This is a genomic window from Photobacterium angustum (genome assembly GCF_002954615.1).
Taxonomy (GTDB): Bacteria; Pseudomonadota; Gammaproteobacteria; order Enterobacterales; family Vibrionaceae; genus Photobacterium; species Photobacterium angustum_A.
The window spans coordinates 2,133,843-2,191,513 of sequence record NZ_MSCJ01000001.1; the positions used below are offsets into that span (position 1 = coordinate 2,133,843).

The 57,671-nt window shown below is 41.1% G+C and carries 48 protein-coding genes and 19 tRNA genes (1 of these 67 only partly in view); 31 read left to right on the forward strand and 36 right to left on the reverse strand.

Features of this window, described 5'->3' with window-relative positions:
* Window positions 1-31: 31 nt before the first annotated feature.
* From BTO08_RS09335 to glyA, 4 genes are all read right to left on the reverse strand, one after another.
* Entirely contained in the window at window positions 32-688 is a 657-nt protein-coding gene (locus tag BTO08_RS09335; RefSeq protein ID WP_105060781.1) for a riboflavin synthase, read from the reverse strand.
* A gap of 29 nt (window positions 689-717) precedes the next feature.
* The gene (gene ribD / locus BTO08_RS09340) at window positions 718-1,842 is read right to left on the reverse strand and encodes a bifunctional diaminohydroxyphosphoribosylaminopyrimidine deaminase/5-amino-6-(5-phosphoribosylamino)uracil reductase RibD (RefSeq protein WP_105060782.1); all 1,125 of its coding nucleotides are present in this window, start codon (window positions 1,840-1,842) and stop codon (window positions 718-720) included.
* Window positions 1,843-1,852: 10 nt separating this feature from the next.
* Window positions 1,853-2,302 carry a transcriptional regulator NrdR gene (gene nrdR, locus BTO08_RS09345; protein WP_005370071.1) on the reverse strand — a complete coding sequence of 150 codons (450 nt, stop codon included), beginning with the start codon at window positions 2,300-2,302 and terminating at the stop codon, window positions 1,853-1,855.
* 214 nt (window positions 2,303-2,516) lie between these two features.
* Window positions 2,517-3,767, reverse strand: a complete 1,251-nt coding sequence (gene glyA, locus BTO08_RS09350; RefSeq protein ID WP_105060783.1) for a serine hydroxymethyltransferase — start codon at window positions 3,765-3,767, stop codon at window positions 2,517-2,519.
* A 393-nt stretch (window positions 3,768-4,160) separates the two neighbouring features.
* Here glyA and BTO08_RS09355 point away from each other — a divergent pair, with 393 nt between their 5' ends.
* The gene (locus BTO08_RS09355) at window positions 4,161-4,775 is read left to right on the forward strand and encodes a YitT family protein (RefSeq protein WP_105060784.1); all 615 of its coding nucleotides are present in this window, start codon (window positions 4,161-4,163) and stop codon (window positions 4,773-4,775) included.
* Between the two features lie 67 nt (window positions 4,776-4,842).
* On the opposite strand, the gene glnB is transcribed toward BTO08_RS09355, so the two are convergent.
* The 3 genes from glnB to purL form a co-directional block, all read right to left on the reverse strand.
* Window positions 4,843-5,181, reverse strand: coding sequence for a nitrogen regulatory protein P-II (glnB, locus tag BTO08_RS09360; protein ID WP_006646656.1), 339 nt, complete (start codon window positions 5,179-5,181; stop codon window positions 4,843-4,845).
* A gap of 100 nt (window positions 5,182-5,281) precedes the next feature.
* The gene (locus BTO08_RS09365; RefSeq protein WP_105060785.1) at window positions 5,282-5,686 is read right to left on the reverse strand and encodes a hypothetical protein; all 405 of its coding nucleotides are present in this window, start codon (window positions 5,684-5,686) and stop codon (window positions 5,282-5,284) included.
* A gap of 178 nt (window positions 5,687-5,864) precedes the next feature.
* On the reverse strand, window positions 5,865-9,782 hold the full coding sequence (gene purL, locus BTO08_RS09370; protein WP_105060786.1) for a phosphoribosylformylglycinamidine synthase: 3,918 nt from the start codon (window positions 9,780-9,782) through the stop codon (window positions 5,865-5,867).
* Window positions 9,783-10,228: 446 nt separating this feature from the next.
* Between purL and mltF the strand changes: the two genes are divergently transcribed.
* Window positions 10,229-11,716, forward strand: a complete 1,488-nt coding sequence (gene mltF / locus BTO08_RS09375) for a membrane-bound lytic murein transglycosylase MltF (RefSeq protein WP_105060787.1) — start codon at window positions 10,229-10,231, stop codon at window positions 11,714-11,716.
* 80 nt (window positions 11,717-11,796) lie between these two features.
* Here the strand turns inward: mltF and tadA are convergent, their stop codons facing one another.
* Together tadA and BTO08_RS09385 are read right to left on the reverse strand one after the other, a co-directional pair.
* Window positions 11,797-12,324, reverse strand: a complete 528-nt coding sequence (gene tadA / locus BTO08_RS09380) for a tRNA adenosine(34) deaminase TadA (protein ID WP_105060788.1) — start codon at window positions 12,322-12,324, stop codon at window positions 11,797-11,799.
* Window positions 12,325-12,354: 30 nt separating this feature from the next.
* Window positions 12,355-13,245 carry a LysR substrate-binding domain-containing protein gene (locus BTO08_RS09385; protein ID WP_005370060.1) on the reverse strand — a complete coding sequence of 297 codons (891 nt, stop codon included), beginning with the start codon at window positions 13,243-13,245 and terminating at the stop codon, window positions 12,355-12,357.
* A 198-nt stretch (window positions 13,246-13,443) separates the two neighbouring features.
* On the opposite strand from BTO08_RS09385, the gene BTO08_RS09390 reads away from it, so the two are divergent.
* Both BTO08_RS09390 and fghA read left to right on the forward strand, forming a co-directional pair.
* Window positions 13,444-14,574, forward strand: a complete 1,131-nt coding sequence (locus BTO08_RS09390) for an S-(hydroxymethyl)glutathione dehydrogenase/class III alcohol dehydrogenase (RefSeq protein ID WP_005370059.1) — start codon at window positions 13,444-13,446, stop codon at window positions 14,572-14,574.
* An 83-nt stretch (window positions 14,575-14,657) separates the two neighbouring features.
* Complete coding sequence (gene fghA / locus BTO08_RS09395) at window positions 14,658-15,506, forward strand: S-formylglutathione hydrolase (RefSeq protein ID WP_005370057.1); 849 nt, start codon at window positions 14,658-14,660, stop codon at window positions 15,504-15,506.
* Window positions 15,507-15,630: 124 nt separating this feature from the next.
* Here fghA and BTO08_RS09400 read toward each other — a convergent pair whose 3' ends face one another.
* From BTO08_RS09400 to guaB, 3 genes are all read right to left on the reverse strand, one after another.
* Window positions 15,631-17,187: an AbgT family transporter gene (locus tag BTO08_RS09400; protein WP_045131024.1), complete on the reverse strand. Its 1,557-nt coding sequence runs from the start codon at window positions 17,185-17,187 to the stop codon at window positions 15,631-15,633.
* A 437-nt stretch (window positions 17,188-17,624) separates the two neighbouring features.
* Entirely contained in the window at window positions 17,625-19,202 is a 1,578-nt protein-coding gene (guaA, locus tag BTO08_RS09405; RefSeq protein ID WP_005370052.1) for a glutamine-hydrolyzing GMP synthase, read from the reverse strand.
* A 111-nt stretch (window positions 19,203-19,313) separates the two neighbouring features.
* Window positions 19,314-20,777 (reverse strand): IMP dehydrogenase, encoded by a 1,464-nt coding sequence (gene guaB / locus BTO08_RS09410; protein ID WP_005370051.1) that lies wholly within the window; start codon window positions 20,775-20,777, stop codon window positions 19,314-19,316.
* Window positions 20,778-21,050: 273 nt separating this feature from the next.
* Here guaB and xseA point away from each other — a divergent pair, with 273 nt between their 5' ends.
* Window positions 21,051-22,400, forward strand: coding sequence for an exodeoxyribonuclease VII large subunit (xseA, locus tag BTO08_RS09415; RefSeq protein WP_105060789.1), 1,350 nt, complete (start codon window positions 21,051-21,053; stop codon window positions 22,398-22,400).
* 57 nt (window positions 22,401-22,457) lie between these two features.
* Here xseA and BTO08_RS09420 read toward each other — a convergent pair whose 3' ends face one another.
* The 4 genes from BTO08_RS09420 to BTO08_RS09435 all read right to left on the reverse strand — a co-directional run bounded on the left by BTO08_RS09420 (window position 22,458) and on the right by BTO08_RS09435 (window position 25,686).
* Complete coding sequence (locus BTO08_RS09420; protein WP_045150963.1) at window positions 22,458-22,703, reverse strand: zinc ribbon domain-containing protein; 246 nt, start codon at window positions 22,701-22,703, stop codon at window positions 22,458-22,460.
* 409 nt (window positions 22,704-23,112) lie between these two features.
* Window positions 23,113-23,988: a metal-dependent hydrolase gene (locus BTO08_RS09425; protein WP_105060790.1), complete on the reverse strand. Its 876-nt coding sequence runs from the start codon at window positions 23,986-23,988 to the stop codon at window positions 23,113-23,115.
* Window positions 23,989-24,066: 78 nt separating this feature from the next.
* Complete coding sequence (locus tag BTO08_RS09430; RefSeq protein WP_105060791.1) at window positions 24,067-24,474, reverse strand: META domain-containing protein; 408 nt, start codon at window positions 24,472-24,474, stop codon at window positions 24,067-24,069.
* Window positions 24,475-24,669: 195 nt separating this feature from the next.
* Window positions 24,670-25,686, reverse strand: a complete 1,017-nt coding sequence (locus BTO08_RS09435; protein WP_105060792.1) for an OmpA family protein — start codon at window positions 25,684-25,686, stop codon at window positions 24,670-24,672.
* Between the two features lie 145 nt (window positions 25,687-25,831).
* On the opposite strand from BTO08_RS09435, the gene BTO08_RS22335 reads away from it, so the two are divergent.
* The 3 genes from BTO08_RS22335 (at window position 25,832) to BTO08_RS09445 (ending at window position 27,474) form a co-directional block, all read left to right on the forward strand.
* Window positions 25,832-25,981, forward strand: coding sequence for a hypothetical protein (locus tag BTO08_RS22335; RefSeq protein ID WP_198038430.1), 150 nt, complete (start codon window positions 25,832-25,834; stop codon window positions 25,979-25,981).
* Window positions 25,982-26,375: 394 nt separating this feature from the next.
* Window positions 26,376-27,050: a winged helix-turn-helix domain-containing protein gene (locus BTO08_RS09440; RefSeq protein ID WP_105060793.1), complete on the forward strand. Its 675-nt coding sequence runs from the start codon at window positions 26,376-26,378 to the stop codon at window positions 27,048-27,050.
* Entirely contained in the window at window positions 27,037-27,474 is a 438-nt protein-coding gene (locus BTO08_RS09445; RefSeq protein WP_105060794.1) for a hypothetical protein, read from the forward strand. The genes BTO08_RS09440 and BTO08_RS09445 overlap by 14 nt, the downstream gene beginning before the upstream one ends.
* A gap of 38 nt (window positions 27,475-27,512) precedes the next feature.
* Here the strand turns inward: BTO08_RS09445 and cueR are convergent, their stop codons facing one another.
* Window positions 27,513-27,908 (reverse strand): Cu(I)-responsive transcriptional regulator, encoded by a 396-nt coding sequence (gene cueR, locus BTO08_RS09450; RefSeq protein ID WP_105060795.1) that lies wholly within the window; start codon window positions 27,906-27,908, stop codon window positions 27,513-27,515.
* A gap of 120 nt (window positions 27,909-28,028) precedes the next feature.
* Here cueR and BTO08_RS09455 point away from each other — a divergent pair, with 120 nt between their 5' ends.
* Together BTO08_RS09455 and BTO08_RS09460 are read left to right on the forward strand one after the other, a co-directional pair.
* On the forward strand, window positions 28,029-30,959 hold the full coding sequence (locus tag BTO08_RS09455; RefSeq protein WP_105060796.1) for a cation transporter: 2,931 nt from the start codon (window positions 28,029-28,031) through the stop codon (window positions 30,957-30,959).
* A gap of 180 nt (window positions 30,960-31,139) precedes the next feature.
* Complete coding sequence (locus BTO08_RS09460) at window positions 31,140-32,027, forward strand: TraB/GumN family protein (RefSeq protein WP_105060797.1); 888 nt, start codon at window positions 31,140-31,142, stop codon at window positions 32,025-32,027.
* A 269-nt stretch (window positions 32,028-32,296) separates the two neighbouring features.
* Here BTO08_RS09460 and BTO08_RS09465 read toward each other — a convergent pair.
* The 6 genes from BTO08_RS09465 to BTO08_RS09490 form a co-directional block, all read right to left on the reverse strand.
* Window positions 32,297-32,373: transfer RNA gene (locus BTO08_RS09465), tRNA-Pro, on the reverse strand.
* Window positions 32,374-32,414: 41 nt separating this feature from the next.
* Window positions 32,415-32,491: transfer RNA gene (locus tag BTO08_RS09470), tRNA-Pro, on the reverse strand.
* A gap of 181 nt (window positions 32,492-32,672) precedes the next feature.
* Window positions 32,673-32,749, reverse strand: a tRNA-Pro gene (locus BTO08_RS09475).
* A gap of 42 nt (window positions 32,750-32,791) precedes the next feature.
* Window positions 32,792-32,868, reverse strand: a tRNA-Pro gene (locus BTO08_RS09480).
* Between the two features lie 180 nt (window positions 32,869-33,048).
* Window positions 33,049-33,125: transfer RNA gene (locus tag BTO08_RS09485), tRNA-Pro, on the reverse strand.
* 40 nt (window positions 33,126-33,165) lie between these two features.
* Window positions 33,166-33,242, reverse strand: a tRNA-Pro gene (locus BTO08_RS09490).
* Between the two features lie 550 nt (window positions 33,243-33,792).
* On the opposite strand from BTO08_RS09490, the gene smrA reads away from it, so the two are divergent.
* Window positions 33,793-34,377, forward strand: coding sequence for a DNA endonuclease SmrA (gene smrA, locus BTO08_RS09495; RefSeq protein ID WP_105060798.1), 585 nt, complete (start codon window positions 33,793-33,795; stop codon window positions 34,375-34,377).
* A 52-nt stretch (window positions 34,378-34,429) separates the two neighbouring features.
* Here smrA and BTO08_RS09500 read toward each other — a convergent pair whose 3' ends face one another.
* From BTO08_RS09500 to BTO08_RS09520, 5 genes are all read right to left on the reverse strand, one after another.
* Window positions 34,430-35,044 carry a LysE family translocator gene (locus BTO08_RS09500; protein ID WP_005369984.1) on the reverse strand — a complete coding sequence of 205 codons (615 nt, stop codon included), beginning with the start codon at window positions 35,042-35,044 and terminating at the stop codon, window positions 34,430-34,432.
* A 133-nt stretch (window positions 35,045-35,177) separates the two neighbouring features.
* Window positions 35,178-36,095, reverse strand: a complete 918-nt coding sequence (locus BTO08_RS09505; protein WP_105060799.1) for a LysR family transcriptional regulator — start codon at window positions 36,093-36,095, stop codon at window positions 35,178-35,180.
* Window positions 36,096-36,118: 23 nt separating this feature from the next.
* Window positions 36,119-36,598, reverse strand: coding sequence for a Cys-tRNA(Pro) deacylase (gene ybaK, locus BTO08_RS09510; RefSeq protein WP_006646632.1), 480 nt, complete (start codon window positions 36,596-36,598; stop codon window positions 36,119-36,121).
* Window positions 36,599-36,809: 211 nt separating this feature from the next.
* Window positions 36,810-38,483 (reverse strand): bifunctional UDP-sugar hydrolase/5'-nucleotidase UshA, encoded by a 1,674-nt coding sequence (gene ushA / locus BTO08_RS09515; protein ID WP_105060800.1) that lies wholly within the window; start codon window positions 38,481-38,483, stop codon window positions 36,810-36,812.
* 311 nt (window positions 38,484-38,794) lie between these two features.
* The gene (locus BTO08_RS09520; protein ID WP_105060801.1) at window positions 38,795-40,153 is read right to left on the reverse strand and encodes a Na+/H+ antiporter NhaC family protein; all 1,359 of its coding nucleotides are present in this window, start codon (window positions 40,151-40,153) and stop codon (window positions 38,795-38,797) included.
* Window positions 40,154-40,452: 299 nt separating this feature from the next.
* Here BTO08_RS09520 and BTO08_RS09525 point away from each other — a divergent pair, with 299 nt between their 5' ends.
* A complete protein-coding gene (locus BTO08_RS09525; protein ID WP_105060802.1) occupies window positions 40,453-42,336 on the forward strand; it encodes a methyl-accepting chemotaxis protein in 1,884 nt (627 codons plus the stop codon).
* A gap of 82 nt (window positions 42,337-42,418) precedes the next feature.
* Here BTO08_RS09525 and BTO08_RS09530 read toward each other — a convergent pair whose 3' ends face one another.
* The 7 genes from BTO08_RS09530 to hemA all read right to left on the reverse strand — a co-directional run bounded on the left by BTO08_RS09530 (window position 42,419) and on the right by hemA (window position 49,315).
* Window positions 42,419-43,681 carry an HAAAP family serine/threonine permease gene (locus BTO08_RS09530; protein ID WP_198038431.1) on the reverse strand — a complete coding sequence of 421 codons (1,263 nt, stop codon included), beginning with the start codon at window positions 43,679-43,681 and terminating at the stop codon, window positions 42,419-42,421.
* Between the two features lie 309 nt (window positions 43,682-43,990).
* Entirely contained in the window at window positions 43,991-44,845 is an 855-nt protein-coding gene (gene kdsA, locus BTO08_RS09535; RefSeq protein WP_198038432.1) for a 3-deoxy-8-phosphooctulonate synthase, read from the reverse strand.
* A gap of 15 nt (window positions 44,846-44,860) precedes the next feature.
* Entirely contained in the window at window positions 44,861-45,670 is an 810-nt protein-coding gene (locus BTO08_RS09540; protein ID WP_039872581.1) for a SirB1 family protein, read from the reverse strand.
* A 13-nt stretch (window positions 45,671-45,683) separates the two neighbouring features.
* Window positions 45,684-46,064: a SirB2 family protein gene (locus BTO08_RS09545; protein WP_005370011.1), complete on the reverse strand. Its 381-nt coding sequence runs from the start codon at window positions 46,062-46,064 to the stop codon at window positions 45,684-45,686.
* A gap of 2 nt (window positions 46,065-46,066) precedes the next feature.
* Window positions 46,067-46,921: a peptide chain release factor N(5)-glutamine methyltransferase gene (gene prmC / locus BTO08_RS09550; protein ID WP_105060803.1), complete on the reverse strand. Its 855-nt coding sequence runs from the start codon at window positions 46,919-46,921 to the stop codon at window positions 46,067-46,069.
* On the reverse strand, window positions 46,921-48,009 hold the full coding sequence (gene prfA, locus BTO08_RS09555; RefSeq protein ID WP_006646623.1) for a peptide chain release factor 1: 1,089 nt from the start codon (window positions 48,007-48,009) through the stop codon (window positions 46,921-46,923). The genes prmC and prfA overlap by 1 nt, the downstream gene beginning before the upstream one ends.
* A 43-nt stretch (window positions 48,010-48,052) precedes the next feature.
* Complete coding sequence (gene hemA, locus BTO08_RS09560; protein ID WP_105060804.1) at window positions 48,053-49,315, reverse strand: glutamyl-tRNA reductase; 1,263 nt, start codon at window positions 49,313-49,315, stop codon at window positions 48,053-48,055.
* Between the two features lie 214 nt (window positions 49,316-49,529).
* On the opposite strand from hemA, the gene lolB reads away from it, so the two are divergent.
* The 18 genes from lolB to BTO08_RS09650 all read left to right on the forward strand — a co-directional run bounded on the left by lolB (window position 49,530) and on the right by BTO08_RS09650 (window position 55,995).
* On the forward strand, window positions 49,530-50,120 hold the full coding sequence (lolB, locus tag BTO08_RS09565) for a lipoprotein insertase outer membrane protein LolB (RefSeq protein ID WP_105060805.1): 591 nt from the start codon (window positions 49,530-49,532) through the stop codon (window positions 50,118-50,120).
* Window positions 50,121-50,162: 42 nt separating this feature from the next.
* Entirely contained in the window at window positions 50,163-51,041 is an 879-nt protein-coding gene (gene ispE / locus BTO08_RS09570) for a 4-(cytidine 5'-diphospho)-2-C-methyl-D-erythritol kinase (protein WP_105060806.1), read from the forward strand.
* Between the two features lie 32 nt (window positions 51,042-51,073).
* Window positions 51,074-52,021 carry a ribose-phosphate pyrophosphokinase gene (locus tag BTO08_RS09575; protein ID WP_005370023.1) on the forward strand — a complete coding sequence of 316 codons (948 nt, stop codon included), beginning with the start codon at window positions 51,074-51,076 and terminating at the stop codon, window positions 52,019-52,021.
* Window positions 52,022-52,258: 237 nt separating this feature from the next.
* Window positions 52,259-52,849, forward strand: coding sequence for an aminoacyl-tRNA hydrolase (gene pth / locus BTO08_RS09580; protein ID WP_045153818.1), 591 nt, complete (start codon window positions 52,259-52,261; stop codon window positions 52,847-52,849).
* Window positions 52,850-52,946: 97 nt separating this feature from the next.
* Window positions 52,947-54,038, forward strand: coding sequence for a redox-regulated ATPase YchF (ychF, locus tag BTO08_RS09585; RefSeq protein ID WP_005370028.1), 1,092 nt, complete (start codon window positions 52,947-52,949; stop codon window positions 54,036-54,038).
* Between the two features lie 312 nt (window positions 54,039-54,350).
* Window positions 54,351-54,427: transfer RNA gene (locus BTO08_RS09590), tRNA-Met, on the forward strand.
* A gap of 49 nt (window positions 54,428-54,476) precedes the next feature.
* Window positions 54,477-54,561 (forward strand) — tRNA-Leu (locus tag BTO08_RS09595).
* A 42-nt stretch (window positions 54,562-54,603) separates the two neighbouring features.
* Window positions 54,604-54,678, forward strand: a tRNA-Gln gene (locus BTO08_RS09600).
* 38 nt (window positions 54,679-54,716) lie between these two features.
* Window positions 54,717-54,793 (forward strand) — tRNA-Met (locus BTO08_RS09605).
* 82 nt (window positions 54,794-54,875) lie between these two features.
* Window positions 54,876-54,960, forward strand: a tRNA-Leu gene (locus BTO08_RS09610).
* A gap of 41 nt (window positions 54,961-55,001) precedes the next feature.
* A tRNA-Gln gene (locus BTO08_RS09615) sits at window positions 55,002-55,076 on the forward strand.
* 33 nt (window positions 55,077-55,109) lie between these two features.
* A tRNA-Leu gene (locus BTO08_RS09620) sits at window positions 55,110-55,194 on the forward strand.
* Window positions 55,195-55,276: 82 nt separating this feature from the next.
* Window positions 55,277-55,361: transfer RNA gene (locus BTO08_RS09625), tRNA-Leu, on the forward strand.
* Window positions 55,362-55,402: 41 nt separating this feature from the next.
* Window positions 55,403-55,477, forward strand: a tRNA-Gln gene (locus BTO08_RS09630).
* Window positions 55,478-55,515: 38 nt separating this feature from the next.
* A tRNA-Met gene (locus BTO08_RS09635) sits at window positions 55,516-55,592 on the forward strand.
* Between the two features lie 84 nt (window positions 55,593-55,676).
* Window positions 55,677-55,761: transfer RNA gene (locus BTO08_RS09640), tRNA-Leu, on the forward strand.
* A gap of 41 nt (window positions 55,762-55,802) precedes the next feature.
* Window positions 55,803-55,877 (forward strand) — tRNA-Gln (locus BTO08_RS09645).
* A 33-nt stretch (window positions 55,878-55,910) separates the two neighbouring features.
* Window positions 55,911-55,995: transfer RNA gene (locus tag BTO08_RS09650), tRNA-Leu, on the forward strand.
* Between the two features lie 128 nt (window positions 55,996-56,123).
* Here BTO08_RS09650 and BTO08_RS09655 read toward each other — a convergent pair.
* Window positions 56,124-57,284: a 2-octaprenyl-3-methyl-6-methoxy-1,4-benzoquinol hydroxylase gene (locus BTO08_RS09655; protein WP_105060807.1), complete on the reverse strand. Its 1,161-nt coding sequence runs from the start codon at window positions 57,282-57,284 to the stop codon at window positions 56,124-56,126.
* 163 nt (window positions 57,285-57,447) lie between these two features.
* Between BTO08_RS09655 and mtgA the strand changes: the two genes are divergently transcribed.
* Window positions 57,448-57,671, forward strand: the 5' end (the start) of a protein-coding gene (mtgA, locus tag BTO08_RS09660; RefSeq protein WP_105060808.1) for a monofunctional biosynthetic peptidoglycan transglycosylase. It continues 496 nt past the right edge of the window; 224 of the gene's 720 nt are visible here — the first part of the coding sequence; the start codon lies at window positions 57,448-57,450; its stop codon lies off the right edge, out of view.

Genomic DNA, 57,671 nt, shown 5'->3' on the forward strand with positions numbered 1-57,671 from the left:
TGTACCTTAGCTGACTAGCTAATCATCATATTTAGCCAAGAAAACCCGTTCTCGCTAATAAATCCATTGTGACTTGCGGTTTTTTATCTGCAGCTTTATCACCCAACATTAAACGCTCTAAATAGCGGGCAATCACATCCACTTCAAGATTTATCATTCGGCCTGGTTTGAATGCATCCATTGTTGTTTCTAGTGCTGTATGCGGAACAATGGTTAACTTAAATTCATCACCATTAATTTCATTCACCGTTAAGCTAATACCATCAACCGCAACAGAGCCTTTTTCTGAGATATATTTCGCTAAATGTGCGGGTACTTTTACCCAAAACTCAATAGCGCGTCCCGTATGGTGACGTTCAATGATCTCAGCAACAGCATCAACATGACCTGACACCATATGACCGCCAAAACGCGTTGTTGGTAACATCGCTTTTTCTAAGTTGACGACCTGACCAGCTTGATAATGAGCAAAAGCAGTACGTTTTAAGGTTTCTAATGACAGATCAGCAACATAGCCTTTACCTGTCAATTTAACCACAGTTAAGCACACACCATTTGTCGCAATACTGTCACCCAATTTAACATCGGACAGATCAAGATTGCCTGAGTCGACAGTGACAGAAATATCAGCGCCTTTAGGTGTTAAAGCGGTAATGGTTCCAATTGCTTCAATGATACCGGTGAACATGGAAAATCCTTGCTTCTTTATTCTATTGATTAACAGCGTTTAACGGTGGCTGTAATTTTCACATCACAATCAACCATACGTATATCTGTAATATTCAGATCGATAACTTGATCCATCGCGGTTAATGGCGATAAATTCATTAAACTGCGACTATCTGCCCCCATTAATTTTGGGGCCTGATATAAAATCAAACAATCAACTAATTGTGCTTCAAGTAACCCACCCGCAAGCCCAGCGCCAGCTTCAACCCAAATATGGTTTATGCCATTTTCTGCTAACTTGCGCATGAGTAATGTGAGATCGAGTTGTTGGCTATTTTCTCGGGTAGGAATTATCCACTGAGACACGGAGTCAGGCCAATCTTCATTCCCCATTTCTGCGCGTGCCAAAATCGTTTCTCCCGGAAGGTGAAATAACTGATATGCCGGGGTTAATCGGTTTTGGCTGTCAATAATAACGCGAATAGGTTGACGAACATCTGTTTGTGGATATTCATCTTGAATCTGCGTACCCAACTCACTCCAACGCACATTCAGTGATGGATCATCAGCGATAACAGTGGCACTGGTTGATAATATTGCACCAGCTTGCGCACGATGACGTTGAACATCAGCGCGGGCATAAGGCCCAGTGATCCATTTACTTTCACCGTTCGCTAACGCTGTTTTACCGTCAAGACTTGATGCCAGTTTTAATTCAACATACGGCATCTTGGTTGTCATTTGTTTAATGAACGCTTTATTAATGGCTTGAGCCTCTTCTTTAAGAAGCCCAACTTGCACATCTACCCCCGCTTTTTGCAGCATTTCAACGCCACGTCCAGCCACCAGCGGGTTAGGATCAACCATAGCGCAAATAACTCTACTTACGCCCGATTTAATTAATGCTTCAGCACAAGGTGGAGTGCGTCCGTAATGAGAGCAAGGCTCTAAGGTAACATAGGCTGTTGCACCTTTCGCGCGCGCGCCTGCTTGTTTTAATGCAAACACCTCCGCATGGGGTTCACCCGCACGATAATGAAAGCCTTCACCAAGGATTTCATCGCCATTAGCTATAACACAACCCACATTCGGGTTTGGTGCTGTCGTAAAACAACCACGTTTAGCTAACTGAATAGCGCGTAGCATTAATCGTGTATCAAGGTTAGTAAACATTACACTCAGCTTAACGTTCTAGTTTGGCAATTTCTTCACCAAACTCACGAATATCTTCAAAACTACGGTAAACCGATGCAAAGCGAATATAGGCGACTTTATCGAGCTCTTTTAATGCTTCCATCACTAAGTTACCGATCATCTCTGAAGGCACTTCTCGCTCTCCAGTTGCACGAAGACGAGATTTAATATTATTAATCGCGCGCTCGATGTCATCTGTACTCACTGGACGTTTTTCTAATGCGCGCTGAATACCACCACGAAGTTTTTCTTCATTAAACGGATCACGATTGCCATTGGTTTTTACCACACGCGGCATTACCAACTCGGCCGTTTCAAAGGTCGTATAACGTTCATTACAAGCTAAACATTGGCGGCGCCGGCGCACTTGGTGGCCATCCGCAACCAATCGTGAATCGATTACTTTGGTGTCATTCGCACCGCAAAAAGGACAATGCATTTAGCCTCCTACATTTAATCGGTTCAGTGTAACTCATTTAAAACCGTTAATGAGAATATTCGCCCTTTTTTTCTACTCATTTTGGTTAAAAAGCCACGAATAGTCGATTTATTGTTCGCTCATAAAAAGCGCAAAATATTAAAAAAGGCTTACCTAATGGTAAGCCTTCGTCATCATAACTCGACAGTTATATTATTTAACGCATCTTAATAGATTAAGCGTAAACAGGTAGACGCTTACAAATATCTAAAACTTTTGCTTTTGTTGCTGCAATAACTTCTTCGTTATCAACATTGTCTAAAACATCACACATCCAACCTGCAAGTTGACGCGCATCATCAGCAGTAAAGCCACGACGAGTAATAGACGGTGTACCAACACGGATACCTGATGTTACAAATGGGCTACGTGGGTCATTTGGTACACTGTTTTTGTTGACTGTGATGTTTGCTGCACCTAGTGCTGCATCAGCTTCTTTACCAGTGATACCTTTGTCGATCAAATCAACAAGGAATAAGTGGTTTTCAGTGCTACCAGAAACAATCTTGTAACCACGCTCTAGGAATTCACCTACCATTACTTTTGCGTTTTCAACAACACGAGCTTGGTAATCTTTAAACTCTGGCTCCATTGCTTCTTTGAATGCTACTGCTTTTGCCGCAATAACATGCATTAGAGGGCCACCTTGACCACCAGGGAATACTGCAGAGTTCAGCTTCTTATAAAGATCTTCACCTTCATTAGAAAGGATAAGACCACCACGAGGACCTGCTAGTGTTTTGTGCGTTGTTGTAGTAACAACATGTGCATGTGGAACTGGGTTAGGATAAACACCTGCCGCAATCAGACCTGCTACGTGCGCCATATCAACAAAGAAGTACGCGCCAACTTTGTCTGCGATTTCACGCATGCGTTTCCAATCAACAATTTGAGAGTAAGCAGAAAAACCACCGATGATCATCTTTGGTTTATGCTCAAGCGCTAACGCTTCAACTTCAGCGTAATCAATTTGACCGCTTTCATCGATACCGTATGGGATCACGTTGTAAAGCTTACCAGAGAAGTTTACTGGTGAACCGTGAGTTAAGTGACCGCCGTGAGCAAGACTCATACCTAGTACGGTATCGCCAGCATTCAGAAGTGCCATGTAAACAGCATTGTTCGCTTGTGAGCCTGAATGAGGCTGAACGTTCGCGTATTCTGCACCAAATAGCTGACAAGCACGGTCGATAGCCAGTTGCTCGGCTTTATCAACAAACTCACAACCACCGTAATAGCGCTTGCCTGGGTAACCTTCAGCATATTTGTTAGTTAGCTGAGATCCTTGCGCTTCCATTACGCGTGGGCTTGTGTAGTTTTCAGAAGCAATCAACTCGATGTGTTCTTCCTGACGAGCTGTTTCTTCCTGAATGGCTGCAAATAGTTCCGCATCATAATCAGCAATATTCATATCGCGCTTTAGCATCTGTATCTCCTAACTCAGCTAAGTTAAATACCATTTTGAGCAAAAACTGAAAAATCGCAATGCTAGGCGCCACGTAGACGCAAACGTTTTCGTCTTGCTTATTAATTATCGCCTATCTTACATAAATTGATCTAAATCAGGTAGTCCTAATTGTTCTTTTTCTTAATGGTTAGCACGGTTTATTTTCAATAGAGCATGAATCATTTTCATCTTAATAAACGACTCGAGGCTAAATCTTAAGGCAAATATAGATAGCAAGTATTTTTAAAATAAAATTATTTACAACGGTGTAAAGAATATAATACATGGCGCAAAGTTACTTTTTACACGTAAACTTTTATAAATTCTTATTCCCTCTTACTATGGCTCTATTCTTTACAAGGAGTTGATCCATTGAGTCGAATTAAACATCCTGTTCACGAAAATATGATCGCAGTTTTAACAGGAACATTTATTGTTGCTCAGGGCATATTTTTTCTACAGCAAAGCCATTTATTAACGGGAGGCACGACAGGGCTCGCGTTATTACTCACCCATTTTGTCGATATCTCTTTTGGTAAGCTGTATTTCTTAATGAACTGTCCATTTTATTTAATGGCATGGTTTAGAATGGGCAAATCTTTTGCAATTAGCAGTGTCTTGTCTGGCGCATTGGTCTCAATTATGGTGGATAACCTGCACCATGTATTGACTATAAGTTGGCTAAATCCAATTTACTGCGCTGTGATTGGTGGCTTATTGATGGGACTTGGTATGCTGATATTGTTTCGTCATCACACCAGTCTTGGTGGATTTAATGTTCTGGTTTTATTCCTTCAAGACAAGTTTGGGATTTCAGCAGGAAAAATCCAAATGTCGATTGATATCTGTATCTTAGTTGCATCCTTTTTCTTTGTTACTCCAACCACTTTATTGTTGTCAATCCTTGGTGCAATAACCCTAAATATTGTTCTAGCGATGAACTACAAACCAGGCCGGTATAACCCTGTCGCTCCTGATGTAAATTAAGTAATAAATAAAAAGGGGGGGCATTACACTCAATGTAATGCCCCCCTTTTTTGTATTCTTATATCAATTAAATCGCGTCTTCGTCTTCTTCTCCAGTACGAATACGCACTACACGTTCAATATCAAACATGAAGATTTTACCATCGCCAATCTTACCGGTTTGTGCCGTTTCAACAATAGTATCAATGCATTGCTCTGCTACTTCATCGGTAACAACAATTTCAATTTTAACTTTAGGTAAAAAATCGACCATGTATTCTGCGCCACGGTATAATTCGGTATGGCCTTTCTGACGTCCAAACCCTTTCACTTCAGACACCGTCATGCCCGTAATACCTACTTCCGCTAATGCCTCACGAACGTCATCAAGCTTAAACGGCTTAATAATAGCTTCAATTTTTTTCATTCTCATCATCCTTTACTGAGCAGAAGTAATATTTTTACTTACAAGCAATTGATTTAATTGCTCTCATTATCGCAGATCCTACAGCCAAATTTAAATTTATTTAAACTTCATGCAGTAAGTTTCGATCCATCCTACGCAATAATAAAAAAACTGAATACACTAAAACCACACTATTTAGCCCTAAGATCATCTGATTGCGATAAATACTAGGAACAAGTTCGGGGAGTATCGGAATAATACTGATCTTAAGAAACATCGTAGCGGCAGGTATGTAGAAATACAGAGGAAGAAATCCCCATTTTTGACCTTTTAGTAAACCTACTATTGCCAACACGCCAGAAAATAAGACAAGTAGTACGATGATATTTGGCACTATAACTATTTGAGAGGTACTAAAGAATTGGTCAAATCGATCAAGTTGACGAAAAATGCTCAGCGCAACCAGCACAGCCAATATCTTGGATGCAATACATAAACGCAAAGTTCTGGGAATACCTTTCCCCATATATAATCCTTTATCGCAATAAAAATTCCATTACATCTTATTTCTCAATTATAACCGTCTATTTTCAATTTTTAATGTGATTATTATCAATTAAAGAGTTGAAAAGGTGATTTTCATACAAGAAGAATAAAAAACCGCCATCTCTGGCGGTTTTTTGATTCTTCAACGCTGCTATTTATTAACCTAAATTAACACGCGCATTTCTAAACATACGCATCCATGGGCTGTTTTCACTCCAGTCGTCTGGGTGCCATGAGTTTGCAACGGTTCTAAACACACGCTCAGGGTGAGGCATCATGATGGTTACTCGGCCATCCGTTGTCGTCACACTGGTAATGCCGTTTGGTGAACCATTCGGGTTAGCAGGGTACTGTTCTGTTAGCTTGCCGTAGTTATCAATGTAACGTAAGGCAACTATATCGGCTTGCTCTAGTGCAGCAAGATGATCAGCATTACGCACTTCAACACGGCCTTCACCATGAGAAACGGCAATTGGCATGTGAGATCCTGCCATTTCGTTAAAGAATAACGATGGGCTTTGTTGAACCTCAACCAAACTAAAGCGAGCTTCAAAACGCTCAGATTCATTGCGAACAAAACGCGGCCATAAATCGGCGCCTGGAATTAAGTCGCGAAGGTTAGACATCATCTGACAACCGTTACAAACACCTAATGCCAACGTATCATTGCGGTTAAAGAAAGCTTCAAATTGATCACGAGCAATATTGTTAAACAACACTGACTTCGCCCAACCTTCCCCTGCACCTAATACATCACCGTAAGAGAAACCACCACAAGCAACCAGGCCATTAAAACCATCTAGCTTGGCATTGCCAGATAAGATATCACTCATGTGGACATCTTTCGCTTCAAAGCCTGCACGGTCAAAGGCAGCAGCCATTTCAACATGAGAGTTAACTCCTTGCTCACGTAAAATCGCCATTTGCGGTTTAGCACCAAGATTAATCGCAGGGGCAATAAATGGTGCTGCGACGTCTTCATTTATGTCAAACGTTAGCTTTACATTTAAACCCGGATCTTGAACATCTTTCTTGGCTTCAAATTCTTGCAATGCGCCCGCTGGGTTATCACGCATGGCTTGCATTTGGTAAGTTGTTTCAGCCCATACTGCACGAATGTCTGTTCGATTTTGCTCAAGCACTAAATCATTGCCATTCCAAATACGAACAACATCTTCTTCAACCACAGTACCTAAAATATGGCTACATGCTTCAAGACCGTTTGCTGCAAGTACCGACTGAACAAAATCAAGATCATCAGTACGTACTTGAATAACAGCACCTAACTCTTCGTTAAATAGCGAAGCTAATACATCATCAACAGCATCTTCGCTGCCAGTATTAATATCAACTTCAATACCCGTGTGGCCTGCAAATGCCATTTCCGCTAGCGTTACGTATAAGCCACCATCACCACGGTCGTGGTAAGCAAGTAGCTTTTCATCACGTACCAGTGATTGCATTGCGTAGAAGAAACCTTTTAATAGCTCAGGACTATCTACATCAGCAGGCTTATCACCTAATTGCTTGTAAACCTGTGCTAGTGCTGTTGCACCTAAACGGTTTTTACCACAACCTAAATCCACCAATAACAGACTAGTTTCGCCTTTATCAGTACGTAGTTGAGGTGTCACGGTTTTGCGTACATCTTCAACGCGACCAAATGCAGTAATGACTAAAGAAAGTGGCGATGTTACTTCCTTCTCTTCGCCATCTTGTTGCCATTTTGTCTTCATTGACATTGAGTCTTTACCGACAGGAATTGTCAGACCCAATGCAGGACAAAGCTCTTCACCCACCGCTTTTACTGCTTCATATAAGCCAGCATCTTCGCCAGGGTGACCTGCTGGTGACATCCAGTTAGCCGAAAGATTGATACGTTTCATATCACCAATATCGCTACACGCAATATTAGTAACAGCTTCACCAACAGCTAAGCGTGCTGATGCGCCAAAATCGAGTAATGCAACAGGTGTACGCTCACCCATAGACATCGCTTCACCATGGTAGGTATCGTAACTAGCAGCAGTAACTGCACAGTTAGCAACAGGTACTTGCCATGGACCTACCATTTGATCGCGTGCAACCAAGCCGGTAACTGTGCGATCGCCAATTGTAATAAGGAAGGTTTTTTCAGCCACAGCTGGCAGACGAAGAATACGCTGCGTCGCTTCAACTAAGTCAATACCACTGCGGTCAATCGCTTGGCCTTCTACTTTTTGTGACTTCACATCACGGTGCATTTTCGGCGCTTTGCCCAATAGAATATCCATTGGCATATCAATTGGCGTATCGTCGAAATGGCTATCTTCTAAGGTTAAATGACGCTCTTCTGTCGCTTCACCCACAACGGCATACGGCGCACGTTCACGCTTACAAATCGTATCGAAAACCGCCATGTGTTCTGGTGCAACAGCCATAACATAACGCTCTTGAGATTCGTTACACCAAATCTCTAGCGGGCTCATACCTGGTTCATCGTTAGGAACATCACGAAGTTGGAATTTACCACCACGCTCGCCATCATCAACCAACTCAGGTAAAGCGTTTGAAATACCACCCGCGCCCACATCGTGAATAAAGGCAATTGGGTTAGCGTCACCCATCTGCCAACAACGATCAATCACTTCCTGACAGCGACGTTCCATTTCTGGGTTTTCACGTTGTACAGAAGCAAAATCCAGATCTTCTGCCGATTGACCGGATGCCATTGATGAAGCAGCACCACCGCCAAGACCGATATTCATTGCAGGGCCGCCAAGAACAATTAACTTCGCGCCAACTGGAATTTCTTTTTTCTGTACGTGATCAGCACGGATATTGCCCATACCACCCGCGATCATAATTGGCTTATGGTAACCACGTACTTCTTCACCGGCATGCGACGTCACTTTTTCTTCGTAAGTACGGAAGTAACCCAATAGGTTTGGACGTCCAAATTCATTATTAAATGCCGCGCCGCCAAGTGGGCCTTCAAGCATAATATCAAGCGCTGTAACAATGCGGTCTGGTTTACCAAAATCAGTTTCCCAAGGTTGTTCAAACCCCGGAACTTTAAGGTTAGATACAGTAAAGCCCACTAAACCTGCTTTAGGTTTACCGCCAATACCAGTTGCACCTTCATCACGAATTTCACCGCCCGAACCTGTTGATGCGCCCGGCCATGGGGAAATAGCGGTTGGGTGGTTATGCGTTTCTACCTTCATTAAGATATGAGTATCTTCATGGTGGTAGTTATATTGACGAGATTCTGGATCGGGGAAGAAACGCCCTACTTTTGAGCCTTCCATTACTGCAGCATTGTCTTTATATGCTGACAATACGTGCTCATGGTTTTGCTCATAGGTATTTTTGATCATCTTGAACAATGACTTGTCTTGATCAACACCATCAATAGTCCAATCTGCATTAAAGATTTTATGTCGACAGTGCTCTGAGTTCGCCTGAGCAAACATCATCAACTCAATGTCATTTGGATTTCGACCTAGTTTGGTGAAGTTCTCAACTAAGTAGTCAATTTCATCTTCAGCTAAGGCAAGTCCTAACGTAAGGTTGGCTTGCTCTAATGCCTGGCGACCACCAGCAAGGATATCAACGCTTTTCACCGGTGCTGGCTCTGCTTGTTTGAATAAAGCAGCCGCGGCTTCAAAATCGCCAACAATCACTTCCATCATGCGATCGTGGATTAACGCTTTGACTTGCGCTAATTGTGATGCTGATAGCTCGCTAGTTGATTCAATATAGTATGCAGTACCACGTTCAAGGCGTTTAATTGATTTTAAGCCACAATTACGGGCAATATCGGTCGATTTTGATGACCAAGGAGAAATTGTCCCCGGACGAGGGGTAACAAGTAGCAAGGTGCCACAAGGCTCGTGCTCTGCAATCGTTGGACCGTAAGTTAAAAGACTCGCTAGTTTGCTATGCTCATCAGCAGTAAGGGCAGCAGATACATCAGCAAAGTGCATAAACTCAGCATAAATACCTGACACAGGCAGATCGAATTCGCGGCAACGCTCAAGTAGCTTATTAACGCGAAACTCAGACAGTGCGGGTGAACCACGCAAAATTTCCATGTGCAAACGTCTCTCGATTAGCGGTTAAAGAAAAGTAATATTGGCCTAATTCCCAAAAAACTGGGGTAATTACGTCAATGTCACCTCTGATTTATCCCTGTTTATTAACTCAATAGATGAATAATCGATTTCGCACCAGCGCAGTATAAGCGATTTTTTTTTGTGACGTAACACTTGACGCAACCGTTTGCGTGTTTTTTTTTCAAACATCCTGAATTTATCAGTAATTTTGACATTAACCCGATTTTTTGAGCAAAAACTAACCGATAAAACAAAAGGAGACTATTTTTTTGTTTCAATCCGTGAATTAACACACCCAACGACAGGGTTCAGCTTTTCCACTACCGTTCACTTTGATATAAATGACTGCTCATTTTTAAGTTAGGTCAGCTTTGTTGATATATCTTCAATCTCTTACCAGCACATACCGTGTACTCATATCATTAATGCTTGCTTTATTATTAAGTGGTTGCCAATGGCAAGAAAAGCCACTTGATCCTTTAGAGCGCATTCGTGAAAGCGGTGTATTACGTGTAGGTACGTTAAATAATCAGCTGTCTTATTATATAGGGGCAGATGGGCCAACAGGGCTCGATTATGAATTAGCCCAACGCTTTGCTAAAGAGCTTGGCGTAAAACTGGAAATGCAAACCATATTTACCCTATCAGGCTTATTTCCAGCCTTAAAAAATGGTGATGTTGATATTGTCGCGGCAGGGTTAACCGTCACCCCCCAACGTCTACAAGGGTTTCACCCCGCTCCTGCATACTATTATGCAAGCCAAGTGGTTGTTTATAAAAAAGGTAAACGCCGCCCTCGCGATCTTGAAGAGTTAGCCAATACCGATCGTTCACTGGCTGTTGTGGCAAGCTCTAGCCATGAACGTCAATTAGAAGAGATCAAGAAAAAATATCCCAACCTAACATGGCAATCGATCAAAGAAACCGATATCGATGATCTATTGCGTAAAGTGGCTAATGGCGAATTAGATTATACCGTTGCTGACTCTGTTGATGTTGCGCTGCTACAACGTACACACCCTGAATTAGCAATCGCACTTGAACTTACTGAAGATCAACCAATTAGCTGGTTTGTAAAAGACAGTAACAATGACAGCTTATATGCCCTCTTAATTGAGTTTTTTGGTCACATAAAACAAAGCGGTGAATTAGCACAGCTAGAAGAAAAATACTTCGGCCATGTAGAACAGTTTGATTACGTTGATACTCGTGCATTTTTACGCGCACTCGATGATAAATTACCAAAGTGGCAAGGGCTATTTAAGAAGTATGCTAACGAGTTTGATTGGCGTTTAATTGCCGCTCTTTCTTATCAAGAATCGCATTGGAATCCACAAGCGGTTTCTCCAACAGGTGTTCGTGGCATGATGATGTTGACCAATCCTACTGCGAAATCTGTTGGTGTTACTGATCGCCTAAATCCAGAGCAAAGTATTCGTGGAGGTACTGAGTATTTGCGAAAGATGGTTGCCCGAGTGCCTGATAGTATTGATGAGCACGAGAAGGTTTGGTTCGCCCTTGCCTCTTACAATATTGGTTTTGGTCATATGATGGATGCTCGTCGTCTAACAAAAGCACAACATGGTAATCCCAATACATGGGCTGATGTAAAACAACGTTTGCCACTATTACAGCAGCGAAAGTATTACACTCAAACTCGCTATGGCTATGCGCGCGGTACAGAAGCGGTTAACTATGTTGAAGGGATCCGCCGTTATTATCAAAGTATTATTGGTTTTGAGCAGACGCATAGCCACGATTATGATGGTGATGATGTCAAGATTATTAATGGATTACAGACCATCACCTTACCGAATAAACCAATACAAGCCTCATCAGCGGCAATAAATACCCTAGGTAGTGCTTCTCAGGCGACAGCAACATCATCGGCGGTTTCCTCGACCTCAAATTAAATAGCCCACAATATACAATTTCAAAACAAAAAAGCTCAGGTTATCCCTGAGCTTTTACTTTTCCGTTGTTAGGCGATAGGTTAAAGCGACTGTTCATTAGCCATCTGTTGTTTAGCTAATAGCTTTGCCGCTTTTTTTTCTGCTCGCCTACGTTTAAAAAAAGCTTGTAGTTGAGCACGACATTCCTCGACTAATACGCCAGATGTTTGCTCTACATGATGATTGACGCCATCATAGCTAAGTAAATTCATGGTACTTCCCGCCGCGCCCGTTTTTAGATCATCAGCACCGTAAACGACTTTTCCCACACGACTGTGCACCATTGCTCCTGCACACATAGGGCAAGGCTCTAAAGTGACATACAATGTAGTATCAATTAAACGGTAGTTTTCTAGCACTTTACCCGCTTGTCGCAACGCCATGATTTCCGCATGCGCCGTGGCATCATGTTGACCTATAGATCGGTTCCAGCCCTCACCCACCACTTGTCCATTATAAACAACAACAGCGCCAACAGGTACTTCACCTTCTTCCTCTGCTTTAGCTGCGAGCTCTATCGCACGGCGCATAAAGTATTCGTCGTTTGGTTCTACTTCCATCGTCATCATTTATATATTCAGTCAAAAATACAATTTAGCTTATACGTCGTAATGGCTAATTAGTGGTAACTTCTCGGCTAAAAAATCCACCAGCATTCTTATTTTAGGTGATAGGTGACGGTTATGTGGATACAGCGCCCAAATCCCCTCATCCGGCTCTTGGTAGTTAGTTAAGATAGGAACAATGGCACCCGAATCTAAATCTTTATCAATATAGTAATCAGGTAGCTGCGCTATACCAATCCCTTTTAATACCGCATCACGTAAACCGTAACCACTGTTACAGTTTAAATTTCCAGAGACCCTAACACTTTTCTCTTTTCCTGATTCTTGAAAGCGCCAATGATCATAGTTTCCGATCAAGCAGTTATGGTGACGTAACTCAGACAGTGAATGTGGTACACCAAATTTTGCAAGATAATCAGGAGACGCACAAACATACATGGTACGTGAGGTTAAACGTTTTGCCATCATTGAAGAGCTCGTCAATCGACCAAGACGGATTGCTAAGTCAAAGCTACCTTCAACTAAATCAACCTGTCTATTGGTCATATCAATAACCACTTCAAGTTCTGGGTATTGCAGCATGAAGTCATTCACTAACGGCATGATATATTTCTCACCATAGGTGACAGGAGCCGTTAATTTAATTAAGCCTTGCGGTGTACCACGTAAATTACTTAATGCGCGTTCTGCTTCTTCCAAACCGTCCATCACTTGACGACAGTGCTGGTAATACACATTACCTTCTTCGGTCAATGACACCTTACGCGTAGTACGATAAAATAATTTAGTATTGAGTCGATTCTCTAAAGCACTGACTTGTCGACTCACTTGCGCTGTTGAAATACCTAATCGTTTAGATGCCGCTGTAAAGCTTTCAGTTTCAGCTACAGCAACAAATTCTGTTACGCCTTCCCATAGGAACATCTTACTTACCTATATATTGATACCAACAATAATCATTATTACCGTTAGGTAAAAGTTATTTGCACTTTAACCTAATTATCATTTATTCAGAAATAAATACAATAGTCTTCATCGAATCGAGACAGAGAAATTTCGATTTAACTTAATTACTCTCTACGAATATCAATAACAACGTAGAACAAATAGAAGAGAATTATAATGACTGATAAATTTATCAAATCAAAAGCTGCGATTGCATGGGGTCCAAACCAACCACTTTCTGTTGAAGAAGTTGATGTAATGCTTCCTCGTGCAGGTGAAGTTCTAGTTCGCATCGTTGCAACTGGCGTATGTCACACTGACGCATTCACACTATCAGGTGATGATCCAGAAGGTATCTTCCCTGCAATTCTTGGTCACGAAGGTGGCGGTATCGTTGAAATGATTGGTGAAGGCGTTACCGATCTTCAAGTAGGCGACCACGTTATTCCACTTTACACAGCAGAATGTGGTAAGTGTAAATATTGTCTATCTGGCAAAACAAACCTTTGTCAGGCAGTACGTGAAACTCAAGGTAAAGGCTTAATGCCAGACGGTACAACTCGTTTCTACAAAGATGGTCAACCTATCTTCCATTACATGGGTTGTTCCACATTCTCTGAGTACACTGTTCTTCCTGAGATTTCACTAGCGAAAATCAATAAAGAAGCACCACTAGAAGAAGTTTGTCTACTAGGCTGTGGTGTAACAACAGGTATGGGTGCAGTACTTAATACGGCTAAAGTTGAAGAAGGTAGCACTGTTGCTGTATTCGGTCTTGGTGGTATCGGTCTAGCGGCTATTATTGGTGCAACTATGGCAAAAGCAAGCCGCATCATCGCTGTTGATATCAACGAAGAAAAATTCGAATTAGCACGTAAGTTAGGTGCAACTGACTGCATCAACCCAATGAAATTCGACAAGCCAATTCAAGAAGTGATTGTTGAAATGACTGACGGCGGTGTTGATTACTCTTTCGAGTGTATTGGTAACGTAAACGTAATGCGTTCTGCACTTGAGTGTTGTCACAAAGGTTGGGGCGAATCAGTAATTATCGGTGTGGCTGGTGCTGGTCAAGAGATCTCTACTCGTCCATTCCAACTAGTAACAGGTCGTGTATGGCGTGGTTCTGCATTCGGTGGTGTTAAAGGCCGTTCAGAGCTTCCAGGTATCGTTGATCGTTACATGGCAGGTGAATTCCAACTTGATGACTTTATCTCATTCAATATGGGCTTAGACAAAATCAACGAAGCATTCGACCTACTACACGAAGGTAAAAGTATCCGTACTATTATCCACTTCGATAAATAAGAATATAATTACATAATAATTAATGCGCAGAGATCATCATCTGTACCCTATCTCTGCGCCTAATCTGACTGAGAGAGCATCCCATGCCTTTAGAAAACATTAGCTGTAATAAAACTGCTGGCGGTTGGCATAAACAATATACACACCGCTCAGAAGTACTTAATTGCGATATGCGTTTTGCTATTTTCCTACCACCACAAACGGCTGCAGGACAAAAAGTACCAGTACTTTACTGGTTATCAGGCTTAACGTGTACTGATGAAAACTTCATGCAAAAAGCGGGCGCTCAACGTATCGCAGCAGAATTAGGTGTTGCCATTGTTGCACCCGATACTAGCCCACGCGGTGAAGGTGTAGAAGATGATCCTGCAGGTAGCTACGATTTTGGTTTAGGTGCTGGGTTCTACGTGAACGCAACAGAAGCGCCTTGGAATCGTCATTACAACATGTACGATTACATTGTTAATGAGCTACCAGCATTAGTTGAAGCGCACTTCCCTGTATCAGATCAGCGTGCAATCAGTGGTCACTCAATGGGTGGACATGGCGCATTGATGATTGCGATGCGCAATCCTGAGCGTTTTTCTTCAGTATCTGCATTTAGCCCAATTGCAAATCCAATGAACTGCCCTTGGGGTCAAAAAGCCTTCACTGGTTACTTAGGTAGCAACACTGAAACGTGGAAGCAATACGATTCAAGCGAGTTAATTCGTAAAGCAGAGAAAAAACTGCCAATGCTGGTTGATCAAGGTACTCATGACAACTTCTACATTGAAGGTCAACTTCGTACCGAAACTCTTGCTGCCGCTGCAAAAGCAAATAACTACCCTGTAGAAATTCGCATGCAAGATGGTTACGACCATAGCTACTACTTTATGGCCACATTTATTGAAGATCACTTACGTTTCCACGTAGAGCACTTCAACAAGTAATAAGTATGCATGTCATACTGAAGTATTCACGTAATATCTTCAGATGCTGAATAGAAAAAAGCCTCACTATTCTTAGCGAGGCTTTTCTTTTATCCGCTCAAATTTAAATGTTCAGTCACTTAAATTATAAGCTGTATGTATATGGCGCTTGTACACCTAGAGGAATGCCTAACGCCCAGTAAACGAGTAAGAAAATTGTCCAGCCTACTAACATCGCAATTGAGTATGGCATCATCATTGACGCTAATGTACCGATACCTGAGCTCTTCACGTAGCGTTGCATGTAAACAACAACCAGTGGGAAGAACACCATCATTGGTGAAATGATATTAGATACAGAATCACCAACACGGTATGCAGCTTGCGTTAATTCTGGAGAAATTCCTACAGCCATTAGCATTGGAACCATGATTGGACCAATCAGTGCCCATTTTGCCGATGCAGAACCAACTAACAAGTTAACACTCGCCGTTAATAGAATCATACCTACAATTGTTACCTGACCTGGCAAATTCATTTCTTGCAGTAACTGTGCGCCAGATAGTGCCAATAGCGTTCCCAAGTTAGATTGGGTAAAGGCTACTAGGAACTGAGCGATGAAAAATACCATGACCATAAAGCCTGCCATGCCAGCCATTGTGGTAGACATCGCTTTAATGACATCGCTACTTTGCTTAAAGGTACCAGCAACTCGACCGTAAATGATCCCTGGGATCACGAACAGGATAAAGATTAACGGTACGATTGATTGCATTACCGGTGCGTTGAACGCCGCGATTTCACCCGTTGGAGAACGCAGTGGTGATGATTCCGGCCATACCGCTGCAACCAATAGTGCGATACCAGCAACCATTGCCCAACCAGCGTAAGAAAACGCTTTGCTTTCAAGCTCAGTGAAAGAGCCCATATCAGGTGCTTCTTCTGCGTCAGCATCAATCGCTGTCTTACTTAAACGTGGTTCAATGATCTTATCTGTTACATACCAACCAATAGCAACGATAATAATCGAAGATAGCCCAGTAAACATTAAGTTCGCTAGTGGGTTCACAATGTAGCTAGGATCCATAATACGTGCAGCTTCTTGTGTAAAGCCTGCAAGTAATGGGTCAATACCAGACGGAATAAAGTTTGCTGAGAAACCACCTGATACGCCAGCAAATGCTGCCGCAATACCCGCTAATGGGTGACGACCTGCTGCATGGAAAATAATACCACCTAGTGGAATAACCAGAACATAACCCGCATCAGCTGCAGTATGTGAAACAATCGCAACTAAAATTAACATTGGCGTTAATAGTTTTGCAGGGGTCACATTCAGCATCTTCTTTAGGCCGGTATTGATAAAGCCAGAAGCTTCAGCAACACCAACACCTAACATTGCCACCAATACAATACCCAATGGGGCAAAGCCAGTGAAATTCTTCACCATATTGGCAAGGAAACTCGCTAACGCATCACCTGTTAAAAGATTATTTACTTGTACAACTTGTTGTGTAACAGGGTGAACTAAACCAAAGTCAAACTGAGACATAATCGCAGAAAGTACCCAAACGGCGATTAATCCCCAAAAGAATAACAAAGCAGGATCCGGGATTTTATTACCTGCTCGCTCAATACCATTTAAAAACTTATCCATAGCGCTTGATGGCTTCGGCGCTTGATTTAATGTTTTCTCGTTCATGGCAACTCCGTGCCCCCATATTGGTTACGTCTGCAAAGTGGACTTATTTTAGTAAGTCTCATTGTTTTGCCTTTCAGCTACTACGGCTGAATTTAGGTCGGGTGATTGTAGCTAAATGCAATAGAAAAAAAGCCAGATCACCTAACGAATAACGAAACCTCATTATGGAAGATTGTAACCAAGCATTAACCATAAACAACAAAGCAACAACTCAATAAACAATTCAAAACACAAACACCAACAAAAACAAAACAATTAAAAACCGCTTGGTTATACCTCTAGAAAATCACCTCCAACAAGTCACCTTACGAAAAGTATGTTTTCGCTACTTTTCATCCTCAGTTGAATGAATTTCTATAAAATACGAGCAATAAAAAACCCTAGTAAGTCACCTTACTAGGGTTTGATATTTGCTAACTATTTTTCAGTAAGAAATATTATTCCCACTCAATCGTTGCTGGCGGTTTACCTGAAATATCGTAAACCACACGAGAAATACCGTCGACTTCGTTAATAATACGGTTAGACACTTTACCTAAGAAATCATAAGGTAAATGTGCCCAATGCGCTGTCATAAAGTCGATTGTTTCTACTGCACGTAATGATACAACCCAATCATATTTACGCCCATCACCCATCACGCCCACAGAGCGAACAGGTAGGAATACGGTGAATGCTTGTGATACTTTATTATAAAGATCGGCTTTATGAAGCTCTTCAATAAAGATAGCGTCTGCACGACGAAGCAAATCACAGTACTCTTTCTTCACTTCACCTAAAACGCGTACACCTAGACCAGGCCCTGGGAATGGGTGGCGGTAAAGCATGTTGTAAGGTAGGCCTAACTCAAGACCGATCTTACGCACTTCATCTTTAAATAACTCTTTTAATGGCTCAACTAGACCCATTTCCATATCGTCAGGTAAACCACCTACGTTATGGTGAGATTTAATCACGTGTGCTTTACCTGTTTTCGATGCTGCAGATTCAATCACATCAGGGTAAATAGTCCCCTGTGCTAACCACTTCGCATTTTTCAGTTTCTTTGATTCTTCATCAAATACGTCAACGAATACGTGACCAATTTTCTTACGCTTCGCTTCTGGCTCATCAATACCTGCAAGTGCTGATAAGAAACGATCCTCAGCTTGTACATGAACAATGTTTAGACCGAACTTGTCGCCAAACATATCCATCACTTGTTGACCTTCGTTTAAACGAAGCAGGCCATTATCAACAAATACACACGTTAGCTTGTCGCCAATCGCACGGTGAATAAGCATAGCAACCACAGATGAATCCACACCACCTGAAAGACCAAGGATAACTTCATCGTCACCCACTTGCTCTTTAATACGTGCAACAGCATCTTCGATGATATTTGCTGATGTCCATAGTTTTTCACAGCCACAGATATTCATTACGAAGTTCTCAATTAACTTCATACCTTGACGTGTGTGCGTTACTTCTGGGTGGAACTGAACACCGTAGAAACGCTTCTCTTCATTTGCCATTGCAGCAAATGGACAGGTTTCAGTTTCTGCAACTTTGATAAAATCTGACGGGATTTCTACCACTTTATCGCCATGGCTCATCCACACATCCATTAATGGTGTGCCGTCTTCGGCTGTTGCGTCTTGAATACCTTCAAGGAAATGTGTTGGTTCAACAATTTTAACTTGTGCGTAACCAAACTCACGCTCATTAGAGCCAGCAACTTTACCACCCAGTTGCTCTGCCATGGTCTGCATGCCGTAACATACGCCAAATACAGGAACACCCGCCTCAAAAACATATTGTGGCGCACGAGGAGAACCGGCTTCCGTTACACTTTCAGGACCACCAGAAAGAATAATACCGTTAGGTGCGAATTCACGGATATCGGCTTCATCAACATCCCAACTCCATAGTTCACAGTACACACCAATTTCGCGAATACGACGGGCGATTAGCTGTGTATATTGAGAGCCAAAGTCCAAAATAAGGATACGTTGTTCATGAATATTTGTGGTCATGGTCATTAGTGAATGTTCTCGAATAATTTTATATATAGGGAGCAAAGACTCTGCTCCCGATGTTATTTCTTACTGACGTAATCGTTAAACCCTAAGATGAGTGGGTAACGATTAACCCATACGGTAATTAGGTGCTTCTTTAGTAATAGTCACATCATGAACGTGTGACTCTTTCATGCCAGCCCCTGAAATACGTACAAATTCAGCTTTAGTACGAAGATCTTCAATCGTTGCTGAGCCCGTTAGGCCCATGCTTGAGCGTAAGCCACCCATTTGTTGGTGAACGATTTCTTTTAGGTAACCTTTATAAGCAACACGGCCTTCAATACCTTCTGGTACCAATTTGTCAGCAGCATTATCAGTTTGGAAATAACGGTCAGAAGAACCTTTTGACATTGCGCCTAGTGAACCCATGCCACGGTATGATTTGTATGAACGACCTTGGTACAGTTCAACTTCACCCGGCGCTTCTTCAGTACCAGCAAACATAGAACCTACCATCACACATGATGCACCAGCAGCAATCGCTTTACACATATCACCAGAGTAACGAATACCGCCATCAGCAATAACAGGAATACCGTACTGATCAGCAACAGATGCCGCTTCTGAAATTGCGGTAATTTGTGGAACACCAACACCTGTAACAATACGTGTCGTACAGATTGAACCTGGGCCGATACCCACTTTTACAGCACTAACACCTGCTTCAATTAGAGCACGTGCACCTTCAGCTGTAGCGACATTACCACCAACAATAGGAAGATTTGGGAATGCAGCACGCGTTTCACGAATACGTTGAAGTACACCTTCAGAGTGACCGTGTGAAGAATCGATAAGTAATACGTCTACACCAGCTTCAACCAAAGCAGCTACACGCTCTTCATTACCAGCACCTGCACCAACTGCAGCACCTACACGTAAGCGGCCGCGCTCGTCTTTACAAGCATTAGGTTTACGTTCTGCTTTTTGGAAGTCTTTTGCGGTGATCATACCTTTAAGGCGGAATTCATCATCAACAAGTAACACCTTTTCAACACGGTGCTGTTGCATGATAGCTTCAACTTCTTCACGAGATGCACCTTCTTTAGCCGATGCTAAATCCGTTTTAGATGTCATTACTTCTTCAACAGTCTTTGAAAGATCAGTAACAAATCGAACATCACGACCTGTAATAATACCAACCAACTCATTGTTGTCAGTTACTACAGGATAACCAGCAAAGCCGTTTTGCTCTGTTAAACGCTTAACATCAGCAATCGTTGCGGTAGGTTTAACCGTCACAGGTTCAGAAACAACACCTGCTTCGAACTGCTTCACCATGCGAACTTGGTTTGCTTGCTGTTCGATAGACATATTTTTGTGAATGAAACCGATACCACCTTCTTGAGCAAGACCGATAGCTAAGCGACCTTCAGTCACTGTATCCATTGACGCTGACACCATTGGGATATTAAGAGAAATATCTTTTGTCAGTTGAGTGCGCAGATCGGCAGTGTTAGGTAGAACGGTTGAATGGGCAGGAACCAGCAAAACATCGTCGAAGGTTAAAGCTTCTTGTTTAATTCGTAACATTGCAATATCTCACACCGAATAGGGGTTTAAAGAAGGATAAAATATTGCGGTCGAATTATACGTATGAAGCAAACGTTTGGCTAGATTTTTTTTTATTTTTTTTCTTGACACTTTTTAATTGATAAGTAATATATTTCGGTTAACTATCCGGTGATGCGGTCAAGGAAATACGGCCAAGATCTGTCCATTGATCTGCCTGTATACTTTATGTCTTATTCGGTTTTATTTTGACCGCCTGCCTACTACTTCATTCGATAGCAGGTACCATTCCTAGTGACCACTTTTTCCCCTCAAAGCCAAACAAATAGTCGTATTTACACGGTTTCTAGCTTAAATGCACAAGTACGTCTCGTACTTGAAAATGAAATGGGTGTAGTGTGGCTTATTGGCGAGTTATCTAATTTCTCGATGCCCGTTTCTGGTCATTGGTATTTCACACTGAAAGATTCACGTGCCCAAGTCAAATGCGCCATGTTTAAAGGCAGTAATCGACATGTGACGTTTAAACCAGCCAATGGGAATCAAGTATTAGTTAAGGCGCGCTTGTCATTATATGAACCACGTGGTGATTATCAGCTGATCATTGAAAGTATGCAGCCAGAAGGTGATGGTCGCTTACAACAGCAATTTGAACAGCTAAAAATGTCACTTGCTGCTGAAGGTTTATTTGCTCAATCACTCAAACAAACGCTGCCAGAGCAACCTAAACGAGTTGGTATTATTACCTCAAAAACAGGCGCAGCTCTACACGATATTTTACAAGTATTGCAACGTCGCGATCCGAGTTTACCCATTGTAATTTATCCAACCATGGTACAAGGCGAAGGCTCTGCAATTTCTATTGCACAAGCGATTGGTCGAGCCAATGCTAGGCAGGAATGTGATGTGTTAATTGTCGGTCGAGGTGGCGGTTCACTGGAAGATCTTTGGGCATTTAATGAAGAAATTGTCGCACGAACCATTGCTGCTAGCCAGATCCCCATTGTCAGTGCGGTTGGTCATGAGGTAGATGTCACTATCGCTGATTTTGTTGCCGATGTCCGTGCACCAACACCTTCTGCTGCCGCTGAGTTGATCAGTCGAGATATGACTCACCAAACGCAATTGCTCGATCGTAAAAAACAACAATTACGCCATGCAATCAGGTCATATTTATCACAATCTTTGCGCCAAGCAACCCAACTACAACACCGCTTAGAACGTCAGCATCCACAACTTCGTTTAAATCAACAGCAGCAACATCTTGATGAAATTAGCCAACGCTTAATTCAAGCGATGCAGAAAAAAATACAAAAGCATCAACAGCATATCGATAGTAATAACTATAAAATATCACTTTACTCCCCCGCTACGTTAGTAAGCAATGCACAACGAAATTTAGAGCGAAGTGAACGAAGACTCTATGATGCTTTAGACCGTAAGCTGCTAAATGCGAAGCATAAATTAGCGGTGGCAGCAGAAAAACTAGAAACAGTAAGCCCTCTCGCAACACTTGCTCGAGGCTACTCAATTACTCGAAATGAGCAAGGTGATGTAATCAGAAACACATCACAAGTTAAGCATGGTGATAAACTTATCACCACAGTAACAGATGGTGATATACATTCCTGTATTATCAAATAACCATAGAATCTGTTAACAAAAATGGCGCTATTAAGCGCCATTTTTTATTCATTCCATTTAGCGTGTTTCAGCACGCATTTCAAATTGTACCTTAACCCGAGATTTAGACTTTAACTCATTGCAATGATTACAAAAATAACTTGCAGAACCACAAGCTTGTAATCTTTCTAACTGCTCATTGCAATCAGGACAAAATACATGCTTCTCAACTTGTTGTTGGCAAAAATCGCAAAAATAGCCGTGATCTTTCCAACTTAACAAGCTGCTACATTGCGGACAAATATTTTCAACGTTATCAGCCATGCTCTTCGACCTCTGTACAAAATTTACATCTTCGAGTGATTATTAAGCGCGGTAATCAGAAATACAATTATCTTGCGTATAGAACTTCACCTTCCTCACAAAGAATTATCATAAATAAGTTTTTTTCTATTATTCAACAATCATAAATAATCAATTTAGATCAACACGATGATCAACATGCTTAGTGGTGATCTTCTTTTAAAACAAACCTGATCAGCTAACAGGTACCAAAAGAACATTTATCAATACACTTCCCGAAAGCATAAGTTACATGTGCTGTATTTGAATTTAAAACAGAATATAAAACTAAATTTTAATATTAAAACACAACGATCATACACAATATAAATTAGGATCTTTATCTTTATAAGCATAAATCAAAGACTAAAACCTAAATAAACGTTTAATATTACGCTTTCACACTCTTGGTATACATCACAATCTCTTGCTCTGAATTCACCTTAAAACTAACGGTAACTGATTGATATTCAGATAAAGATAAAATATGAGTTCCACCGCAAGGGATCTCAATAACGCCCTCAGAGCCTAAATTACACTGCCAATAACGTGAATCTGTCAGATGATCGCCTTCTCGCCTCATTAGTACAGCAGTTTTTAATGCTACCCAATCACTAAGTTGCAGATTAATACGCTCAGCTACAACATTAAGTTCTGCTAGTAGATCTGCGCTGTTTAGCCCACGCTTACGTAATGTTTTACCTAAACGATACGTGTCAGTACTGAGATCGGGCGTCACTTCACTTTTTTCTTGGGCATAGCTATGAAAATCATAGTAACCAAGTTCATCTCTACGAGTCGGCTCTTTTCGCCAGAAGTCATTATGAAGGACTTTATTTAACGCTAAAGAAGATAAATGCCCCGCACTATGTCCACGACTCAAACTTTGTTGATATTCCCTATCAACAGACAATGTCACTGTATTACCAATATCAAAGTCTATTGTTCCTGTAATAATATGAACAACCACAAACACCCATCCATCAGTATCCCGTTTAACAGGAATGTCTTGGGCAATAAAAAGACTGCTTGTTGCTAGGTCAATGGCACCAACGACACAATTATTAACCTGATACTGTTTACCTGCATGAATAACCATCCCTTGATCAGCCGGATGATCAGGCCAAATATGGCTAACAGGATGAAAAGGTGTCGATTGGGTAACAACATAATTTTCGTCACCTGAATGACTTATCATTAGTACAGTACTATCAAGCAACCATTGTTGTTGAGTAAATACGACTTGCGTTGGCGCGATAACTGACATCTTCTATCCTTAGTTCTACTTATAAAAAAGCCCAGCACAATGGCCGGGCTCTACATAAAATTAAATCACATAAGGTAATTAACTTGCATTAGTTTTTTCAAATACCAAAAACTTATCGCCAGCATCAACAATGAGGCTATTGTTAATAACTTCAATACTTGTCGCACTACGTAACACGTTTAGCATATTATTTTCTTGTTTGACTAACTCAGGCAAACACATTTTGCGCGTGACGAATGGAAGCGAAAAATCACCAACTGGCTCAACCTTACCTTTAAAAAGATTACAACCGGTAAAACCTGTTACTTTCATGTTTGATTCAATATTTAATGATGGTCGATGCTTTGTAATACCAGGGATCTCAACTCCCCCCTTCAGCTTCCAATCACCAACCATCTGTGCTGATTTTTCTAATTGCTGGTTGGAAAAGCAACCAGTTAATGAAATTGTAATTAATGCTAATAAACATAGCGTTGTTTTTTTCATTATTAGTCCTTACAAAATACCTTAATTCATTCTAATTAAATCGCTTACGTTTGACGTACACCGTCCTCCGCATTGAGCGCGACGAATCAAAAGTGATTTAATGAGAATGTGATTAAAAAAATAATGCCGGTGAAAATATCACCGGCATTGATTTATCTTAGTAATAAACTACTAGATAGATATGATCAGTCTTAATTACTTAAGGATGATCTGTACTGAACGCTGTACGTAGTTAGTCTTAGTAGAAGCGTCAGTTTTAAGTGGGTTGTTGTAACCTACAGAAGAAACAGTTAGACGAGATGCGTCGATACCGTTAGCTTCTAGGTAGTTAGCAACGTTTGCTGCACGCTCTGCAGAAACTTTTTCGTTAACTTTAGCTGAACCAACTTTGTCTGCACGACCGATGATTTGAGCGTTAACTTCTGGGTTAGCTTGCATAGTTGCAATAACTTCACCTAGGTTGTAACGGCCGTAGTCGTTTAGCTTAGTTTGACCATTTTGGTATGGTAGAACGTAAGAAGAACGAGTTGGTACTTGTGCTTCAACAGCTACTTCTTTAACTACTTCAACGTTGTTAGTAACAACCATTGGAGTTGCTGGTTGACCAAACTTGTAAGTCATACCCCAGTACGCTTGAGTTAGATCAGCGTGACCGTTTGAAGTACGTAGGTCTTGGTAGTAATCAGCACCGATTTGAGTAGATAGTGCGTGAGTGATTTGGTAAGACAGACCTAGACCAGCTGTTGGTGAGAAGCTGTCAGACTTCATGTGTAGAGCGTTGTCTGCAAAGTTCTTATTATCAGCGTAGATGTATGTAGCACCTAACTTACCGAACGCAGATAGTTTTTGAGTTAGAGGTAGATTACCTTTCACACCTAAAGTTGCTAGGTGCATGTCAGCATTACCTAGGTCATGCATGTAATCGTAGCTACCGTAGATACCGAAGTATTGGTTAAAATCGTAACCAGCATCTAGTTTAACACTTGGTGCTTCGCCGTTTGCAGAACCAGGGAACTTAGAAATATCGCTGTTAGATACGTAACCCATACCTAGTGCGCCACCAACCCAGAAACCAGACTGATCGTAAGAAGGAGCAGTTTGTGCAGGCGCTGTAGCTGTAGTGCTAGTAGTTGCATCAGCTGCCATTGCAGATGTAGCAACACCTAGAGATAAAGCTGCTAGTACAGATAGAGATAGAGATTTCAATTTCATGTTTAACTCCATTGAGTAATGCTTAAACTTTTTAAGTCTGCTTTATATAGTGCGTACTATTTTTTTAATGTGTATCGCAAAGCAGTTATTGTCAGGAACGGGATGCATTTTGTGACGGATACGATGTTATGGCAAGTAATAAAAAATGATGTTCACAATTATTTTGCGTTTTTCACCACTACAAAAAATAGGACTTCTGAAAAATAGTTTTTTCAGAAAAAAAGAAGATAAAGGAAAATACAAAAAAATTTATCGTAAGAAAACAGACCTAAAAAAAGATAAAAAAACCATATAAAAAAACATAAATCAATACAAAACAAATAATTAAAAGATCGATTTTTATGATCTCAGCGACCTAAAAACACTACTTTTTATAGGTGAATCGAATTATCAAGAGACGGTCAAATATTAATTTATCTGCACCATGTGGCATCTTCTACTTTTATTATCTCTTCCATAAATAAATTTTTTTGTTAGCATCAGCGCTGACAAAAAAGATTCCTCATTATTTTTTGTTTTTCTTTCATCCAATACATGTTACTTAAGTCTTCAATATAGGCAGAGTAATCGCTAAAAATTGCGTAGTTTATCCCGCTACGCCAAGATACATTTAGCACTATAAATAATAAAAATGATAAATACGTTAGAAGGCAACTATAGTCTTTTGCAGATAGTGAATAGGTAAATCAATGATTATATATAAGCAGGGTAAAGATAGCTTTGAACCCCAAAAAAGCGCTTATTCTACACCTGATACTACAACCAAACTCAGTGCTAGTGAGACAAAAATATTACAATACTTAATTGATAATAATGGTGAGATTATTAGCCGTGACAAATTACTTGAGATCGGTTGGCCAGATAAAGTCGTTGTGCCTAATTCATTAAATGTTGCTATCGCTAATTTACGCAAAGCTTTTAAAACAAAAAATGAAATTATCATTACGATAAAAGGAGCTGGATTTACGATTGCTAAAAACACTTTTATACAGCATCAAATCCAACCAGAAGTCGTGTCCGACAGTGACCATGTAACTACTAGTCAAAGTACAGCCGCATCTTCAAATAAAGAAGAGAACGTAACTGCATTATTGGATAATAACGATGAGCAAGAAACTGACATTACTGCAAACCAGCCGTTATCAAAATTAACTAAAATTGGTTGCGGTATATCAATGATTGCGTTGTTGGCATGGATAGGACTTTGGGCCAGTAGTTGGCAAACACCACCCTGTGTGTCCGTTAATAATCAGCAGATCTGTGGTAACATAGAACTTCTTAACTTAAATGAATTGCCTAAAAACCTGCCTGCGAAAGGCACTGTATATATAGATTCCGCAGGTAAACTGTATGAAAAAAATTAAATACATCATCATGGCACTCGTTGCCCTGATGTTATTTCCAATAATTAACGGTATGGGTTGTGACTTTAACTATAAATTAACCAGTCCTGGTCATGAACAATTCGGTAGTTGTAAATTTGGTCAATACACCTTAATAGACTACCCCGACCCTAAACAAGATAACGGCTATACCGTATTAAAAGGTCTCTATTTTTACGCTTTTGGCAATGCGGCAGTATTAGTCACCAGTAATGAAGATCACACCAAGAAAATTACTGATTCTGCGATAGAGAGCTTAAACTTTGCGAATAAACGTTTTTGGTACCAGCTTTCGCTACAAAGACTGAATAAAGATGAGCTTGTGATTTTCACGAAGCATCCAAAACCAAAGCTACAAGTGATCCCTTACGATGGCACACTTGCAATGACTGACAGTAATTCATAATCAGAATTAACAACAGGGGCTAATTTTCTAGCGCCTGTTTATTCTTGCTGTGCTAAACCTTCCAATATCGGACAGTTTGAATTTTTATCTCCAGGACATTGCTTCGTTAATGCTTCAAGTGTTTTCTTCATCTGTAGTAATTCATTGATCTTAATATCTATCTCTTTTAACTTTTCTTCTGCCTTCTCTTTTACATCACGGCTCTGACGACTTGAGTCCATTGATAACGCCAGTAAATCACGGCATTCATCAAGAGAGAATCCAATCATTCGAGAACGTTTGATCAACAGTAACTCTGAAATATGGTTTTGATTATAATAACGATAGCCATTAGCTCCTCTAGGAGCGGGGCTTATCACACCTTTAGCTTCATAAAACCGAATAGTTTTTGCTGTTAGCCCTGTTTTTTCAGCGACTTCACTTATATTAATCATCTTTATCCTTTCACTTTTTATCTATTCTTTAAAATACACCAAACATACCTTGACCTTACAGTAACTAGAAGGTTTATTCTTACTTCATTCTTTAAATATAGTAAGGCGTAAGGGCTCAAAATGAATACTATTACTCTCCCACTTGCTAACGTCCATTGCATGAGCTGCGTAAATAAAATACGTTCAGCTTTAGCAACATTGCCCGACTGCCAGATTATCGATATTGATACAAAGCAAATTACTGTAAATAGTGAAAGCCCACTAAAAACAATGTCTGAAAAGATCAATGCATTGGGCTATCAAGTCGGTTTCCACTATCAACTTGCACTCGCTGGTTTATCGTGTGGTCGATGCGTGGCTAAAGTAGAAGCCGCACTAGCAAGTCGTAATGATATTTTTCGCGCTAGTATAACGAAAGAAACAGCTGATATAACGGGCTCTCTAAGTAAGCAAACACTTACCGATATTATTACGTCACTAGGTTATCAAGTAATACCTGCTTCGTCGGAATTAGAAGAAAACACGCTAATATTTACTCTCTCTGGACTTTCATGCGGAAAATGCGTTGCCAAATTAACAGAGAAACTAAAAGCCAATGATCAGATTCAAATCCTTGCTTTAGATAAAACACATGCAGAAATTAGAACAATGCTTGCTGCAAAAGATATCATTTCCATTATTACAGAGGCAGGCTACCAAGCAATACAAACGACTTTAGATGAGAGATTAGCTCAACCAGAAAGTATCAATGAGCAAGAGAACAAAGATGATAAAGCGCTAAATACTCTTCCCTCATCTGAAAGTTCTCAGGTTCAACAATTACTGTTATCCGGCATGACATGTGCCAGTTGTGTGGCCTCTGTTGAAAAAGCGATTAAACAAGTCACTGGTGTTGATACTGTCAGTGTAAACCTTGCAGAGCGAACAGCGCTTATATCAGGTACTCCAGATATAAAAGCCGTTATTACCGCTATTACTGCAGCCGGTTATGGCGCAGAAATCAGTGAAGATGAACAAACTCGTCGCCAACGTCAACAACAACAAAATACCCAAACATTCAAAACACACTTAAGGAATGCATTTATTGCACTTGGCTTAGGGATTCCTATGATGGCTTGGGGGATCTTTGGCGGTAGCATGATGATCGACTCAACCACCAGCCAATTAGCATGGGGATTTGTTGGCTTAATCACCCTATTATTGCTCGTAACTGTTGGTAAAGATTTCTATATCAATAGTTGGAAAGCATTCAAACATCATCGTGCAACAATGGATACGTTAGTCGCTTTAGGTACAGGAGCGGCTTGGCTATTTTCAATGCTTGTAGTGCTAAAACCAGATATGTTCCCTGCATCTGCTCGACATGTTTACTTTGAAGCAACAGCCATGATTATCGGTTTAATTACATTAGGCCATGCCCTTGAAGCTCGCGCTCGCAGTCAAACATCTAAAGCATTAGAGCGTTTAATCGATCTACAACCACAAACAGCTATCGTGATTGAAAATGGCGTGGAAAATGAGCGCCCACTCAATGAAATAAAAAGTGGGATGACGTTACGTCTTCGTCCTGGTGCTAAAGTCGCTGTTGATGGTGTCGTCATTGAAGGTAATACCTATATAGATGAATCGATGCTAACAGGTGAGCCTCTTGCGGTTCACAAGAAAAATGGTGACAAAGTAAGAGCTGGGACTATCAACCAACAAGGATCATTACTGTTTACTGCTGAGCATATTGGTAGTGATACGATATTAGCTCGAATTATCCAACTCGTTCGTCAAGCGCAAAGCAGCAAACCCGCACTTGCACGCTTAGCTGATACTATTTCAAGCATCTTTGTGCCAAGTGTCATGATCATCGCCATTATTACTGCCATGGTGTGGTACTACTTCGGTCCTGCACCGTCATCGGTTTATATGTTAGTCGCTGCAACGACCGTACTTATCATTGCTTGTCCTTGTGCATTAGGTCTTGCGACACCAATGTCAGTCACTGTAGGAGTTGGGCGCGCAGCAGAGCTGGGGATTTTAATCCGTGATGCAGAAGCTATGCAGCAAGCAGCCAACATCAATACTGTTGTGTTAGATAAAACAGGTACGCTCACTGAAGGGAAGCCACAAGTGGTAAGTATTAAGAGCTATACCACTCTTACTGAAAATCAGCTATTACAATTAACCGCTACCTTAGAACAAGGTTCAGAGCATCCTTTAGCGAACGCTATTATTGAATCAGCGAAACAAAAAGATCTGACTCTCAGTCGAGTAACAGACTTTAGAGCTATTGCGGGTATGGGCGTCGCAGGCACTATTGATACAAGCAGCGTGATACTGGGAAATGAAAAATTAATGACCCAATACAATGTTGATATCAATCAAGCCCAAACTGACTTTGATAATATCGCCTCTCAAGGTGTAACACCTGTTTACTTAGCGAAAAATAACCAACTTATCGGAATTATTGGCATTAGCGATCCTCTACGTAGTGACTCACTAAGTGCGGTTAAACGAATGCAAAAAATGGGTCTGACTGTTGTGATGCTAACGGGTGACAGTTATAAAACAGCACAAGTTATCGCGACTAAATTAGGCATTACGGATGTAGTTGCTGATGTGCTACCCGATGGTAAAGCGGAACAAATAAAACAGCTTCAACAACAAGGTAATCGAGTTGCCATGGTCGGTGATGGTATCAACGATGCTCCGGCTCTTGCATTGGCAGAAGTCGGTATTGCGATGGGAAGTGGTACTGATGTTGCAATAGAAAGTGCGCAGTTTACATTAATGCGTCACTCTCTTCATGGAGTGGTTGATGCATTAGAGTTATCTAAAGCAACTTTGCGAAATATGAAAGAAAACCTATTTGGTGCTTTTATTTACAATAGCTTAGGTATTCCTGTTGCTGCAGGTGTATTGTACCCACTCACGGGGGCATTACTCAGCCCAGTCATTGCGGGGGCTGCCATGGCGTTATCATCCATAACGGTAGTTACCAATGCCAATCGACTTCGCTTATTTAAACCTAGCTACCAAGCTAAATCAGCACAGGAGAAATAGTATGTGCTTGTTATTAGGCATTGCTGCTATTGCATTAATTATTTGGTGGTTCTGGCTTCACCCTAGTCTTCGCTAACCAAACTAACACCAAAGGCTACTATCTGTAGCCTTTTTTATTACTAATCAGGAATATTTTGTTATAACTAAGAAAACGTATAATTTCTTATTTTAAGGCGATGAATGTTTAAATCCTTACTTTCAAAAATGCTCGTGCTGCTGCCATTTATTTCTCATCATGCATTCGCAGAGCCCATTGTTTGGAAAATTTATGACACGCAACGCCAGTTCTATGTATTAGGTTCTATACATGCGGGTGAGAAAGACATGTTTCCATTACCAAAGGCTTTTTTAGCGCAATGGAAAGATGCTGATGCATTAATTGTTGAGGCCAATATACTCAAGCAATCAACATCGACCGTTGAACAATACCAGCCACCATTAACCCAAGAAAAACTCAATTCCGAACAACTCCAAACGCTTCAAACAATCACAACATCGCTTCAGCTTCCTTATGAACACCTTATTGCTCAACCACCATGGTTGACAGCAACTTATCTCCAGCTTGCACTCGCTAAGCAACAAAATCTATCAACCGATCAGGGTATCGATTATGTTTTATTGAAAAGAGCTCAACAGCAAGATCTACCAATTAAGGCATTTGAAACGGTTGAGCATCAATTAAACCTACTTCAAAACTTACCTGAAAATGGCACTAACATGTTGTTAGAGACCATCAACAACTGGCAACAAACAGAGCAAGCACTGAAATGTTTAGTTAATGTATGGAAACAAGGCGACAGTAAAAAATTTACCGAACTATTCAACGATACCCAATTTGATCCAGAAACCAACGATGCCTTAATTTTTTCTCGGAATCGTCAATGGACAAAAATACTCAGTGAATCAGAAGATTATCAATCTGGACGGTTTATGGTTGTTGTTGGCGCATTTCATTTAATCGGAGAGCAAGGACTTCCCGCTTTGATGGAGAAAGAAGGCTTTACAGTTGAGAGGATCACCAAAGGTGTTACGGCACAGTGTGATGGATGGGAAAAGCTAACGTCATAAATACCAATACATGGCTGTGGAAAAACACTTTAAATCGTATTATTTACTCGCAGGGTTTATAAACATCAGATGTAAAAAAGCCCCCGTTTTTCAACGAGGCTTTTTATAAGTGGTCGGTGAAGAGCTGGTTTTTAATAGATCAGGAACCCCCGACCCTCTGGTCCGCCATTTACCTAGAGCTGTGATGCTCTACCAAACATGCTATTCAACAAAATATGAAAGACATCTGATGCAAAAAAGCCCCGTCTTTCGACGAGGCTTCTAATAAGTGGTCGGTGAAGAGGGATTCGAACCCCCGACCCTCTGGTCCCAAACCAGATGCGCTACCAAACTGCGCTATTCACCGACTGTAAATAATGGTTATATTAAACCACTACTTTTAAATAGTGGTCGGTGAAGAGGGATTCGAACCCCCGACCCTCTGGTCCCAAACCAGATGCGCTACCAAACTGCGCTATTCACCGACTGTAAATAATAGTTTTATTAAAACTACTACTTTTAAATATGGTCAGTGAAGAGCTGAGTCTATATAGAGAAGGAATCTCCAACCCTCTGGTCCGCTATTTCCAAAAACAGGATGCTTACCAAACTAAGTCATTCACCGACTGTAAATAATGGTTATATTAAACCACTATTTTTAAATAGTGGTCGGTGAAGAGGGATTCGAACCCCCGACCCTCTGGTCCCAAACCAGATGCGCTACCAAACTGCGCTATTCACCGACTGTAAATAATAGTTTTATTAAAACCACTACTTTTAAATAGTGGTCGGTGAAGAGGGATTCGAACCCCCGACCCTCTGGTCCCAAACCAGATGCGCTACCAAACTGCGCTATTCACCGACTGTAAATAATAGTTTTATTAAAACTACTACTTTAAATTGTGGTCAGTGAAGAGCTGAGTCTATATAGAGAAGGAATCTCCGACCCTATGGTCCGCTATTTCCAAAAACAGGATGCTTACCAAGCTACGTCATTCACCGACTGTAAATAATGGTTGATTAAACCACTACTTTTAAATAGTGGTCGGTGAAGAGGGATTCGAACCCCCGACCCTCTGGTCCCAAACCAGATGCGCTACCAAACTGCGCTATTCACCGACTGTAAATAATGGTTTATTAAACCACTACCTTTAAATAGTGGTCGGTGAAGAGGGATTCGAACCCCCGACCCTCTGGTCCCAAACCAGATGCGCTACCAAACTGCGCTATTCACCGACAAATTCAACAACGCTCTGCGTCGTCGAGGTCGCTTATAATACTCGCCAAATTGATTTTAGCAACCCCTATACGGTATTTTTTTTTGTAACGAATTTTTTTGCTCATCAAGCAACCAAATTTGTGCATTCTCGGTAACTTAAGTGCTCTCAAACGCACAAATAACCACAACAATGAAACAGCCTTTTTACTCTTGTTCTAGATTATAACAACAGGCTATACACATTGCTTGAATAACCGCCATCATATCTAAACGCTAGGGATCTCTATGGACTTTTAGTTAGCGCTTTTATTTGGAAATAGTATAGGGCTTGCCTATATACTAATTATTTTTCAGCGTTTGGCTTAATGCTATTTTTGGTGGTTACTTTATCTATAGAACAGTCACAGCAACTTCCCCTCGCTAGTAACGTTTCGCAATTTATATATTGCATGGGGCTTTATATCTCCTAAGCGCTCTTTTTCATACTCTTACCTTTCACCATCAACTAGGCAAGATTTTATTACACTTGTATAATCAATAGCATCGGTTACTTAAAGTGAAAGTCCTATGCCAGATAATAATGAATTAGACCTTTTTAAAGAAATGATGGCCGATGTTGCGCCAATCAAACAAGATACTGTGACCATTTCACAAAAATATCAGGTATCAGAGTCTCAACTAGCTCGTCGAATTGCCGCTCAAAGCCTCGCTGAAAGTGATTCTGAATACTTATCATTAGATAATGCCAAAATGGTAAAACCTGATGATATGATTGAATTTAAAAGAGATGGTGTACAAGAAGCTGTCTTTAGAAAAATGCGTCAAGGTAAGTACGATATTCACGGTCGTTTAGATCTTCATAAAAAGTCATTACAACAAGCGCGTGATGAAATATTAGCATTTTTAAAGCAATCACAACGTTTAGATATTCGTACCGTTATGATTGTTCATGGTAAAGGTGAGCGTGCTAATCCCCCAGCATTAATGAAAAGCTATGTCACAACATGGCTAGAACAAATATCTGATGTGCTTTGCTTTCACTCGGCGCAACGGCAACATGGTGGCACTGGTGCGCTATATGTCATGCTAAAGAAAAGTCCTGAGAAAAAAGCTGAAACACGTGAGCGCCATCTAAATCGTCGCAGTGAGTAATTTAAAGACGATAAAGAGCGGTTTTGCCGCTCTTGTCTTTTAAATTTTACAATCACACTAGCCAGAGTACACGACAAGCAAGCCCAATAAGCACAACACCTGATAAACGATCAATCAATACTGCACGGGATCTTAACGTTTGTAACACTCGAGGATATGATAAGACACAAGCGACTAAGGTGTACCATAATCCATCGACTAATAGTGGTGTCGCTACAATAACAATTTTACTTCCAGTTTCTGTTCCCAACGCAACGAATTGACTAAATAGAGCCAAAAAATATAACGCTAACTTAGGGTTTAATAATGAGATCATTAAACCATCTCTTGCCGCATGAAGTAGTGATGAAGGCTTTCCTGCTGCGAGTTTTTCTGCAACGCCGCCTTTAGATCGCAACGCATTTACGCCAAGGTAGGCTAAATAGCCAGCTCCAGCATAACTAATCATGTTAAAGACTGTTGGTGATTGCTTTAAAACAACCGCAAGCCCTAATAATGTTAATAATGCGTATAAACCTACCCCACAAGCATGAGACCAAGCCGTTACTAAGCCATGTTTACGCCCACCTGTTAAGCTATGTTTAGCAACAACAGCAAGACTAGGCCCTGGTGACATCGCCCCTAAAATACAAATTAATAATAATGATAGCCAAATGCTGATGGTCATGATGTTCTCCTTACATTGGTAGAAAAAATACCAAGTAAGCGTTATAAGAAGAAATCAAAAGAAATCATTACAGTCATGATAAAAAATCATTACTTTCGGTGTCGTAAAAACATATCACTGTTCATGGCTGATTCTATTGCCCCATTGAATACAAAGAGTTCTTCATTAACGTTAGTACATGCTCTCGCAACCATTGGTGGGATAATTCGTTGTTATATTTAGGATGCCATAGCAACCAATACTGATTCAGTACACTTGGAAATGGTAATGGCTTATAAACAATATTATAGAAATCTTGCATCGTAACGGCTATGTGTTCAGGAATAACAAGAAACATTTCAGTACGAGAAACAATACTTAAAGCAGAGCCGAAAAATGGCACTGTTGTTTGAATATGTCGCCGACAACCTAAAGTACGTAATTCCACATCAACGAAACTGTCTTTGTCTCCGCCACCGTTAACAGAAACATGATTGTAGGCAACAAAATCTTTTACCGTTAAATCTAGCTTTGTATTTGCTAATGGATGAGTCGCACTCATCACACATACCGCACGATCAGAGCCAATCTGTATACCTGATAAGCCGACAGGTATATTTGGAGCCATTGTCGATACTAATTGAATATCAAGATCGGCTAACTGGTCGGTATAACTTGGCGACCATAATTGATAGCTCACATCAAGCAAAGGTGCGTGTAATGCTAATAATTCAACGATGTCAGGAAAGATATATTGCGCGACATAATCAGAAGATGACAAGACTATTTTTCCGCGCCAGTTATGCGGCAAGAATTGTTCTGGTTCAAACACCAAATCGCAATCGGTTAGCACTGACGTAATTTTATTTTGTAATGATAGCGCGCGAGGGGTCGGTAATAACCGGTTTCCCTCACGCACAAACAGAGGATCAGAAAAAATTTCACGCAACTGTGTCAGTTGCCGACTTACTGCTGACTGCGTAATGTGCAAACGCTCAGCCGTACGTGTTACATGACACTCATCCAGTAAGACATGCAATGTTCTAAGTAAGTTTAAATTCGGTACTGACACGTGGTAACTCTCTATTCTTGTTATTAGTCTTCCTTGCCAATCGGTGCAAATTTACCGCCAGTTAAGCTAACTAAATCTTTTGCCGCTAGTTCTATTTCTAAGCCGCGACGACCCGCACTAACACAAATAGTATCAAACGTTTCTGCGCTGCTATCAACAAAGGTTGGCAGCCGTTTTTTTTGTCCTAACGGGCTTATACCACCCACTATGTACCCTGTTACTTTTTCAGCAAGCTTTGGATCGGCCATTTCAGCCTTCTTACCGCCCGCAGCTTTAGCTGCTGCTTTTAAATCTAACATGCCAGATACAGGAACTACGGCAACCGCTAAATTTTTAGGATCGCCATTTAATGCAAATAGTAAGGTTTTAAATACGCGATTAGGATCTAGCCCTAAGACTTCTGCCGCTTCATGACCAAAATTATTATTGGCTGGATCATGTTCATATTGATGTACTTGATACGAAATTTTTTGTTTCTTTGCTAATTGAATCGCTGGAGTCATTATTTTTCACTCTATTTATCATTCAAACAGCTGTGGTTAATTCCCCCCTATTGCTCAAAAGCAACTAAAGAAATTAAGAACATCTGTTTACCTGTAATGATTATATCGTGAGTTGACAGTTTTCGGCTATATCCATAAAAAGAAGGATTTTAAATACAAAAAAGCGCATCGAATAAAAATATAAGATGCGCTTTCGAGCAATTAATATTGCTTATTTATAAACAATTTCACCTTTCGGCGCGAATTTGTTTACATCAATCGGTGAATTCGTTTCTAAGTATTGCTTTAATACTTCCGCGTCAACAAAACCTGTATTTACATGGCCTGCATGATCATTGATCTTCGGATAGCCGTCACCACCTGCTGCGTTGTAGCTTGGTACAGTGAAACGGTAAGTCTTTTTCAGATCTAACGGCTTACCAGCAAACTTCACATCACTTACTTTGCCATTTTCAACAGTCATTGAAATACCGTAGAACTGCGCATAAGCACCAGAATCCGTCGGCTTAGTGGCAACAACATTTAAATAATCTAAAATTTCTTTCCCTGACATATCGGTGTACGTCACGATATTGCCAAAAGGTTGGACGGTTAGTACATCTTTATAAGTAATATCGCCGCCTTCAATTGAGTCACGAACACCACCAGAGTTCATTACAGCAAAGTCCGCTTTAGCACGTTGCATGTGTGACGCAGCAATAAGACGACCTAAGTTTGTTTGCTCAAATCGAACCACATTACGATCGCCTTCTAGCTTGCCATTCGACTTGGCAATCTTAACGTTTAACTGCTCTTGTCCATGCTCTTGGTAAGGCTTAAGGAAGTTATATACTTCTTGGTTTTTTACAATTTCATCTTGAATAAAGACACGCTTACTTGAGCCATCATCTAGTTTAACTTTTTTCTTCAAGTTAACTGGGATCAAATCGTAACTAACCAGTGACAGTTCACCGTTCTGAAATTCAAAGTCAGCACGACCTACATACTTACCCCACTCGTGGGCTTGGACAATCCACGTACCATTTTGCTGATCAGGTACACACTCATCACCCGGTTTAAAATCTTTCTTCGCAACATTTGGGCCTTCCATACAGACTGGCTCTTGCGAGTGACCACCGACGATCATATCGAGATCGCCATCATCTAAATAACGTGCAAGCGCTACATCACCCGGAGCATTAATACCACGATGACCATCTTCATAATGCCCCATGTGCGTTGCCGCAATGATCACATCAGGCTTTTCTGTTTTTTCTAGCTCAGCAATCACTTTTTTGGCTTCTGATTTTGGATCGCGAAACTCTACATTGCCGATAAATTCAGGATTACCAATTTTAGCGGTGTCTTCTGTCGTCAAACCGATGACTGCAATCTTGATCCCTTGCTTTTCAAAAATTTGGTAAGGCTGAAATAAACGCTCACCTGTTGTCTTATCGTAAATATTAGCCGACAACATTGGGAAATTCGCCCACTCTTCTTGCTTACGTAGCACATCTAATGGGTTATCAAATTCATGATTTCCTAATGCCATTGCATCATAGCCAAGCAGATTCATTCCTTTAAAATCTGGCTCTGCATCTTGTAGATCAGATTCAGGAACCCCCGTGTTAATGTCACCGCCAGAAAGTAATAAGCTAGTACCACCTTGTTCTTCTACTTCTGCACGGATTTCATCAATCAATGTCTTACGGGCAGCCATACCATACTCACCATTTTGATTGTGCCAGAAGCGACCATGGTTATCGTTAGTATGAAGAATCGTGATTCTATAAGTAGTATCAGCATCCCATGCTGATGAGGCTTTATCCGCTGTCGTTGCACAACCTGAAAGAACGGCAACGAGAGCGGCGCTTAATGCTGTTTTAGCAAATAGGCGTTGCTTCATGGTATCCACCTTAACTGTATTTTTAATGGCGGTTTCAAACGAAGATAATATTTCTTAAAACCGGTACAAATTGATCAGTCACATTTTCACCACAAAAACATGTGATTAAAAGCGAAACAATGTGACCAACATCGCCAGTGTAACGAAATAAACACGTATGACTTTTCCATTTTAATTTTTTGTTAACAGGATCACTTTTCGTCTTTCAAAACTCTTGTTTATGTCACACCAAAGCACAAAAAAGCCCAGTAAATACTGGGCTTTTATCAAACAGTTATGTTTAACACTACTTTATAGTGAGCTAACTCACATTATACTTTAGCCAATTTTCGACTAGGGTGTTTCAACATAATCGCAACAATGGCAGAAAACGCTAAAAAGAAACAGTAATAAGAGTGCGCAACAACATCTAATGGTGATAACTCAAAAACAGAACCAAGGAGTAATGCTTGCGCTCCGTATGGCAAAACACCTTGAATAACGCACGAGAAAATATCGAGCAAACTTGCGGAACGACGCGGTGTAACCCCATTTTCATCAGCTAGTTCACGTGCAACCCCGCCTGACACAATAATCGCAACAGTATTATTTGCCGTACATAAGTTAGTCAAACTCACAAGACTGGCAATGCCAAACTCACTCGCACGTAAATTTTCAGACGACTGATGTTTTTTACTAAAGACATTAATCACACGACTGATGGTTTGAGTTAAAAAAGCGAGTCCACCTTGTTGACGCATTAATTCACTAATACCACCAATCAACATAGAAAGCAGGAAGATTTCCTGCATATTGCCAAAACCACCATAAATATCTTTACCAAAACTTGTAAAACTATAATCAGCAACAGATGTTAGCCCGACACCACCAGCCAGTAGAATACCAACAGACAGTACAACAAACACATTAACGCCTGATACTGCGAGTACCAAGATAGTGATATAAGGAATGACTTTTAACCATTCAATCGGTGTTGTTTCAGGTAATTGTGTAACCGAGCTATTAAACGCAAATAATAAAATTGCGGCAATTGCAGCAGGTAAGGCGATTTTAATGTTTTCACGGAATTTATCTTTCATCTGACAGCCTTGTGATCGCGTTGCGGCAATTGTGGTGTCAGAAATAATAGAAAGGTTATCACCAAACATTGCACCGCTAAGAACAACACCTGCGGTTAATGCGACATCCATACCAGACGCATGCGCAATGCCTAATGCGACGGGGGCTACTGCTGCAATTGTCCCCATCGATGTTCCCATTGCGGTGGCAATAAAAGCAGAGATCACAAAAATACCGGGTAAGATCATGCTTGCTGGAATAAGTGATAAGCCAAGATTAACCGTTGCATCCACCCCACCCGACGCTTTAGCAACAGAGGCAAAAGCACCAGCCAATAGGTAGATCATACACATTGCAATAATATCGCTATGACCAACACCACGGATAAATTGCTCTATCGCTTTATTAAGTTTTTCTTTACTTAATAAAATCGCAACAACAACAGCAGGCAAAGCTGCGACAGGTGAAGGTAATTGATAAAAAGCGAAATCAACCCCTTGCATTGTAAGGTAAGTACCAACACCAATGAATAAAGCTAAAAAAATACCCAAGGGTAATAGTGCTAATGCAGAAGGTGTAATGATTTGATTTTTTTTATCTGTGTTTGGCATGGCGACTACTGAAATTCTATTTATACATTCATTCTAAGACTAAAGGGATGCGCTCAGAGTGTCAACATCTAGACGTCTAAACATCCAAAAGATATGTAACTAAATTACATATTCAGTCAAGTCCATTTTATTTTTGTGTTTTATGACAAGAAAAGCGCTTATCTTGTAGTAAAAGAACAAAAAATGGAACGTTCATCACTCAATTAAGTAACACTAATAACAATTATATTATTTAAGGTGCATCTACGATAAACAACCGCTAAAATCTGCTAACATTTACTGGATTTTAGGGGTATATAATGCAGTTAACATTAAAACAAAAACTTATTGTCGCGAGTTTATCGGCAGTTTTAGTGATGGCGACTGCACTCACTTGGCTCGCTGCTAATCAAATTGATACTCAAGCTAAACGTGATCTTTATGCTCGAGCAAGTAGCCTAACCGAGGCTGTTAGCAGCAGTGTGGGTGACTGGGTAAATATTCGTACCAATATTATTGACTCAGTAACAATTAACAACCCTGACATTGCTATGATCCCCTCTTTAAAGCAAGCCCGTTTAGCGGGTCAATTTGAAGATATTTACTTCGGCAGCACCGCAGGTATCGCCACTAGCTCTTTTGCTGAACGTGATTTATCTCAGGTAGATCCACGAACCCGTCCTTGGTACCAAGAAGCACAAAAAGCTAATGAGACCATCATATCGTCACCGTATATGGACACCTTAACTAAAGCTAAAATGGTGACCATCGCCAAACCTGTTTATGATAATTCCACTTTTATCGGTGTTATCGGCGCTGATATATTGATCACCCAATTAATCGACGACATCGTAAATTTGAATGTTGGTCAAAATGCATTTGCTATGTTGATCAATAAAAAAGACGCCACGTTTATCGCTCACCCCGATCAGCAGCTATTGCTACAACCTATTTCACGTTATAGCAATGCGCTTTCTATCAATTATATTGAGCAGCAAATTCATAATAATGCACTGACTAACCTGACCATTAACGATCAGCCTAAGCTACTTTATTTTGCTAACATCCCTCATACTGACTGGATATTAGCAATCAACATGGATAAAAAAACCGAGGAAGCAAGCCATAAAGCATTGCTTTATAAGCTCCTTCTTACCGCTGCGGTTATTGCACTGTTAGTCATTACTACAGTGGCTTGGTTAGTTAACTTCTTGTTCCGCGATTTAGATCGCGTATCCAACGCATTGGCAGAAATCGCTAGTGGTGAGGGCGATCTGACTCAACGTATTGAGCCAAAGAGCAATGATGAAGTGGGTCAACTCGCCAATAACTTCAACCAGTTCGTTGGCAACATGCATCAAATGGTGGCACGTTTAAACCATGTATCTCAATCACTCAGTCAGCAGTCACATTTAACAGCAACCCAAGCAGAAGAACGTAGTACCCGCATCCAGCATCAACAAGATGAAATCAATATGGTCGCAACTGCTATTAACGAAATGGCAGCGGCAACCAAAGAAATTGCATCTAACGCAGAAAATACAGCACGAACAGCAGAAGAAACTGTGATGGCATCTAATCATGGTGCAACTCAGGTCAATCAAAGCCAACAATCTATTTCAAGTTTGGCGCAAGAAGTTGAAACGGCAACGACAGTGATCAGCGATCTTAATAGCCATGCCCAAAGCATCAACACGATTCTTTCAACTATCCAAGGCATTGCAGAGCAAACTAACTTGCTGGCATTAAATGCTGCGATTGAAGCTGCACGTGCTGGCGAACAAGGTCGTGGATTTGCAGTTGTTGCAGATGAAGTGCGAGTGTTAAGTCAACGTACGCATGCCTCAACCCAAGAAATTCAACAAATGATTGAAACGCTACAGCAAACCACAGGGCAAGCGGTTGGGATAATGGAAGATAGTCGTCACCTATCTGAAACCAGTGTTGATGATGCAAGCTCTGCTTCTGCTAGCTTGGCGCAAATTACCAACGCTGTTAATAACATCAATGATATGGCAACCCAAATAGCCTCTGCTGCCGAAGAGCAATCATCAGTGACATCAGAGATCACGCGCAATACCGAAGGGATCCGTGATGTCTCAAACGAGTTGGCTGTTGAAGCTAATGAAGCTGCAAAACAAGCCGCTGAATTATCAGAGCTCTCTTATGAACTGCAGCAAGAAATCAACCGCTTTAAATTATAATATATCTAAATAAACAAAAGGCTTGCGTATAACGCAAGCCTTTCTTTTAGAGTCCAATTTAAACCAGCTATCAAGTAAATGTTTACACTAAACTAAAAATAATCGCCGCGACGGCTAAACATCCCATCAATAAAATAAACCAAGTACTGATTTTACCTCGGTACATTTTCAGGCTTTCAATTCGATATACCGCAAGCATTGGCATAATAAAAAGTATCATCGCAATCACAGGGCCAGATAACGCTTCCATCATCCCTAAAATACTTGGGTTCATAACAGCAGCAAACCAAATAGAGAAGAACATGATCACTACCCCAATCTTGTCGATGGTTTTTAACGGTAGTGATGTTTGTTTCGCTACAATGCCATTGAAGCTTTCACGTGCGCCCATAAAGTGCCCTAAAAACGATGACGTAATTGCAATAAAAGCAATTAAAGGGCCTAGCAACATAATAAAGTGACTGTCTTTAACGTTCGCTAAATAAGATAACACTGACACGTTATCCATTTTTGCATGCTGCAACTGCTCAGGGGATAAACTTAACACGCAAGAGAACACAAAGAACAAAACAAAAGTAATCAACATCATTGAGGTACGCTTTAAGATTGTTTCTGATTTTCGATGTGCATGATCGCCATACTGACGACGTTGAGCATTCACAAAACCAGAAACGACAGGCGTATAACTAAAAGCAAAAACAACAACCGGTATTGATAACCATAACGATGAGCTAAATTCAGTGATACTTTGAGAGAAGTTAAGATTAGGCACATGCCAGCTTGGGATCAGGTAAATAGAAATGCCCGCCAGAATAAATGCCAGTGGGTAGACAATCACTTCAAACGCTTTAAGCATCGCTTTTTCACCCGCAAGCATCACAGTGATCATCAAGAAGACTAATCCGCCTGATAACAACACCCGTGACGGTGCTTGCCAACCTAATTGATGGACAATAAAACTATCAACGGTATTGGTTAGGCCAACACCATAAATGAGTAAAATCGGAAAGATAGAAAGAAAATACAGGGCTGAAATTAAGCGTCCGTAACGGGAACCAAAATGCTCTTCAACTACATCGGTAAAATCAGCGTCAGAAGATGATGATGATAAAACAAAACGCGCTAATCCACGATGAGCCCAAAATGTCATAGGTCCTGCTAATAATGCCATTATAACCAGTGACCAGAATCCACCAGAGCCGATATTGATAGGTAAAAATAAAATACCCGCCCCTACCGATGTACCAAACAAACTTAACATCCAACGGGTGTCATGCTGTGTCCATTTAGAAGGATGTGCTGTGCTCTCTTTTTCGGGGTGCGCTTGGATTGTTGTTAATGACACAAGTGACTCTCTAACCAAATAAAATCGGCTATAAGTATGAAACTAAGATCTTTAAGTTTCAAAAAAAGAGAGACACATATCACACTAAACAACCAATACCCAATAAGTATGAGAACTGCAATACTAACAAATAACGATATATAGCTTCACAAATCACTCAAATAATAAGAATTAAATATCGTTTTTGTATATTTATTAACTTTTCATATATTGAACACTTATCATACAAAACAATCATTCAGTTCATTATAGGCAATAAAAAAGCCCAGTGATTTATTCTCACTGGGCTCTAAAATCTAAATGAAAGACTTAGTTCACTTCAATTGGAGCAAAGCTCTTAATCAAATCATCAAGTTGTTTAATTTGTGCTAAAAACGGTTCTAGCTTATCGAGTGGGAATGCTGATGGACCATCACAAAGCGCGAGATCTGGCGTTGGGTGTGCTTCCATAAACAAACCAGCAATGCCTGTTGCAATACCAGAACGAGCTAGATCAACGGTTTGCTCACGACGGCCACCTGATGCTGCACCCAGTGGATCACGACATTGTAAGGCATGAGTCACATCAAAGATAATTGGGCTCCCCTTTGATGCTTTTTTCATTACATCAAAACCAAGCATATCAACCACTAAGTTATCGTAACCGTGTAGTACACCACGCTCACATAAGATCACATTGTGATTATCACATTCAGCGAGTTTCTCAACAATGTTACCGACTTGACCAGGGCTCATGAACTGTGGTTTTTTCACATTAATCACAGCGCCTGTTTTTGCCATTGCTTCAACAAGATCAGTTTGACGAGCTAGAAACGCTGGAAGCTGAATCACATCAACCACATCAGCAACAGGTTGTGCCTGCTCTTTCTCATGAATATCAGTGATGATTTTCACACCAAACGTATCTTTTAGCTCTTGAAAGATCTTTAAACCTTCTTCCATACCAGGACCACGGTATGAATGAACAGATGAACGGTTAGCTTTATCAAAAGAGGCTTTAAATACGTAAGGAATACCTAATTTCTCAGTGACCTTCACGTAGTGCTCACACATTTGCATCGCTAAGTCGCGAGACTCAAGCACATTCATGCCACCAAATAAAACAAATGGCTTATCATTTGCAACATCAATATCGCCTATGCGAACAGTTTTTTGTTCCATCATATTTGTTGTTCTCTTCTAGTGTAGAATCAGAGGCTCATCAAAGAGCGTCTCTACTTGAGTTTTGAGTAAATCAGCGGCTGGATCTTCTGGGCATTGCTCAATAAAGTATGAGTAATCCATCGCTGCAGCGTGATTACAATCAAGCTGTTGATAAATATAGCCTCGGTCACGGATCTCATGGGGATCGCCTGGGCTAAATACCAGCGCAAGATCACTACAACGTAAAGCATCCGTAAAATGCTCTTCACGAAGAAGTGCACTTTTCATAACCGTTAACCAACGCGTTAAAATTTCATGATTCTGCTGCGTTTTAAGGTATTCAGGTTTAAGTTCAGTAAATGGGCCACGGTGACCAATCAACCAGCTACGTAATATATGCGTGCTAACAAATTCACCATCAAAGGGGTTAATATACTGAACATCGCTTTCAGACCATGTCGCTTTTAATAGAAACTGGGTCGGAAAGCCTACGCTTTCAATCGGCAGATCAAGGTGCTGAGATAAATAAAGAAATAAAGCACCAAGGCTTACAGGGATCCCCTTTCTACGCTCCAGTACTTTATCTAAAAATGCATTGTCTGACGAAAAGTATTGCTGATGATCGCCTTGAAATCCCCACTCTCGATAAAAAAGGCGTAACAGCCCCTCTAACCGTAAACGAGGATTAACTTCTTCCATTAATGTTTGCTCAGCTTCCTGCGCTAATTGAGATAACTTTAACTCCACCCACTGGGTTGGAAATTCAGGCACGATGTCCTTCATCATATCAATAGCACCATAAACTAATGGCCGCGAATTTAATTCGTCTTCATTAAACAGCATCATGATCTAACCTAACTTAACCTAAAATTGGCGTTTTCGTTACCGCCAATTGCGCAGCCAGAAATACCCAGCCCAATGCGCCTAAAAAGGCAAATGTCTTAAAGACTTTATTTTTACCCATGTGTAACGTGACATAACCAAGGGCGATGTAAGCGAGTACACAGGTTAGCTTTTCAGTTAACCAACCATTACCAGCCGTAAAAGGCATAAATCCTGTAATGAAAATTAATGCTACACCACTAGCTAAAAGCACAGTGTCGACAATATGGGGAGTAATCTTGAAAAACTTTTTATTTAACAGTGATGAGTTTGCCATCATCATGATGTAGCGAGTCACAAATAGTAAAACACTGAGTGCGATTGCCACTAAATGAAGATGTTTCATTGCCATATACATAATTATAATTCTCCTTGCCAGCAGCCCATCGTGACACGATCGAGCCCAGCATAGTCTTGACTGGTAGATACTTGTTGATAACCCAGCTGCTCTAAAATAGTTCTTACAGCCAAACCTTGCTCGAAGCCATGCTCCATTAACAACCACCCACCTACTGTTAAGTGTTTACGTCCTTGTGCGCTAATAATACGGATATCAGCTAAGCCATTATCATCAGCAACTAATGCACTCTTTGGTTCAAAACGAACATCACCTTGAACTAAATGGGGATCGGCGTGATCAATATAAGGCGGGTTACTCACAATTAGCTCAAACACATCATTGTGTTGTAATGGTGAATACCAACTTCCCGCTAAAAATCGGGTATTTAATATTGATAAACGTTGGCTATTTTCATGCGCAAGCTCAGCCGCTTCTTGACGTAAGTCGATGCCGGTAACCTGAAGACTTGGACACTCAGAAGCAATCGCCAGTGCAATCGCACCGGTTCCGGTTCCTAAATCCAATACTTTGGTAGTAGCGCTTGTGATTTTATCTAATGCAAGTTCAACCAAGCGCTCAGTATCAGGACGAGGGATCAAGGTTGAAGGTGAGACTTTTAATGGCAGTGACCAAAATTCACGCTCACCAACAATATATGCAATAGGCTCACCATTTAGGCGACGTGCAAGTACCTGCTGAAAAATATTATATTGCTCATCATCTAGTTGTTTTTCAGGCCACGTTAATAAATAACTACGTGGCTTATCAAGCACATGACATAACAACACAGCACTATCAAGTTGCGGACTTTCAGAGCCCGCACTTGCTAGTTGTTCAGTAGTTTGCTTTAGCAAATATTCAATGCTTTGAGGCATTAGTTTTGCTCAGACATCGCAGCTAGTTGATCCGCTTGGTATTCAGTAAATACAGGTTGGATCAATGCATCTAAATCACCTTCCATCACTTCATTTAAGCGGTAAAGTGTCAGTGTAATACGGTGATCAGAAACACGACCTTGTGGGTAGTTATAAGTACGAATACGGTCAGAGCGATCGCCTGAACCTAGAAGGTTACGACGTGTACTCGCTTCTTCAGCATTACGTTTCTCTTCTTCGGCCTTGATAATACGAGCAGCAAGTACCGACATCGCTTTTGCTTTGTTCTTATGCTGTGAACGCTCATCCTGACACTCAACAACAATACCTGTTGGTAAGTGAGTAATACGAATTGCAGAATCGGTGGTGTTAACGTGCTGACCACCCGCACCAGATGAACGGAAGGTATCAATACGTAGATCGCCAGCATTAATTTCTGGAATTTCCGCTTCTGGAATTTCAGGTAATACCGCAACAGTACAAGCTGAAGTATGTACACGACCTTGAGATTCTGTCGCAGGAACACGCTGAACGCGGTGACCGCCTGACTCAAATTTCAAAATACCGTAAGCACCATCGCCGTTGACTTTAGCGATCATCTCTTTATAACCGCCTTGTTCAGAACGGTTTTCATTGATGATCTCAATACGCCAGCCACGACGTTCTGCATATTTGCTGTACATACGGAAAAGATCGCCCGCAAAGATACCCGCTTCATCACCACCCGCACCAGCACGAATTTCAACAAAACAGTTACGATCATCGTTAGGATCTTTAGGAATCAATAGCACCTGAAGTTCATCAGCTAAACGTTCAATTTCAGCTTTGGCTTCTTTGATTTCTTCTTGTGCCATTTCACGCATTTCAGCATCGTCTTCCTGCGCCATTTCTTCTGCAGCGACTAAATCTTCTTTTGCTTGTTGATAAGCTTGAAAACACTTCGTCACTTCTTCTAGCTGAGAATATTCTTTTGAGAGCGCACGAAAGCGGTTTTGATCCGCAAGAACACTTGGATCACCAAGGAGATGTTGAACTTCTTCGTAACGTTCAACAAGAGTTTCTAATTTAACTAAAATTGATTGCTTCATAATCTTCTAATAGTGCTGAGCGAAAGCCAAAGGCGATCAACTACTAATCGTTATAGGAATCCAGACCGAGTGCTTCACGAATCACAGCTAATTTTTCAGATTCGCCATTTTTTGCGACCTGCTGCATAGCCTTGGTTGGTGCATGGATAAGCTTATTGGTAAGTTTATTACTGAGCTCTGCTAACGCCTTTTCAGGCTCGGTACCATTAGCAATGGCTTGGAGACTACGCTGTAGTAGCTCCTGTTTAATTTGTTCGGCAAATTGACGATAATCACGAATACTATCAACGGCTTCAAGTGATCGTAACCACTGCATAAATACAGCGCTTTCTTCACTTACAATCGCTTCAGCTTGAATCGCTGCTACCTTACGCTGCTCACGGTTCTTCTCTACAATCGAGTGAAGATCATCAACAGAATATAAGTAAGCATCGTTCAATTCGCCAACTTGTTGTTCTATATCTCGAGGCACGGCAATATCCACCAACAGCATAGGTTGATGACGACGTTGCTTTAATGCCATTTCAACCATCCCTTTACCAACAATCGGTAATGGGCTTGCAGTTGAACTAATAACAATATCAGCGCGATGGAGGTGATCAGGAATTTCTTCAAGACTGATCACTTCAGCACCAAACTCTTGTGCAATACCTTCCGCTCTCTCACGCGTACGGTTAGCAACAATCAAACTATTACAACCTTGTTCAACGACATGGCGAGAAACAAGTTCAATCGTTTCGCCTGCGCCAACCAGTAAAATAGTAGCACCAGATAAAGACTCAAAAATTTGTCGCGCTAAAGAACACGCCGCATAAGCAACAGAGACAGCATTACCGCCAATGTCAGTTTCAGTACGTACGCGTTTCGCTACTGTAAAGGTTTTTTGAAACAGCTTTTCTAAGGTGCCACCTACTGCTTCGTTGTCTTTTGATTCCGAATAAGACTGCTTCACCTGTCCTAGGATTTGCGGCTCGCCCAATACTAACGAATCAAGGCCACAAGCAACACGCATTAAATGACGTGCTGCCGCTTGCTCTTCATGAAAGTACAGGCTTGGCATCAGTTCTTCGGCTGTGATCTGATGAAATTTGGTCAACCAGTCAATGATCACACCCGGCCCTGACTGTGAAATCTCACAGTAAACTTCAGTACGGTTACAAGTAGATACTATAACCCCACTTAATACCTCAGGGTGGTTTTTCAGCTGCTGCAACGCCAAAGAAAGCTTTTCAGGAGAAAAAGCCACTTTTTCGCGTAAATCAACAGAAGCTGTTTTATGGTTGATTCCTAATGCAAGCAAGGTCATGGAGACGGTGTACCCACTTCGCCAGTGAAAAAATCTAAGGAGGGGATTTTACTTGATGCCCTGACTTAATAAAAGGTAGCTGACGTAATCAATCAATAATGACTGCATTTTTATTGCCTTATTTGCCTAATTTACCCCTTATTTTTGCTTAATATTTGGCTTTAATTAAAATAATCGTTATTGTTTTTGCTCATTCTTATTACGAGCTTTCATCATGAGATTACGTAATTTAGCCTTTATTGCTATTACATTTGCCTTATTATCTGGCTGTGCACAAACGCCCAAAAGCACCGCAAAAGTAGATTGGGAGACACACCAAGCACAATTAAAGCGTCTAACGGATTATCAAGCAAAAGGAGTCTTCGGTTATTTAGGCCCCAAACAACGCATATCTCTCACCTTTAACTGGAAAAATCATGATGATGAATACCAGTTAATCTTAACAAAAATGTACAAAACCATCCTTAATCTCAATGCTGAGCCGGGTAACGTCACACTAATCGATCCTGATGGTAAAACCTATCATGGCACTGATGCTGCACAATTAGTGAAGCAATTAACAGGAATCGAATTACCCCTATCACAAATGCGCGATTGGCTAATTGGTTTACCGACAGCTGCTGATACTTATCAGCTAAACAGCAATGATCAAGTCGCTTACCTTGCCAAAGAGATTGATGGTCAAGTATGGGAAATGCACTACAACACGTATAATGATCAAAGCCTTGCATTACCCACACAGATGGTACTAAACCAAGGCAAACTCAAAATTAAAATTAAAATCTCTAACTGGTTAGCGAATTAAACAGCAACGCATTTACGATTACTCAAAATAGACGAGCATTGCATGAGTCAATACATCCCTTTTGGTGTCGCGAGCCAATGGCCTGCGCCAGCAAAACTGAATTTATTTTTATATATTACTGGCCAACGTCCAAATGGCTACCATGATTTACAGACGCTGTTTCAGTTTATCGATTATGGCGATACTTTAACCATCACCCCACGTCGTGATAACCAAATTAATTTAACGCCTGCAATTGAAGGGGTTAAAACCGAAGATAACCTGATTTATCGCGCTGCAAATGCACTTCGTCAAGCAGCAAATTGTGACTTAGGAGCCGATATTCATATTAAAAAGATCCTTCCCATGGGAGGCGGTCTTGGTGGTGGCTCCTCTAATGCAGCAACAGCATTAGTCGCACTCAATCATCTTTGGCAAACTCAACTATCAGTTGATGAACTAGCGGATATTGGTCTTAAATTAGGTGCTGATGTCCCTGTTTTTGTCCGTGGTACTAGCGCATTTGCCGAAGGTATTGGTGAAAAACTGCAACCGGCAGAACCTCAAGAAAAATGGTTTTTAATCGCAAAGCCAGATATTAGCATTGCAACTGTCGATATTTTCACCCATCCTGAACTTCCGCGTAATACTAAAAAACGTAGCCTAGATGCACTGTTACGTGGAGTTTACGAAAACGATTGCGAAAAAATTGTAAGAAGTCTTAATCCTGAGGTTGATCAGGCGCTTTCGTGGCTGTTAGAATACGCGCCGTCAAGATTGACTGGCACTGGCGCTTGTGTGTTTTCGGAATTTAACACTCAACAAGAAGCCAACGCAATCCTGAACATTTTACCTGACTGGCTCCACGGATTTGTCGCAAAAGGTGTCAACACGTCTCCTCTTATGACAGCCTTAGCCGCACATTCTACGGATTGTCAGTAATTACAACTTGGACGCAACCTGAGGTTTACACCGTGCCTGATATGAAGCTGTTTGCTGGTAACGCAACACCAGAACTAGCCCAACGCATCGCTGATCGTCTTTATATTTCCTTGGGAGATGCTACGGTTAACCGTTTCTCCGATGGTGAAGTATGTGTACAAATTAATGAAAACGTACGTGGTAGCGACGTATTCATTATCCAATCAACTTGTGCACCAACGAACGACAACCTAATGGAACTGGTTGTTATGATCGATGCACTACGCCGCGCTTCAGCGGGCCGTATTACTGCTGTAATTCCATACTTTGGTTATGCTCGCCAAGATCGCCGCGTTCGCTCTGCTCGTGTGCCAATTACTGCTAAAGTTGTTGCTGATTTCCTTTCTAACGTAGGTGTTGACCGTGTCTTAACTGTTGACCTACACGCAGAACAAATCCAAGGTTTCTTCGACGTACCTGTTGATAACGTATTTGGTAGCCCTGTTCTACTTGAAGATATGCTAGCAAAAGATCTACAAGATCCAGTGGTTGTTTCTCCTGATATCGGTGGTGTTGTACGTGCTCGTGCAATCGCTAAACTGCTTGATGACACAGATATTGCTATCATTGATAAGCGTCGCCCTCGTGCAAACGTTTCTCAAGTTATGCATCTAATCGGTGATGTTGAAGGCCGTGACTGTATTATCGTTGATGATATGATCGATACAGGTGGTACATTATGTAAAGCAGCTGAAGCACTAAAAGAACGTGGTGCTAAACGTGTATTTGCTTACGCAACTCACCCAGTATTTTCAGGTAGTGCACTAGAGAATATCCGTGAATCTGTTATCGATGAAATTATCGTTACAGACTCAATTACGCTAACAAAAGAAATTGAAGCTACGGGTAAAGTATCAGTATTAACACTGTCAGGTATGCTAGCTGAAGCTATTCGTCGTATTAGCAACGAAGAGTCAATTTCAGCAATGTTTGAGCACTAATTTGCTCACTCGGTTAGATTGCCTTAATTTAATCGGATAAGATATTTAACGCCTCGCTACTGCGAGGCGTTTTCTTTTGTCTAGCCAGCAAAAACAGTGACGATGAAGAGCCATATCAATTTTAGTTAATTTAATATAATATATGGCGCGTTTTGAGCCCGACACCCAGTAACTCATTGTCACTATAATTTCAGGTGCAACCCGCTAAGTTACTGGTAAATGACAAGAGAGATAAACGTGAGTAATAATATTCGTTTGCTTGTTGGCCTCGCTAACCCGGGTCAAGAGTACGCCAACACCCGCCATAATGCCGGTGCATGGGTAGTTGAAGAATTAGCGCGCGTCCACAATGTAACCCTTCGCCCTGATCCCAAGTATTTTGGTTTAACAGGAAGAATTACAGCCAATGGACAAGATCTTCGCCTATTGATCCCATCGACTTTTATGAACCTGTCAGGAAAGTCGGTTGCTGCGTTAGCTAACTTCTTCCAAATCAAACCCGAAGAAATTTTAGTTGCTCACGATGAATTAGATTTACCACCCGGTGTTGCGAAATTTAAAAAAGGTGGTGGTCATGGCGGACATAATGGTCTTCGCGATATCATTAGCAAAATGGGCAACAATAAAGATTTCTATCGTCTGAGGATCGCTATCGGTCATCCAGGCGATAAAAACAAAGTCGCAGGCTACGTACTTGGAAAAGCACCAGCTAAAGAGCAAGAATTGATTGATGCAGCTGTAGATGAATCTGTTCGCTGTATTGATATCTTACTTAAAGACGGCTTAACAAAGGCGCAAAATCGCCTACATACATTCAAAGCAGAATAGCCACACATTTTCGCGTACTATTTTGCCGCTATAGATACAGTCATTCGTACTATAGTTGAGTTGTTACACAGAATAATCACCAAAAGGGTTTTAAACCATGGGTTTTAAATGCGGTATCGTAGGTCTACCAAACGTTGGTAAGTCAACTCTATTCAACGCCTTAACAAAAGCAGGCATTGAAGCAGCAAACTTCCCGTTCTGTACTATTGAACCAAACACAGGTGTAGTTCCTGTGCCAGATCCACGTATGGATGCATTAGCAGTATTCGTAAATCCAGAACGAATTATGCCAACGACGATGGAGTTTGTTGATATCGCGGGTCTTGTTGCTGGTGCATCAAAAGGTGAAGGCCTTGGTAACAAGTTTCTAGCTAATATCCGTGAAACAGATGCTATTGGTCACGTTGTACGTTGTTTTGAAAACGACAATATTGTCCACGTTGCTGGTCGTATCGATCCTCTAGAAGACATGGATATCATCAACCTTGAGCTTGCGATGGCTGACTTAGATACGTGTGAGCGCGCTATCCAGCGTTTAGCTAAACGTGCAAAAGGCGGTGATAACGATGCTAAGTTTGAAATCAAAGTACTAGAGAAGATGCTTCCTCACCTAACTGAAGGTGGCATGCTACGTGCGCTAGAGCTGACAAAAGAAGAAAAAGCAGCGATCGATTACCTGCACTTCTTAACGCTTAAGCCAACTATGTACATTGCTAATGTTAATGAAGACGGTTTTGAAAATAACCCATTCCTTGACAAAGTAATTGCACGTGCAGCAGAAGAAAATGCGGTTGTTGTTCCAGTATGTGCGGCAATGGAATCAGAGATCGCTGAACTGGATGATGAAGATCGTGAAGAGTTCCTTGCTGATATGGGTATCGAAGAACCAGGTCTTAACCGCGTAATCCGTTCTGGCTATCAGCTACTGTCTCTTCAGACTTACTTTACTGCCGGTGTTAAAGAAGTACGTGCATGGACAATCCCTGTAGGTGCAACAGCACCAAAAGCAGCAGGTGTTATCCACACTGACTTCGAAAAAGGCTTTATTCGTGCAGAAGTTATTGGCTATGACGATTACATCAATTGCGGTGGTGAGTCAGGTGCTAAAGAAGCAGGTAAATGGCGTCTAGAAGGTAAAGAATACATTGTTAAAGACGGTGATGTTGTTCACTTCCGTTTTAACGTATAATTTTTAGCCTAGTCGCTAGTCTCACAAATTCTATAAGCCAGCTTTATTAGCTGGCTTATTTTTTCTAAATAGAAATTTCACTTATTTGTTAGCAATATAAATAACTTGATAGTGTTCACATTTATCGAAGTTTTAAGCTGACAATCGTAATTTCAGTTTGTCATTCGCACACATCGTCCAAATATGCGCCGAACAAACGAATTTTGGCGATATATTTAAAAAAACTATTGACGGTTTTCGCTGGTATGAGCATAATGCGCCCCGTTCCCGACACAGTGGCTCATTAAGAATTACTGTGAAAAATCGGAAAATGGCTACGTAGCTCAGTTGGTTAGAGCACATCACTCATAATGATGGGGTCACAGGTTCGAATCCCGTCGTAGCCACCATTCAATTTTCACGTTAAAATTGAATATCGGTTCTAGAAACTGATAATATGCGGAAGTGGCGGAATTGGTAGACGCACCAGATTTAGGTTCTGGCGCCGCAAGGTGTGAGAGTTCAAGTCTCTCCTTCCGCACCATTCTCTCAATAGAGTTGAGAGATGCTTTAAAAAAGCACTTGTAGGTCTATCGCCAAGCGGTAAGGCAGCGGCTTTTGATGCCGCCATTCCCTGGTTCGAATCCAGGTAGACCTGCCATTATTTAAGAGTATTGATGAAATTCAGTATTCTGTGTTGGCTACGTAGCTCAGTTGGTTAGAGCACATCACTCATAATGATGGGGTCACAGGTTCGAATCCCGTCGTAGCCACCATTTATTCTTTAAATCAGCTTTTTACCAATTACTGATTTAAATTATACAACTAGAGACAACAGTTACTTGTAACTGACAATATGCGGAAGTGGCGGAATTGGTAGACGCACCAGATTTAGGTTCTGGCGCCGCAAGGTGTGAGAGTTCAAGTCTCTCCTTCCGCACCATTCTCTCTAGTTTATAAAAGTCTTGTGTAAACAAGCGCTGTAGGTCTATCGCCAAGCGGTAAGGCAGCGGCTTTTGATGCCGCCATTCCCTGGTTCGAATCCAGGTAGACCTGCCATTATTTAGATTGATTGTCTCGACAGTTAATCATGCGGAAGTGGCGGAATTGGTAGACGCACCAGATTTAGGTTCTGGCGCCGCAAGGTGTGAGAGTTCAAGTCTCTCCTTCCGCACCATTATTCTTTAGATCAGTTTTTACCAATTACTGATTTGAAAAATACAACTAGAGAAACAACAGTTATTTATAACTGACAATATGCGGAAGTGGCGGAATTGGTAGACGCACCAGATTTAGGTTCTGGCGCCGCAAGGTGTGAGAGTTCAAGTCTCTCCTTCCGCACCATTCTCTCTAGTTTGTGAAAGTCTTGTGTAAACAAGCTCTGTAGGTCTATCGCCAAGCGGTAAGGCAGCGGCTTTTGATGCCGCCATTCCCTGGTTCGAATCCAGGTAGACCTGCCATTATTTAAGAGTATTGATGAAATTCAGTATTCTATGTTGGCTACGTAGCTCAGTTGGTTAGAGCACATCACTCATAATGATGGGGTCACAGGTTCGAATCCCGTCGTAGCCACCATTTATTCTTTAAATCAGCTTTTTACCAATTACTGATTTGAAAAATACAACTAGAGAAACAACAGTTATTCGTAACTGACAATATGCGGAAGTGGCGGAATTGGTAGACGCACCAGATTTAGGTTCTGGCGCCGCAAGGTGTGAGAGTTCAAGTCTCTCCTTCCGCACCATTCTCTCTAGTTTGTGAAAGTCTTGTGTAAACAAGCGCTGTAGGTCTATCGCCAAGCGGTAAGGCAGCGGCTTTTGATGCCGCCATTCCCTGGTTCGAATCCAGGTAGACCTGCCATTATTTAGATTAATTGTCTCGACAGTTAATCATGCGGAAGTGGCGGAATTGGTAGACGCACCAGATTTAGGTTCTGGCGCCGCAAGGTGTGAGAGTTCAAGTCTCTCCTTCCGCACCATATACTAGAAACCCACTCTTTGAGTGGGTTTTCTTTTATCTAGCGATATATTATCAGATAAAGAAAAAGCCGAGAGACAATGTCTCTCGGCTTTCTGCATTTCGTTATAAAAATAGCAAAGTCTTTAACTAAAGACCCATAGCATATTTCAATACTTGTTTTTTAATACCGCCAGCCCCATCGGCTAAACGAAGCCCTGCATTTCGAATAAACTTTAATGGCGCGATATTATTACTAAACGCCACATAGAAAAAATCCATTCCTGTTTGCATTACAAGGTTATCAGGACGACGACGACGTTGATATTTATCAAGTACCGCACTTTCCGCCCAATGCTCACCTGCCGCTTCTATTTCTTGTAGTAAAACATCAACATCTTTAAAACCTAGATTTACACCTTGGCCTGCTAATGGATTAATCGTATGAGCAGCATCACCTAATAAAACGACATTTGGTTTGTAATAGGTTTGTGCGTGACGACGCGTTAGTGGAAAAGATCCATGATCAACCACACTGAACTCACCAAGCTCTTCAGGAAAAACGGCAGAGATCTCTGCATGCAACTGTTCAGAAGTCATATGTGATAGGCGTCGAATGCGTTCAGGACTGTCATACCATACTAATGATCCTTGATGTCCTGGCAACGGTAAGAATGAACGAGGGCCTGCAGGCGTAAACTGCTGCCACGTAATATCTTGTTGCGGCAATGCTGTTTCTACATTAATTAGCATGCAGTGTTGACGGTAATCCCACGCTGTAATACCAATATCGGCTTGTTGGCGCACTTGAGAATTAGCGCCATCGGCACCAATTAATAATCGGCACTGAAGCTGTTGAGTATCTTCCAACTCAACGATATAGCCATTTTCAATCGATGTTGTTGAAACCATTTTTGATGGGCAATATAACGTCAAGTTATCGATGTTGTCGAACTGCTGCCAAAGCGCAAGTTGCAGCAGGCGATTTTCAACAATATAGCCTAATTGTTCTAACCCCATATCGTCAGCATTAAAGCGTGTACGACATTCTGGGGTTTCCCACGTTTCCAATCGTTTAAAAGGACACAAACGCATGTTGAGTACCTCATCCCATGCGCCTAACCGATCTAATAATGCAACGGAATGAGGAGAAATTGCGGAAACACGCAAATCCATCGGCTGTGTGTTCGCAAAAGGTCGAGGAGCAAAGCCTTCTAATACGGCAACGTCTAAACCTAACTTCGCTAAGCCAAGCGCGGTTGCAGCCCCAACCATACCGCCACCAGCAACGATGACATCATACTGCTTCATTATTTACCTACCTATTACGTTCAGGCTCATTATTTGGTTATAATCCAATAAAACCATCATAGTAACTCGAATTGTATAAAAAATTTTAATATATAGGGAATGTCACTAAGATAAACATTCTTTTATTGTGCGATCACTTTAATAAGCAGGAAACAGCCTTACCATGCTAAAACGCTTTTTCATTAAATTTATTTTATTTGTACTTTTGTTTCCTATATTTCTCGTGATTATTTTTAAATTTATTAATCCACCATTTTGGGGATGGGAAATTAGCCGAATGCTATTTCCACCTCAAGGTTACCCTGCGCACACTCAACATGAATGGGTTAATTTAGACAAAATATCAAAAAACATGCAGTTAGCGGTGATAGCTTCAGAAGATCAAAC

Bases quoted from the DNA above. Each gene is read 5' to 3' on its own strand.
- BTO08_RS09335 (WP_105060781.1), bottom strand. From the start codon at position 688: ATGTTCACCGGTATCATTGAAGCAATTGGAACCATTACCGCTTTAACA.
- ribD (WP_105060782.1), bottom strand. From the start codon at position 1,842: ATGTTTACTAACCTTGATACACGATTAATGCTACGCGCTATTCAGTTA.
- nrdR (WP_005370071.1), bottom strand. From the start codon at position 2,302: ATGCATTGTCCTTTTTGCGGTGCGAATGACACCAAAGTAATCGATTCA.
- glyA (WP_105060783.1), bottom strand. From the start codon at position 3,767: ATGCTAAAGCGCGATATGAATATTGCTGATTATGATGCGGAACTATTT.
- glnB (WP_006646656.1), bottom strand. From the start codon at position 5,181: ATGAAAAAAATTGAAGCTATTATTAAGCCGTTTAAGCTTGATGACGTT.
- BTO08_RS09365 (WP_105060785.1), bottom strand. From the start codon at position 5,686: ATGGGGAAAGGTATTCCCAGAACTTTGCGTTTATGTATTGCATCCAAG.
- purL (WP_105060786.1), bottom strand. From the start codon at position 9,782: ATGGAAATTTTGCGTGGTTCACCCGCACTGTCTGAGTTTCGCGTTAAT.
- mltF (WP_105060787.1), top strand. From the start codon at position 10,229: ATGCTTGCTTTATTATTAAGTGGTTGCCAATGGCAAGAAAAGCCACTT.
- tadA (WP_105060788.1), bottom strand. From the start codon at position 12,324: ATGATGACGATGGAAGTAGAACCAAACGACGAATACTTTATGCGCCGT.
- BTO08_RS09385 (WP_005370060.1), bottom strand. From the start codon at position 13,245: ATGTTCCTATGGGAAGGCGTAACAGAATTTGTTGCTGTAGCTGAAACT.
- BTO08_RS09390 (WP_005370059.1), top strand. From the start codon at position 13,444: ATGACTGATAAATTTATCAAATCAAAAGCTGCGATTGCATGGGGTCCA.
- fghA (WP_005370057.1), top strand. From the start codon at position 14,658: ATGCCTTTAGAAAACATTAGCTGTAATAAAACTGCTGGCGGTTGGCAT.
- BTO08_RS09400 (WP_045131024.1), bottom strand. From the start codon at position 17,187: ATGAACGAGAAAACATTAAATCAAGCGCCGAAGCCATCAAGCGCTATG.
- guaA (WP_005370052.1), bottom strand. From the start codon at position 19,202: ATGACCACAAATATTCATGAACAACGTATCCTTATTTTGGACTTTGGC.
- guaB (WP_005370051.1), bottom strand. From the start codon at position 20,777: ATGTTACGAATTAAACAAGAAGCTTTAACCTTCGACGATGTTTTGCTG.
- BTO08_RS09420 (WP_045150963.1), bottom strand. From the start codon at position 22,703: ATGGCTGATAACGTTGAAAATATTTGTCCGCAATGTAGCAGCTTGTTA.
- BTO08_RS09425 (WP_105060790.1), bottom strand. From the start codon at position 23,988: ATGTCAGTTATCGCGCCAACGCAAGTCGTATTTACTCAACAACAATGG.
- BTO08_RS09430 (WP_105060791.1), bottom strand. From the start codon at position 24,474: ATGAAAAAAACAACGCTATGTTTATTAGCATTAATTACAATTTCATTA.
- BTO08_RS09435 (WP_105060792.1), bottom strand. From the start codon at position 25,686: ATGAAATTGAAATCTCTATCTCTATCTGTACTAGCAGCTTTATCTCTA.
- BTO08_RS22335 (WP_198038430.1), top strand. From the start codon at position 25,832: ATGATGTTCACAATTATTTTGCGTTTTTCACCACTACAAAAAATAGGA.
- BTO08_RS09440 (WP_105060793.1), top strand. From the start codon at position 26,376: ATGATTATATATAAGCAGGGTAAAGATAGCTTTGAACCCCAAAAAAGC.
- BTO08_RS09445 (WP_105060794.1), top strand. From the start codon at position 27,037: ATGAAAAAAATTAAATACATCATCATGGCACTCGTTGCCCTGATGTTA.
- cueR (WP_105060795.1), bottom strand. From the start codon at position 27,908: ATGATTAATATAAGTGAAGTCGCTGAAAAAACAGGGCTAACAGCAAAA.
- BTO08_RS09455 (WP_105060796.1), top strand. From the start codon at position 28,029: ATGAATACTATTACTCTCCCACTTGCTAACGTCCATTGCATGAGCTGC.
- BTO08_RS09460 (WP_105060797.1), top strand. From the start codon at position 31,140: ATGTTTAAATCCTTACTTTCAAAAATGCTCGTGCTGCTGCCATTTATT.
- smrA (WP_105060798.1), top strand. From the start codon at position 33,793: ATGCCAGATAATAATGAATTAGACCTTTTTAAAGAAATGATGGCCGAT.
- BTO08_RS09500 (WP_005369984.1), bottom strand. From the start codon at position 35,044: ATGACCATCAGCATTTGGCTATCATTATTATTAATTTGTATTTTAGGG.
- ybaK (WP_006646632.1), bottom strand. From the start codon at position 36,598: ATGACTCCAGCGATTCAATTAGCAAAGAAACAAAAAATTTCGTATCAA.
- ushA (WP_105060800.1), bottom strand. From the start codon at position 38,483: ATGAAGCAACGCCTATTTGCTAAAACAGCATTAAGCGCCGCTCTCGTT.
- BTO08_RS09520 (WP_105060801.1), bottom strand. From the start codon at position 40,153: ATGCCAAACACAGATAAAAAAAATCAAATCATTACACCTTCTGCATTA.
- BTO08_RS09525 (WP_105060802.1), top strand. From the start codon at position 40,453: ATGCAGTTAACATTAAAACAAAAACTTATTGTCGCGAGTTTATCGGCA.
- kdsA (WP_198038432.1), bottom strand. From the start codon at position 44,845: ATGATGGAACAAAAAACTGTTCGCATAGGCGATATTGATGTTGCAAAT.
- BTO08_RS09540 (WP_039872581.1), bottom strand. From the start codon at position 45,670: ATGATGCTGTTTAATGAAGACGAATTAAATTCGCGGCCATTAGTTTAT.
- BTO08_RS09545 (WP_005370011.1), bottom strand. From the start codon at position 46,064: ATGTATATGGCAATGAAACATCTTCATTTAGTGGCAATCGCACTCAGT.
- prmC (WP_105060803.1), bottom strand. From the start codon at position 46,921: ATGCCTCAAAGCATTGAATATTTGCTAAAGCAAACTACTGAACAACTA.
- prfA (WP_006646623.1), bottom strand. From the start codon at position 48,009: ATGAAGCAATCAATTTTAGTTAAATTAGAAACTCTTGTTGAACGTTAC.
- hemA (WP_105060804.1), bottom strand. From the start codon at position 49,315: ATGACCTTGCTTGCATTAGGAATCAACCATAAAACAGCTTCTGTTGAT.
- lolB (WP_105060805.1), top strand. From the start codon at position 49,530: ATGAGATTACGTAATTTAGCCTTTATTGCTATTACATTTGCCTTATTA.
- ispE (WP_105060806.1), top strand. From the start codon at position 50,163: ATGAGTCAATACATCCCTTTTGGTGTCGCGAGCCAATGGCCTGCGCCA.
- ychF (WP_005370028.1), top strand. From the start codon at position 52,947: ATGGGTTTTAAATGCGGTATCGTAGGTCTACCAAACGTTGGTAAGTCA.
- BTO08_RS09655 (WP_105060807.1), bottom strand. From the start codon at position 57,284: ATGAAGCAGTATGATGTCATCGTTGCTGGTGGCGGTATGGTTGGGGCT.